The organism is Scytonema sp. HK-05 (genome assembly GCF_963872035.1).
Taxonomy (GTDB): domain Bacteria; phylum Cyanobacteriota; class Cyanobacteriia; order Cyanobacteriales; family Nostocaceae; genus Kalymmatonema.
Genome location: NZ_CAWMYC010000130.1, coordinates 1 through 57671, shown reverse-complemented (window position 1 = coordinate 57671; position 57671 = coordinate 1). Strand labels below are relative to the sequence as shown.

The 57671-nt window shown below is 43.9% G+C and carries 44 protein-coding genes and 1 tRNA gene (1 of these 45 running past the window's edge); 28 read left to right on the top strand and 17 right to left on the bottom strand.

The features are described 5' to 3' along the window. Positions 1 to 5415, top strand: partial view of a translocation/assembly module TamB domain-containing protein gene (locus tag AACT52_RS29035; protein ID WP_073634289.1) — the 3' portion only. 453 nt of this gene lie to the left of the window's left edge; the window shows 5415 of its 5868 coding nt (coding positions 454-5868); its start codon lies off the left edge, out of view; the stop codon is at positions 5413 to 5415. Positions 5416 to 5627: 212 nt separating this feature from the next. Here the strand turns inward: AACT52_RS29035 and AACT52_RS29030 are convergent, their stop codons facing one another. From AACT52_RS29030 to AACT52_RS29020, 3 genes are all read right to left on the bottom strand, one after another. Then, a complete protein-coding gene (locus tag AACT52_RS29030) occupies positions 5628 to 6386 on the bottom strand; it encodes an ABC transporter ATP-binding protein (RefSeq protein ID WP_445263932.1) in 759 nt (252 codons plus the stop codon). Between the two features lie 116 nt (positions 6387 to 6502). Beyond that, complete coding sequence (locus AACT52_RS29025) at positions 6503 to 7690, bottom strand: FtsX-like permease family protein (RefSeq protein ID WP_073634288.1); 1188 nt, start codon at positions 7688 to 7690, stop codon at positions 6503 to 6505. Positions 7691 to 7741: 51 nt separating this feature from the next. Beyond that, positions 7742 to 9031 carry a glycosyltransferase gene (locus AACT52_RS29020; protein ID WP_073634296.1) on the bottom strand — a complete coding sequence of 430 codons (1290 nt, stop codon included), beginning with the start codon at positions 9029 to 9031 and terminating at the stop codon, positions 7742 to 7744. 120 nt (positions 9032 to 9151) lie between these two features. Here AACT52_RS29020 and shc point away from each other — a divergent pair, with 120 nt between their 5' ends. Next, a complete protein-coding gene (gene shc / locus AACT52_RS29015) occupies positions 9152 to 11071 on the top strand; it encodes a squalene--hopene cyclase (protein ID WP_073634295.1) in 1920 nt (639 codons plus the stop codon). 139 nt (positions 11072 to 11210) lie between these two features. Further along, positions 11211 to 12029, top strand: a complete 819-nt coding sequence (locus AACT52_RS29010) for an alpha/beta hydrolase (RefSeq protein WP_073634287.1) — start codon at positions 11211 to 11213, stop codon at positions 12027 to 12029. A gap of 323 nt (positions 12030 to 12352) precedes the next feature. Here the strand turns inward: AACT52_RS29010 and AACT52_RS29000 are convergent, their stop codons facing one another. Beyond that, positions 12353 to 13933, bottom strand: a complete 1581-nt coding sequence (locus tag AACT52_RS29000; protein WP_073634286.1) for an FAD-dependent oxidoreductase — start codon at positions 13931 to 13933, stop codon at positions 12353 to 12355. Positions 13934 to 14418: 485 nt separating this feature from the next. On the opposite strand from AACT52_RS29000, the gene AACT52_RS28995 reads away from it, so the two are divergent. Then, on the top strand, positions 14419 to 14673 hold the full coding sequence (locus AACT52_RS28995) for a hypothetical protein (protein WP_073634285.1): 255 nt from the start codon (positions 14419 to 14421) through the stop codon (positions 14671 to 14673). Positions 14674 to 14778: 105 nt separating this feature from the next. Here AACT52_RS28995 and AACT52_RS28990 read toward each other — a convergent pair whose 3' ends face one another. Beyond that, on the bottom strand, positions 14779 to 15324 hold the full coding sequence (locus AACT52_RS28990) for a pentapeptide repeat-containing protein (RefSeq protein WP_073634284.1): 546 nt from the start codon (positions 15322 to 15324) through the stop codon (positions 14779 to 14781). A gap of 299 nt (positions 15325 to 15623) precedes the next feature. Then, positions 15624 to 17108: an RNA-guided endonuclease InsQ/TnpB family protein gene (locus AACT52_RS28985; RefSeq protein WP_198941010.1), complete on the bottom strand. Its 1485-nt coding sequence runs from the start codon at positions 17106 to 17108 to the stop codon at positions 15624 to 15626. A 67-nt stretch (positions 17109 to 17175) separates the two neighbouring features. Here AACT52_RS28985 and tnpA point away from each other — a divergent pair, with 67 nt between their 5' ends. Continuing rightward, positions 17176 to 17589 carry an IS200/IS605 family transposase gene (tnpA, locus tag AACT52_RS28980; protein WP_073634283.1) on the top strand — a complete coding sequence of 138 codons (414 nt, stop codon included), beginning with the start codon at positions 17176 to 17178 and terminating at the stop codon, positions 17587 to 17589. A gap of 358 nt (positions 17590 to 17947) precedes the next feature. On the opposite strand, the gene AACT52_RS28975 is transcribed toward tnpA, so the two are convergent. Continuing rightward, positions 17948 to 18703 (bottom strand): pentapeptide repeat-containing protein, encoded by a 756-nt coding sequence (locus AACT52_RS28975; protein ID WP_073634282.1) that lies wholly within the window; start codon positions 18701 to 18703, stop codon positions 17948 to 17950. Positions 18704 to 18835: 132 nt separating this feature from the next. Beyond that, a complete protein-coding gene (locus AACT52_RS28970) occupies positions 18836 to 19786 on the bottom strand; it encodes an SGNH/GDSL hydrolase family protein (protein WP_073634281.1) in 951 nt (316 codons plus the stop codon). 255 nt (positions 19787 to 20041) lie between these two features. Between AACT52_RS28970 and AACT52_RS28965 the strand changes: the two genes are divergently transcribed. The 6 genes from AACT52_RS28965 to AACT52_RS28940 all read left to right on the top strand — a co-directional run bounded on the left by AACT52_RS28965 (position 20042) and on the right by AACT52_RS28940 (position 26337). After that, complete coding sequence (locus tag AACT52_RS28965) at positions 20042 to 20182, top strand: hypothetical protein (protein WP_041039318.1); 141 nt, start codon at positions 20042 to 20044, stop codon at positions 20180 to 20182. Positions 20183 to 20487: 305 nt separating this feature from the next. Further along, complete coding sequence (locus tag AACT52_RS28960) at positions 20488 to 23382, top strand: glycerol-3-phosphate acyltransferase (RefSeq protein WP_073634280.1); 2895 nt, start codon at positions 20488 to 20490, stop codon at positions 23380 to 23382. Next, complete coding sequence (locus AACT52_RS28955; RefSeq protein ID WP_073634279.1) at positions 23379 to 23720, top strand: cupin domain-containing protein; 342 nt, start codon at positions 23379 to 23381, stop codon at positions 23718 to 23720. The genes AACT52_RS28960 and AACT52_RS28955 overlap by 4 nt, the downstream gene beginning before the upstream one ends. Positions 23721 to 23764: 44 nt before the next feature. Next, entirely contained in the window at positions 23765 to 24406 is a 642-nt protein-coding gene (locus AACT52_RS28950; protein ID WP_073634278.1) for a Type 1 glutamine amidotransferase-like domain-containing protein, read from the top strand. A 381-nt stretch (positions 24407 to 24787) separates the two neighbouring features. Next, the gene (locus tag AACT52_RS28945) at positions 24788 to 25666 is read left to right on the top strand and encodes a lipid kinase (RefSeq protein ID WP_073634277.1); all 879 of its coding nucleotides are present in this window, start codon (positions 24788 to 24790) and stop codon (positions 25664 to 25666) included. 65 nt (positions 25667 to 25731) lie between these two features. After that, positions 25732 to 26337 carry an exopolysaccharide biosynthesis protein gene (locus AACT52_RS28940; RefSeq protein ID WP_073634276.1) on the top strand — a complete coding sequence of 202 codons (606 nt, stop codon included), beginning with the start codon at positions 25732 to 25734 and terminating at the stop codon, positions 26335 to 26337. Between the two features lie 212 nt (positions 26338 to 26549). Here the strand turns inward: AACT52_RS28940 and AACT52_RS28935 are convergent, their stop codons facing one another. Next, the gene (locus AACT52_RS28935; RefSeq protein WP_073634275.1) at positions 26550 to 26744 is read right to left on the bottom strand and encodes a hypothetical protein; all 195 of its coding nucleotides are present in this window, start codon (positions 26742 to 26744) and stop codon (positions 26550 to 26552) included. A gap of 160 nt (positions 26745 to 26904) precedes the next feature. Here AACT52_RS28935 and AACT52_RS28930 point away from each other — a divergent pair, with 160 nt between their 5' ends. Next, positions 26905 to 30999: a HEAT repeat domain-containing protein gene (locus AACT52_RS28930; RefSeq protein ID WP_073634274.1), complete on the top strand. Its 4095-nt coding sequence runs from the start codon at positions 26905 to 26907 to the stop codon at positions 30997 to 30999. A 10-nt stretch (positions 31000 to 31009) separates the two neighbouring features. On the opposite strand, the gene AACT52_RS28925 is transcribed toward AACT52_RS28930, so the two are convergent. From AACT52_RS28925 to AACT52_RS28915, 3 genes are all read right to left on the bottom strand, one after another. After that, the gene (locus AACT52_RS28925) at positions 31010 to 31585 is read right to left on the bottom strand and encodes a Uma2 family endonuclease (protein WP_073634273.1); all 576 of its coding nucleotides are present in this window, start codon (positions 31583 to 31585) and stop codon (positions 31010 to 31012) included. 372 nt (positions 31586 to 31957) lie between these two features. Then, positions 31958 to 33052 (bottom strand): 3-dehydroquinate synthase, encoded by a 1095-nt coding sequence (gene aroB, locus AACT52_RS28920; protein ID WP_073634272.1) that lies wholly within the window; start codon positions 33050 to 33052, stop codon positions 31958 to 31960. 186 nt (positions 33053 to 33238) lie between these two features. Further along, a complete protein-coding gene (locus AACT52_RS28915) occupies positions 33239 to 33619 on the bottom strand; it encodes a hypothetical protein (RefSeq protein WP_073634271.1) in 381 nt (126 codons plus the stop codon). A 170-nt stretch (positions 33620 to 33789) separates the two neighbouring features. Here AACT52_RS28915 and petL point away from each other — a divergent pair, with 170 nt between their 5' ends. Continuing rightward, positions 33790 to 33885: a cytochrome b6-f complex subunit PetL gene (gene petL, locus AACT52_RS28910; protein WP_073634270.1), complete on the top strand. Its 96-nt coding sequence runs from the start codon at positions 33790 to 33792 to the stop codon at positions 33883 to 33885. Between the two features lie 78 nt (positions 33886 to 33963). Here the strand turns inward: petL and bioB are convergent, their stop codons facing one another. Next, entirely contained in the window at positions 33964 to 34974 is a 1011-nt protein-coding gene (gene bioB, locus AACT52_RS28905; protein ID WP_073634269.1) for a biotin synthase BioB, read from the bottom strand. Positions 34975 to 35114: 140 nt separating this feature from the next. On the opposite strand from bioB, the gene AACT52_RS28900 reads away from it, so the two are divergent. From AACT52_RS28900 to AACT52_RS28890, 3 genes are all read left to right on the top strand, one after another. Then, entirely contained in the window at positions 35115 to 35687 is a 573-nt protein-coding gene (locus tag AACT52_RS28900) for a GNAT family N-acetyltransferase (protein WP_073634268.1), read from the top strand. 81 nt (positions 35688 to 35768) lie between these two features. Continuing rightward, positions 35769 to 37226, top strand: coding sequence for a protein adenylyltransferase SelO (locus AACT52_RS28895; RefSeq protein WP_073634267.1), 1458 nt, complete (start codon positions 35769 to 35771; stop codon positions 37224 to 37226). A gap of 465 nt (positions 37227 to 37691) precedes the next feature. Beyond that, positions 37692 to 38336: a hypothetical protein gene (locus AACT52_RS28890; protein ID WP_073634266.1), complete on the top strand. Its 645-nt coding sequence runs from the start codon at positions 37692 to 37694 to the stop codon at positions 38334 to 38336. 318 nt (positions 38337 to 38654) lie between these two features. On the opposite strand, the gene AACT52_RS28885 is transcribed toward AACT52_RS28890, so the two are convergent. Beyond that, on the bottom strand, positions 38655 to 39473 hold the full coding sequence (locus tag AACT52_RS28885) for a glycerate kinase (RefSeq protein ID WP_233154100.1): 819 nt from the start codon (positions 39471 to 39473) through the stop codon (positions 38655 to 38657). 58 nt (positions 39474 to 39531) lie between these two features. Further along, positions 39532 to 39864 carry a DUF565 domain-containing protein gene (locus AACT52_RS28880; RefSeq protein WP_073634265.1) on the bottom strand — a complete coding sequence of 111 codons (333 nt, stop codon included), beginning with the start codon at positions 39862 to 39864 and terminating at the stop codon, positions 39532 to 39534. Between the two features lie 392 nt (positions 39865 to 40256). Here AACT52_RS28880 and AACT52_RS28875 point away from each other — a divergent pair, with 392 nt between their 5' ends. Then, on the top strand, positions 40257 to 40865 hold the full coding sequence (locus AACT52_RS28875; protein ID WP_073634264.1) for a hypothetical protein: 609 nt from the start codon (positions 40257 to 40259) through the stop codon (positions 40863 to 40865). 481 nt (positions 40866 to 41346) lie between these two features. Then, a complete protein-coding gene (locus tag AACT52_RS28870) occupies positions 41347 to 43173 on the top strand; it encodes an ArnT family glycosyltransferase (protein WP_073634263.1) in 1827 nt (608 codons plus the stop codon). 135 nt (positions 43174 to 43308) lie between these two features. Here the strand turns inward: AACT52_RS28870 and AACT52_RS28865 are convergent, their stop codons facing one another. Further along, positions 43309 to 46773, bottom strand: a complete 3465-nt coding sequence (locus tag AACT52_RS28865) for an ATP-binding response regulator (RefSeq protein ID WP_073634262.1) — start codon at positions 46771 to 46773, stop codon at positions 43309 to 43311. 1059 nt (positions 46774 to 47832) lie between these two features. On the opposite strand from AACT52_RS28865, the gene AACT52_RS28860 reads away from it, so the two are divergent. From AACT52_RS28860 to AACT52_RS28830, 7 genes are all read left to right on the top strand, one after another. Next, on the top strand, positions 47833 to 48258 hold the full coding sequence (locus AACT52_RS28860; protein WP_442994238.1) for a phosphatase RsbU N-terminal domain-containing protein: 426 nt from the start codon (positions 47833 to 47835) through the stop codon (positions 48256 to 48258). 110 nt (positions 48259 to 48368) lie between these two features. Then, positions 48369 to 48692 carry a circadian clock protein KaiB gene (kaiB, locus tag AACT52_RS28855; protein WP_073634259.1) on the top strand — a complete coding sequence of 108 codons (324 nt, stop codon included), beginning with the start codon at positions 48369 to 48371 and terminating at the stop codon, positions 48690 to 48692. An 88-nt stretch (positions 48693 to 48780) separates the two neighbouring features. Continuing rightward, positions 48781 to 50343: a circadian clock protein KaiC gene (gene kaiC, locus AACT52_RS28850; protein ID WP_073634258.1), complete on the top strand. Its 1563-nt coding sequence runs from the start codon at positions 48781 to 48783 to the stop codon at positions 50341 to 50343. 71 nt (positions 50344 to 50414) lie between these two features. Beyond that, positions 50415 to 52565: a TolC family protein gene (locus AACT52_RS28845; RefSeq protein WP_073634257.1), complete on the top strand. Its 2151-nt coding sequence runs from the start codon at positions 50415 to 50417 to the stop codon at positions 52563 to 52565. Between the two features lie 424 nt (positions 52566 to 52989). After that, positions 52990 to 53367 carry a hypothetical protein gene (locus AACT52_RS28840; protein WP_073634256.1) on the top strand — a complete coding sequence of 126 codons (378 nt, stop codon included), beginning with the start codon at positions 52990 to 52992 and terminating at the stop codon, positions 53365 to 53367. 240 nt (positions 53368 to 53607) lie between these two features. After that, entirely contained in the window at positions 53608 to 54114 is a 507-nt protein-coding gene (locus AACT52_RS28835) for a hypothetical protein (RefSeq protein ID WP_073634255.1), read from the top strand. Positions 54115 to 54206: 92 nt separating this feature from the next. Beyond that, positions 54207 to 54986, top strand: a complete 780-nt coding sequence (locus AACT52_RS28830) for a photosystem II S4 domain protein (RefSeq protein ID WP_073634254.1) — start codon at positions 54207 to 54209, stop codon at positions 54984 to 54986. Positions 54987 to 55078: 92 nt separating this feature from the next. Here AACT52_RS28830 and AACT52_RS28825 read toward each other — a convergent pair whose 3' ends face one another. Then, positions 55079 to 55864: an SDR family NAD(P)-dependent oxidoreductase gene (locus tag AACT52_RS28825; RefSeq protein WP_073634253.1), complete on the bottom strand. Its 786-nt coding sequence runs from the start codon at positions 55862 to 55864 to the stop codon at positions 55079 to 55081. Positions 55865 to 56217: 353 nt separating this feature from the next. Between AACT52_RS28825 and AACT52_RS28820 the strand changes: the two genes are divergently transcribed. The 3 genes from AACT52_RS28820 to AACT52_RS28810 all read left to right on the top strand — a co-directional run bounded on the left by AACT52_RS28820 (position 56218) and on the right by AACT52_RS28810 (position 57636). Continuing rightward, positions 56218 to 56291: transfer RNA gene (locus tag AACT52_RS28820), tRNA-Val, on the top strand. A gap of 410 nt (positions 56292 to 56701) precedes the next feature. Further along, entirely contained in the window at positions 56702 to 57076 is a 375-nt protein-coding gene (locus AACT52_RS28815; RefSeq protein ID WP_073634252.1) for a hypothetical protein, read from the top strand. A 107-nt stretch (positions 57077 to 57183) separates the two neighbouring features. Beyond that, a complete protein-coding gene (locus tag AACT52_RS28810) occupies positions 57184 to 57636 on the top strand; it encodes a hypothetical protein (protein WP_073634251.1) in 453 nt (150 codons plus the stop codon). Positions 57637 to 57671 lie beyond the last annotated feature (35 nt).

Sequence of the window (57671 nt, the reverse complement as noted above, 5' to 3'; positions counted from 1 at the left end):
GGTCGAAAAGGACCAATTAAAACTGATTTGGACAAACTGCGGTTTCGCAATGCCAACTTAGTGCTAGTTCCCCAGCCAAATCAGGTAGGGGAAGAAATCAATTCAAAATTCAAAATTCAAAATTCAAAATTAGGAGTTTCTCCCTCACTCCCTCACTCCCTCACTCCCTCATCCCCCTCATCCCCCTCATCTCCCTCATCCCCCTCATCCCCCTCATCTTCCTCATCTTCCTCATCTTCCTCATCTCCCTCATCCCCCTCATCCCCCTCATCTTCCTCATCCCCCTCATCCCCCGTAGCATTTTCACAAATCAACGGAACTGCCCAACTATTAGAAAACTACAAACTTATTAAATTTAATTTGGATGGGCAACCAGATCATGGTGGTAACGTTTCCATACAGGGAGATTTTCGTCCCAAGACTCAAGAAGTCAATTTACAGTTGCTACGGGTGCAAAACTTCCTTGCTGCTGATGTTTCTCGCATCGTTAAGTTACCCGTGGAATTACAAGCAGGTCGAGTTCAGGGTGAGTTGAAAATTCAAAACATTCAACTGAAACAAAAACAGCAAAACCTGCTCGTTTTTGGTACTGCTAGTGGGCAAGGAGTTCAACTTCAAGTTCCGCGAATGCCACTACCATTTATCAATTCTCAAGGTAAGGTGCGCTTTCAAGGAACTCAGCTTAAGCTGGAAAATGTCACCACTGGTTATGGCAAAATCCCCTTAATAGCAAACGGCACCATTGACTCTAAAGCCGGCTACAAGTTAGCAGCGCGTGTAAATTCGGTAAATGTGGCAAGTGTCCGGGAAACTCTCAACGTCAAATTACCTGTACCGACAATTGGGGAAGGTAAGGCAGACTTACAGGTTGTTGGATCAATCACTAACCCAATTCTGTTTGGTACAGTTGCCACTATAAAAGAAGCAAAAATTGACAAAGTCGATTTTAAGAGTGCCAGCGCACAGTTTGAGTTTTCTCCTGTCGCATCTATTATTACTTTTAAAAATATTCAAGGCAAAGCCACTGTAGGCGGTGAAGTTACAGGCGCTGGGACGATTCAATTTGTTAACAAAATTCCCAAGCTAAATTTTAATGTCACGGCAAAGAACGTTCCAGGGGATGCCATTGCCTCTGTTTACGACACAAAACCTGCATTCCAAATTGGTACTGTCTCAGGTACAGCACAACTGACTGGCAGTGGTGAGAACGTTCAGACAACGGTACAATGGCAAGCGCCCCAAGCAACCTACCCCGGAAGCGGAGAAACAATTGTCGCCCCAGACAAAAGTGTTTCTTTCCGTAATGTTGCTCTGAGCGTTGCTGGTGGTACAGTACAAATTGCTGGCAGTTGGGCGAATCAGCGTTGGCAAGCGATCGCTGATGCTTCCAAAGTACAAGTGGAACGTTTTGTCAACTCCAGTCAACTGCAAAATGTCTCTCTCGATGACGCACGCTTCAACGGTCGTCTCGTCCTCTCAGGAACCTCAGCCCCATTTAAAATTGCCACAATTCGTCCAGATAACGCAAAAGTTCAAGTTGCGGATGGCACAGTTGCAATTTCTAAGATCCAATTTGGCGAGCAAAGCTTTTCTGCCGAATTGGTTGCTGACAGTGTGCGGTTGGGGCGTTTACTAAAACAAGCGCCCCAAAGTTTAGATGGACCATTAGCAGGTAAGTTCCAAGTTTCTGGAAATACAGACGCTTTTAACCTCAAAACCTTACGTGCTACTGGTGAAGGACGCTTATTAGTTGGCGGTGGCGCAATTACAGCTTCTCATATCCAACTTGCTGAAGGCTTGTATAAAGCACAACTACAGGCAAATAATGTAGATGTGCAACAATTAGCACAATTACCTAAACAATCTCAAGGAAGGTTAAGCGGTCAATTCAACGTTGCTGGTTCAGTTGAATCGTTTAAACCGCAAACTGTTGTAGCCACAGGACAAGCACGCGTCAATTTTGGCAGTGGTAGTGTGACTGCTTCTAATATCCAATTGGAAGCCGGTCGGTATCAGGCGCAACTCCAAGCAAGTAATGTGCCATTGCAAAAATTATCACAAGTACCACCGCAGTTTAACGGCACTTTGACAGGTCAGTTTAACGTTGCTGGTTTAGCTGATTCCTTCAAACCACAAGCTATTCAAGCTACTGGTCAGGCACGAGTGAATGTCGCAGGTGGCACAGTCACCGCTTCTAAGATCCAACTTGCTGATGGTCGTTACCAGGCTGTGGTTGATGCTTCTGGTGTGGAATTAAAACGGTTGTCGCAGCAGTTGCGGGGTCAATTTGGCGGTAAACTGCAACTGGCAGGCACTGTGGGAACTTTCAACATATCCAACGTGCGTGCCTCTGGTCAGGTGCAGCTTTCCCAAGGCATTGCTGGTATTGAGCAACCGCTGACAGCAGTTGTTGGCTGGGATGGACAAAAGCTGCTCGTCGAGCGAGCCACTGCTCCAGGTTTAAGTGCTAATGGTTATATTTTAGCCAAATCTGGTGGGACAGGCATACCGGAAATTACAGAATTAAATCTCAACGTTCAAGCACAGAATTATAATCTGCAAAAGTTGCCAATGCAGCTTCCTAGCGCTGTGGCTTTAGCAGGAAAAGCCGATTTTGGGGGAAGAATCAGCGGTACGCTACCTGTGCCAAATATACAAGGGCAAGTTAGGTTACGAGACTTGGTGGTGAATCGACTGGCTTTTGAGTCGGTGTTAACTGGAAACATCCAATTGGCGCAGGGACAGGGTTTAAATTTAGATGTTGCAGGCACACGCGATCGCATTACTCTCAACGCAGACGCAAAAAATCGCCCCAATTCTTTCTTAGTGCGGTGGCAAAATGCATTGGCAAGCGGTCAATCTCAAGGGGACAATTTGGCAATGAAAGTGGAAAACTTCCCCTTGGCGATATTGAATCTTACCCCGCCTGCGAATACTCATCTTGGTACGGGTGCGATCGCTGGATTTTTGACTGGGGATTTTCAGGTTAATCAAAAGACATTTGCCACACAAGGGGATATTGCAATTGCCCAGCCGCAATTAGGACGCATTAAAGGCGATCGCCTGATGGCACAATTCCATTACGGCGATGGTCAAACAACGATTACAGATAGCGAATTTGTCAAAGGTGTGAGTCGTTACGCCCTTGCCGGAACTTTAAGCCAAACTCCCAAAGGTCCGCAAATCAAAGGTAAACTGAACGTTACTCAAGGTGAAGTTCAAGATGTCCTGACTGCACTACAGTTATATGAATTACAAGATGTTCAACGCGGTTTGGCACAGCCAAACTACGGTACAGCAGCAGATTTGAATGCCACTGAGTCAGTAGGATTTTCAGATCAGCCTTTGTCTGCCCAACTTCAGCGCTTTGGCGAATTTGAAAATCGGCTAGCACAACAAAAACAACAGCGTCGCGATACTTCTCCTATACCGGAATTGGCAGATTTAAAGGGAACTTTCAATGGTGAAGTTTCTATAGATACTGCAACAGCGAACGGGCTGGATGTAAGCTTTAATTTAAACGGTCAAAACTTTGTTTGGGGTAGGGCAGATGAACCGGATCGTTTGTATAAAGCAGACCAAGTGATTGCTCAAGGTAGATTTGAAAATGGTGTTCTCAGATTGCTACCTTTGCGACTGGAGTCTCAGAACAACTTGATCGCTTTGACAGGTAATATTGGTGGGAATGAACAATCTGGTCAGTTGCAGGTTGTCAATTTCCCCGTGCAAGTGCTAAATAATTTTGTCAAACTGCCTGTTGGTTTTACAGGTAATCTCAACGGCACAGCAGCTTTAGCAGGGAGTATTGACAATCCACAGGCAAAGGGAGAATTGCAAATCACTCAGGGGACTCTCAATCAAAAAGGCGTAGAGTCAGCGACTGCGAGTTTCAATTATACCAATGGTCGCTTGAACTTTGGCAGCCACGTTACGGTTTCTGGTTCGGAGCCAGTTAAAATTGCTGGTAGTATACCTTATCAGTTGCCTTTTGCTTCTGTAAAGCCAGATAACGATCAAATTAATCTGGATGTGAAAGTTCAAAATGAAGGGCTGGCAGTCTTAAACCTGTTAACTAACCAAGTCGCCTTTGAAAAAGGTGAGGGACAAATAGACTTGATGGTGCGGGGGACAACACAACAGCCGATATTAGATGGAATTGCCACTGTAAAGGATGCCACCTTTTCATCTCAAGCTTTACCAGGAAAGCTGACAGATATTACAGGAACAGTGCAGTTTGGTTTAGACCGGATTGTCGTGCAAAATCTTCAAGGTAAGTATAATAACAAGGGTAAAGTCGAGGCACAAGGTGAGATTCCTGTCTCGAGTCAAGAAACAAAAATAGATCAACCCCTCACCGTTAGCCTTGACCAATTGGCTTTGAATCTTAAGGAACTTTACCAAGGAGGCGTCACGGGTAACTTGGTGGTGACTGGTTCCGCCCTGAAACCAATGATTGGTGGTAAATTGCAGTTAGCTGATGGTCAAGTTTTACTAGCAGAATCTACAAAAACGACCGATGGAAATAGCAAAATAGATGTTTCAGGTGTGAAACAGGTCAAGCAAGAGACCCCGAAAGCTGACTATACAGCGGCTCAGTTCAAAGACCTACAGTTACAGCTAGGCAAAAACGTACAAATTACCCGTCCACTGATTCTCAGTTTCCGGGCTACTGGAACCCTTAACGTCAACGGTTCGTTTAAAGAACCAATACCAGAAGGAACGATCCGCCTGAAGGAAGGAAGCGTAAATTTATTTACGACTCGATTTAACCTTGCGCGTGGCTATAAACATAAAGCTATTTTTAGAGCAAATCAACCCCGCGATCCCGAGTTAGACATCCAGCTGTTTGCGAAAGTACTCGACGTTATTCAAAATAGTGACCTCAATAAACCAAATATCACAGGGTTAGCGGCTTTAGAAACTATTCGTGTTGATGCCAGGGTGCAAGGTCTGGCAAGTAAACTGGATGAAACTCTGGAACTGACTTCGAGCCCCGCACGCAGCGAAACAGAAATTGTTGCCCTGCTTGGGGGTGGATTGGTAGATACCGAAGGACGCGGTAATGATACTACCTTAGGACTGATTAATATAGCAGGTTCGGCTGTGCTGAACAATCTTCAGGAACCCCTAAACCAGATTGCAACAGCATTGGGTTTAAGCGAACTGCGTCTATTCCCAACCATTCTCTCCGACACTCTCGAAGCAGGTAGGAGTAGTTCAACTTTGGAGTTGGCAGCGGAAGCTGGAGTGGATATCACTCGCAGGTTTTCTGTCTCCACCCTGAAGATTTTGACAACTAATGACCCCTTCCAATGGGGTATTAACTATCGGCTCAACAATTCCATTCGTCTGCGTGCAACCACTAATTTAAATGATGACAATCGCGCAGTTATTGAGTATCAAAAGAGGTTTTAATGTCAGACAGCAAGCGTTGTCCTTGCAATCGTCAACAGCCGTACTTCACTAAAACTCTTGCACTCATTCAATGTTTTTGAAATTAAACCACAGATGGACACAGATGGACACAGATAAATATCGGTGTACCCTGCCTTAAGCCGCCCTCCAGGCGTCTACATCGGTGTTTATCTGTGGTTCCTTTTGGGCTTATTCATATTTTTGCAAGAAGTCTACTGCTTAAGTACCCCATCTTCCATATAAACAACTCGGTCAGCCAAATCTAAAATCCGGGGATCATGCGTGACAATCAACACTGTACAACCTTGTTCTTTTGCCAGTTGGCGCAGTAACTCCATAACCAAATGTCCGCTGTGAGAGTCTAAAGCAGCAGTTGGCTCATCTGCCATAATCACCTGTGGATGACCAGTTAAAGCACGGGCGATCGCCACTCTTTGTTTTTGTCCCCCCGACAAATCACGGGGAAGTTGCTTTACCTTATCCCCCAGTCCAACTTGTTCCAACAAAGCTTGTGCTTCTTTGCGTGCTGGCTTTCCCCGAATGCCTTTGACATTCAAGGCTGCTTCTACATTCTCAATAGCCGTTAGTGCGGGAAACAAGTTAAAATCTTGAAAAATAAAGCCAATGTTCTGCCTTCGGAACCGAGCTAGTTGAGTTCGAGACATTCTGGTAATATCTTGCCCAAGCAAATACACGCTGCCCGCCGTTGGAGTCAATAGTCCCGCTAAAATTGACAGCAAGGTCGTTTTCCCCGATCCAGAAGGTCCCATTAAAATTTCTATATGACCCTTTTGGATATCCCAGTAAACTTCTTTGAGGATTTGAAGCCGCTGCTGCTTAGAATTAATCACCATTTCCACCCCTTGGGCAACAATTGCGCCTGTTGCGGTGGAACTCATTTGATATTTGCTCTGGGCAAATTTATTAGATTGAATTTTAGAATCAGTCATTTGCTCAAATTCTTTGGGCATATACAATTTTTAATTGTCAGTTGAGATTTGTTGTGTGCTTTCGACTGCTGAAGAACCACAAACTTAATTATGTAGTGATTAGCACTATATAAAAAGTAAAATTACTGCTAAGAAAACTATCCTTTAAAGACAATCGCTGGATCAACGCGAGTGACTTTCTGAATCGCAAAAACAGCAGAACTAACGCACATCAACACCGTAATTCCAAAAACAGTAGCTGCCGATATAGGTGTAATTAAAATGACAATCCCCTGTGCTGTTGATGTCCAAGCTGCCACTCCTAGACAAAGAGCGATCCCTGGTAGATAGCCTAAAATTGCCATCCATAGTGCTTGCTCAATAATTACATTGTAAATAAACCAATCAGATGCCCCCATTGCTTTGAGGGTGCCAAACTCTTTGATATGATCTGTGACAGAAGCGTAGAGAATTTGACTAACGACCACTGCCCCAACAACGACGCCAACCACCGCACCAAGACCGAGAATAAATCCAATTCCAGAGCGTTCCTGCCAGTAGACTTGTGTTATTTTAGACATTTCTTGCCGAGTGTAAGCGCGGGTGTCTGGCAAAGCTTGTTCTAAATCTCGCTTTAATTTGGCTATGTTTTGACCGGGTTTTGCCCGAATCAAAACGAAGTTAATCTGGTCGGTTGATGTTGGTTTTTTAGCAGAGGTACCTACGTTAGTTGGAGAAGCGGTTGTTTGAGTACCGTAATTTCTATAAGTGTTGGCAGTCTCTAAAGAGGTGAACATCAAGGTACCGAAGATAATTGACTGAGTTCCTTGAGTAAAACCCACCAACTTTGCTGGAATGTTGTTAATTTCTCCAACCTCACCCAACCTTTTGAGATGAATAGAATCCAAGCCAGTTTTGTCAATAATGAAAGTGAAGGATTGCTTCAAGTCATTAAAACTGCCTGCGACAATGGTTGATCGGTCAAATAACATTCCTTGTGGATCTGCGCCAACCAGCGTAACCGAGGTAATTTCGTCTGTTTGTAGTTCATGCCACAAGGCACCATCAATAATGACACCTTCAGCTTTGGCGACACCTGCGACTTTGCGCGCCTTGGTAACCTGTTCGTAGGGAATTGGTATAGTTAGCCCCAAATGCTGCATATTTTTTGAAGACACCCAAATGTCAGCACGGGATTGATCGATTAATTGCGAAGAGGAGCGAGCAAACCCATATTGAAGACCTGTTTGAATGGTGACTAAGCTAACGGCAAATAAAATTCCTGCTTGCGCCACCAAAAAGCGAGGAATGTCTTCTAGTAAATTCTTACGAGCAATTGAAGCCATAAAATTTAATAGGGAATAGGGATTTGTGGTAAAACTACTAACAATGAGCGATTAACCAGCCTTTATCGTTTTAGAATAGACTCTTCCTTTCCAAGTTCCTCCTCGCTTTTGCCAGTGACGCACAGCCGAGTCTACAGTCATCAGCGTATAAAGGAGAGCAATTCCAGGAAGACACAGCGCCAAAGCGGGAGAACATCCATAAAATCGGATCGTGGGTAAGTAGGCATAAGCCATAACTAGCCAGGTTGATAAACCGGCGATCGCCACAAGCGAATTTCCTGTGAGCAAACCGAATATTGCACATACAGGTGGAACAATGTAAACAACTATCATCCCCATGACTGTTACGATTAACAACCCCAAGGAATAATTTAACTGTGTGAACGCAGTGCGGGCTATCATGTCCCAAATGGTTGACAGCGATGGATAAGGTCGTAAACTCTGGGTTGAGTTGGTTAGTCCCAGCCAAATTTTGTGAAATGAGGGGGATGAGGGGGATGAGGGGGATGAGGAGGTATTTTCTCCCTTGTCTTCCCTGTCTTCCCTGTCTCCCTTGTCTTCCCTATGGGGAAATTGGGTAAAACGCCTAGATTTTACGGCTTGCGCTAGGGCGCAATCATCAATTAAGGCATCGCGGACGACCTCAATACCACCAATGCGGGTTAAAGCTTCACGGGTAATTAAAATACACCCACCCGCAGCGGCGGCTGTTGATTTGGTGGGATCGTTCACCCAAGGGAAGGGGTTGAGTTTTTGAAAGAAAAATACAAATGCTGGAATAAGCAATTTTTCCCAAAAACTTTCACACCGAAGCCGCACCATTAAAGAAACGAGATCCAAATCTTCTTGTTGCGCTTTTGCTACCAAACAGCGAAGATTCAAAGCATCATGTTCAATATCAGCATCCGTCAGCAGAAAATAGTCTGGTGGCGATGTCAGGGTTTGTGCATATTGAATACCTTGGTGTAATGCCCATAACTTGCCTGTCCAACCAGGAGCCAAAGCTTGTCCAGAAAGGACGTGTAATTGCTGAGTTTTGTTTAATTCCTGGGCAACATCACGGGCAACATTTGCTGTTCCATCCGTACTGCTATCGTCTACCAAGATGACGGTGAGATGACCAGGATAGTCTTGGTTGAGAAGCGATCGCAAAGTGACAGGAAGCAAATCAGCTTCGTTTCTTGCGGGGATGACAGCACAAATAGTAGGGAACATTGATAAATCTGTTTCCTGTCTTGTTAATCGTTGGTCCGAGCGCCAAAACTGACCCCAAAACCCTAGTAATATCACCCAAATTGTCAAGGATAGAACAGAAAGCCATAGTCCAATTTCACCGTTCATCGTGTTTTCTTTTTTCCACTTAGAAAACACATTACAATGTCACCTTATGACAGGGAAAGAATTTTCCTGTACATAACCAAAAAGAAGCAGACATATGTGGTTGAGGAGCAACGGAAAACAATGCAAATTCAAGACAAAGTGGCAGTTTCCCGTGTAAAAGACGCGATCGCCGCCAGTCAAAACTATCTTCTTTCTATTCAATATCCTGATGGATACTGGTGGGCGGAGTTAGAATCCAATGTCACCATCACTGCGGAGGTTGTCCTCCTCCATAAAATTTGGGGCACAGACCGAGAAAGACCGTTGCATAAAGTTGAAGCATATCTGCGTTCTCAACAACGGGATCACGGAGGTTGGGAACTTTTCTACGGGGATGGAGGAGAGCTAAGTACCTCGGTGGAAGCATACATGGCGCTGAAGCTGCTTGGTGTCTCACAAACAGACCCGGCAATGGTCAAGGCGCGGAAGTTCATCCTAGAACGCGGTGGTATCAGTAAAACTCGCATTTTTACCAAGTTACACCTAGCTCTCATTGGATGTTACAACTGGCGCGGCATTCCTTCTCTACCACCTTGGGTGATGTTGTTGCCCTCAAATTTTTTGTTTAACATCTATGAAATGTCTAGCTGGGCAAGGTCAAGCACTGTTCCGCTGCTGATTGTCATTGACCGCAAACCTGTTTTTCTGACTGATCCAGCCATCAACTTGGACGAACTGTATGCTGAAGGTGTTGAGCATGTTCGCTATGAGTTGCCTCGCAAAGGCGATTGGACAGATTTATTTATTACCCTAGACGAAACCTTTAAGTTAGCAGAAACCCTGAATCTTGTTCCTTTCCGTGAAGAAGGTATTCAAGCTGCAGAACGCTGGATTTTAGAACGGCAAGAAGCAACGGGCGATTGGGGCGGAATTATTCCCGCTATGTTAAATTCGCTACTAGCTTTGCGAGCTTTGGATTATGACGCAGCCGACCCGATTGTAGAACGAGGACTACGGGCAGTTGACAATTTTGCGATTGAAACTGCCGATACCTATAGAATACAGCCTTGTATTTCCCCTGTATGGGATACTGCTTGGGCAATGCGAGCTTTAGTAGATTCTGGCTTGGCTCCTGATCATCCTGCTGTGGTTAAAGCTGGAGAATGGTTGTTGAGTAAGCAGATTCTGGATTACGGTGATTGGGCTGTTAAAAATCGACAAGGAAAACCAGGAGCTTGGGCGTTTGAGTTTGACAACCGCTTTTATCCAGATGTAGACGACACAGCTGTCGTCGTGATGGCTCTTAATGGAGTGAAATTGCCCAACGAAAAATTGAAGCAAGCGGCGATCGCTCGTGCTGTGAACTGGATTGCTTCGATGCAGTGTCAGCCTGGTGGTTGGGCAGCATTTGATATGGACAATGATCAGGATTGGATCAACCAAATACCTTATGGTGACCTCAAAGCCATGATTGATCCGAACACAGCTGATGTCACCGCTCGGGTGTTAGAAATGCTGGGTGAGTGCAATCTCTTCATTGATACAGGCAACCTGGAGCGGGCAATGAGCTATCTCAAAGCCGAGCAAGAAACTGAGGGTTGCTGGTTTGGTCGTTGGGGAGTGAATTACATTTATGGCACAAGTGAAGTTCTTTGCGCCCTGTCTTTAATTGCTCCAGAAAAGACACGACTGAGTATAGAACGAGGTGCTGCTTGGTTAGTCGGATGTCAAAACTCAGATGGTGGCTGGGGCGAGACTTGTCGCAGCTACGATGACCCAACTCTCAAAGGACAAGGACCCAGTACTGCCTCTCAAACGGCTTGGGCAATACTAGGTTTAATAGCAGCAGGTCAAGCAACTGGCAAGTTTGCGAAAGTTGCCCTTGAGCGGGGAATTGGCTACCTTTTGGAAACTCAGCGTTCAGATGGCACTTGGGACGAGTCAGAATTTACAGGGACTGGCTTTCCTAGTCATTTTTATCTCAAATATCACCTCTATCAACAGTATTTTCCGCTATTAGCTTTGGGTAGGTATCAAGCGATATCAAACTTTTTGCGATAACTAAAAGTAGCCTACCTCAAAACCCTCCCCACAAATGGGGAGGGGTTATGAAGGTTCACATTTTCTCAACTTCTGAGTAATATCAAGTTTTTTTAATTACTTATACAGGAGTTACGTAACTGTCACATTGGGGGTATGTATGGATAAGCTAACTGGAAAATCAAAACTTGCCTTCGACGACATAGGAACAGGCGAACCAGCCTTACTCTTGTTTCCAGGATGGTGTGCTGATCGGGGTATTCTAGCAGCACTTGCGGAAGTTGAAAGCAAAAAACGAAGAGTTATCAATGTCGATTTACTGGGACATAACGAATCACAGCGTCCAGAGGGAGACTTTGGCACTGAAGATATGATCCGTGAAACTATTAAGCTTGTAGATTCACTTGGCATAAATGAATTCGTTACAGTCTCGGTAGCACACGCTGGATGGATAGCGATTGAACTAAGGCGTAAATTAGTTCATCGGGTTCCAAAGATGGTCTTTCTCGAGTGGATCATTATTGAACCGCCTCAGCTGTTCTTTGAGACCTTGGATAAGATGCAAAAGCCTGATCAATGGCAAAGTGCGCGTGACGCACTATTCATCGGTTGGTCGTTAGGTGATCCTAACCTCGCCAAACCCTTCCATGAGTTTATGACGAATTACGACTTCGACATGTGGTCGCGCGCAGGTCGAGAAATAGCCAGGTCATACAGAGAATTTGGCAGTCCTTTGCGCCTTCTTGAGACGCTTGCTCCAGCTCCAACAGTGCTCAATATTTACTCGCCAACGCAAATGAAGAACCTTTATTCCCAACCGGATGACACCAAGTATCTTGAAGCACAACAAGTTTTTGCAAACAAACATCACTGGTACCACATTTATAGATCGAGATCGAAGAGCCATCTGCCTTCCATCGAAGTCACGCAGGAAGTCGCAGACGCAATTGAAAGCTTCCTTTCCGGTTCTGCATCATAATTTTCGCCCGCCAATAGCAAGGAACCCGAAACCTACGTGTAGCAAGCTGTAATAAAGGCGTTTAAGCTAGTTGCAATTCATCGTGGTCGAAGCGAATGATTGCAGGCTGGTTGCAATTAATTCTGGGTCTTCCGCAATTTTGGTGATGATTGAGAGGAATGGAACGAAAGAGCGATTGCACTCGTAGCGCACTGCCTTTTGGGCAATCGCACATTTTCTGGGGAGGACACAATCACCATTGGTTGAACTGAAAACAACAGAATACACGGTATTGACCAATACTCCGTTTGTTGAGGTAGAGTACAGCGTATTTTAGGGCGAGTTTAAGCAATCATCTGATTCTCAAAATCCCCTAGCTGACTCGCTAGTAATACATTGCTCGTACCATAGATTTGAGGTAGCCGTCCTGTTTGTGCCAAGATGGTTCGCACCTGTGTGTTGGAAGTATCGGCAAGGTTACGCTGTTGAGCGATCGCCATTCCCGCTGCAATTCCTACTCCCTGCCCAACACCACAATTGAATTCCACAATTCTCCCAGCAGAAGAAGCATAGCCAACAAATCCAGAAGCTGGACTGATAACTGCCAAGTTGGGTACACTTTTCACCAGGGCGTGCTGAAAGCCGATGTTGAACAGGGGCGGGTTAAATGCCAGATTGTTAAAACCTTTCGTAGCAGCTCTTGTATCTAGACCTTTGATTCCACCACGGATATCAAAATGGTAACCAAAGGTTCCTAAAGCTTGAGAGTCTGGCACGCCGCCCGATAGCATTTCAGAGCCACTAAGGGGGTCAACAGCTCCCACAATATTGCCTGCATGGCGAATATACAGTTCTTCTGCGGGCTTCACCTGACTAGCGCCAATGCTTTCAAACCACTTTTTCACAAACAGCATTTCCTTGAGCATTTCTGGTGTCGGCTTGGCTTTCGCGCGTGCTAACGCTTCCGCTTGATCAGCATTGACTCCAAACAATAATGCATTCCAAGACAACCGCCCCCCAGACAAAATTGCTACGTTACCGTTGTCAAGGATGGCACTACTAGACTCAAACGACAGAGGAGTACCCCGAAAAGCGTGGTAAGCGATAGAAAGGGCTTTGCTGCGAACGTCGATGTAGTCTTGCCCTACGTACATCGTTTTCAAATTGCCTTGAGAATCAACGAGGTCTTTCCTGAGTTCATCTGCTCTTGCTCGATCTTCACCTGCGGCACTATTTAACCATTTCTGAGCTTCAGTATCTGCTACTTTGGTGAAGCGTTTAAGATATTGATACTCCACATTTTTGAGTTTATCAATACTTAGCCCTTGAGTTTCAAATACCAGGGTCACTGCCAGTTCCGAGTTAGGTAAGCCAAAAGTCTCAAACCCCTTAAGTTTTTTTACTCCAGCCGCTTGCGCCAATTCAGCGTTTACAGTGGAGTCAATAAACTGTTTGCCTAAATAAGTTTCATCGTTAGTCAGTTTAATACCAGCAATTTTCTGCCCTTCTTTGATAACGGACTTAATTTCAATATCACCAATAATATCTGCACCCACCTCACTCAACATCTGTCGTAAAGCAGCATCAGCCTTAGCTGGATCGAGAGCAATGAGCGCTACTCCTGATTTTTGCAAAAATTCCTTGTAGATGGCGGGTGGATCACCAAAAGTGTCCAAACGACGAGATTGGCGAATGGCAGAGGGAACCGCAGAACGGTCAAGATAAGACAACCCACCGCGCACCAAATGACCGCCGATGCCTGATTTAGAATTTCCCTTAAACAGTAGCAAAGTCCGTGGGTACTGCTTCGTCTGGCGGTAGTATTCCCTTGCTCCACAAACTAGGGCGAGAACACCAGGAACTTCGTCCCCGAAGCAAATAATGTCGTACGTGTGAACTGTCGAATCAACCCTGACTGGAGACATAGTGTTTTGTGCTTGACTCTTAATTTTCTTAATAAAATCAACAATCTAAGTGTTTGTTATTCCAGAAATGAAGCAGTACTGTTGATTAACCCTTACGGGTACTGTTTAAATCACTGAAACGCCAGCACTACTGTATCACTTGTGTACTGTCCCCAAATTGTAAGCGATTCAAATTCACAATTGGGAAAGCCTATTCCCGGAATTATCCTGCCAGCAAGCTTTCTGCCAGTTAAATATGATATGCGTCAGCTGATTTTTTAAATGATAACTATTATCATTAAAGACCGTATAGTTGGTTACAGGGATGAAAGCAGAAAGCCCACTCCAGGCGCGGGGTGGGACTGATTCAGAAGCGATCGCCAAGGACTCAAAGAGCAACGCCACAAGTGTGACATAGCAAAATCCTGTTTGGCTATACCACACAAAGGAGAAGAAGCTGCATTCACCAGATGTAACTTAAAAAAGCAACTCTAAAAACTAAAAAGATGAATTTTTCATTTGGCAGACAAACACAAAAGGCAAATACAGAACAAATTAGGCAAGTCAAGGAGTGGATTTATCAAGCTTTAAAACTTGATAAGGAAATTCCTATTTCTCTAAGTCAATTACAGTGTACTGAGTCAGGTTGTCCACCTCTTGAAACAGTAATCGCCGTGATGAAAAACCCAGTTGAACAGTACAAAATTCATAAACCAATAGCTCAAATAGAGTTTATAGATATTGCTGAACTCATGAAATAAACTCATTAATCTATTTGTGGGTTTTCAACTTTTCACTTGTTCCATTTAGCATGTGTTTTGCACAGACAAAAAGGACTTGTCTGTGCATTCTTAATCTCACACTCTTTAGCAACCACCAGCCCAAGTTACCCATCTGTGGGATATGGTTGTATGTATCGCTTCACTTATTTCGTATTCGGTTATGGTTGCTCCTGTGAAATCAGCGCCACTGAGCTCTGCTTCATTCAAGTTGCTACCAATCAAATTTGCCTGACGAAGTTTGGCTCCACTTAAATCAGTACCACAGAGTTCTGCTTCACTGAGGTTTGCCCCAACTAGATTTGCCCGAACTAAATTTGCAGTCCGCAAATCTGCGCGACTGAGGTTTGTTCTCTCTAGGTTGACATTCATCAGATCTGCGCCAATCAAGTTGACCTCACTCAAGTTAGCATCTGTGAGGTTTGCGCCACTTAAATCTGCATCTGTAAGGTTGGCGCGACTTAAATCACATCCACTCAAATTTGCTTGACTGAGATTAGCTCCACTTAAATCTGCTCCACCAAAATTTGCGCCACTTAAGTCAGTATCACTAAGGTTAGCTTGATGCAAATTTGCTCCATTAAAATCCCGTTCTCCTGCTGCATATCGACTCAGGAGCTGATTAATGTCCATATTATCCGCCTCGCAATGTGTTGACAGGTCAAAAAGTCTATTTATAAGTTGCGTTCTACCCAAACCACACCGAAGACTATCTTTTAGTTGCTAGCAACTAGATTTTTAACTATTGCTTGGAATATTATTTTCATTTTGCAAGAGCTTCTATTTTTTTGAGCATTTCCTTAACGGAAATATATATATTAATTCATGAAGAAATGATTATTTACACTTAGCTTACGACTAGCACCATACATCATGAACTGAGGATTGACATCTCCCCTCGCTAGAAGCAAGGGGATTCTTAGACGTTGCTGCTACGCGGTCTGAAGACACGCTACGCAGCGTCTACGATATGATTTATTTAATCGTGTAAACAAATCAAACCGTTGTGGGAGTGTCAAAGCTCCCCTAACCACCTCGACTAGATTTAAACCTAGCTGTGCGGCTACTTTTCTCATGATGTTTGCACTACCATTACAATCTGCATTTATGAAGTGACCATCACGACTTTTATACAATCCACGTTTCACTCTATCGCCCGATGCTTTCCACCCCACGGGTTTTTCACCATGCTTAGGCAAAGAATCACCGTCAAGAAATGACGCTTTGGATGTGTACGCCTCTTCAGTAATTGTTAAAATAATTCCGTATTCTAAGCAAAGTTGCTTAAGTCGTTCAATTAATCGTCCTGTGGGAATCACCACAAAGTTTTGATTATTGCGTTTACCCATATTGGAACCGTTTTTTTGTCCCTCGTTCCAACCTATAACTAGATTACCTATTCGGTCGTTAAGGCACTGATTAACGATGAATCGTGCTGCTTTGTTAATTGCATCACGCATTTGGTTGTTTCGCTTGCGCTGGACTCGGTCTAGGTTAGAATCCGACGCATTGTCCCCTAGAAAATGAACCAGCCTTTGTTTTGTTGATCTGTCTTCGTAGTCGGGTACGCGTTCTAGTAAGGCTGGTTCATTTTCTTCGTGTAAGACCCCCGCCCAGTAGAAATCCGATTTCCCTTGCTTGTACTTTGCTACAAGACGACAATAGCCTTGGTTCATTGCCTTTAACTTGCGACCGTCAATGATAAGGCTTCTGCCACGTGTTGAAACACCTGTTAGCCAATTAGTTCCACCGTGATCAAATGACCAAGCCTGAGTGTAATCAAGGCTAGGATGATTGCTAATTGGTTCCTTGCCATCATCAATCACCCAATCAATCCACAACTCACCAAGATAAGGACGCACTGTCACCTCTTTTACCCAGTCTGAATCAATAAATTCAGGCAACTGCAATGCAATATTTGTAAGCAAGTGTGGTTTTGTCTCACGACTGATTGACGGGTGAAAACAACCATCTTTGTAATTGAGCGCTTGACGTGGAAACGTTACCGAAGCAAGACCACCACGTTTTCTGTATTTTGGTAGTGACGGTCTATCGACTTCACCTTTGTAGTAGGCGTTAACCAACCCGTTGTAACTGATTATGGATTCGCCTACTGTCTTAAGTGTTTGCTGTGCTGACTGTGCAGCCATTGCTTTGTAGTGTGGATTGTCCTTAAGAACTTTATCTAGTTCTGGGTAGGTCGTACCGCATTTATAGGTTTTCCAATTCCTTAGTAATTCGTCACCACGCCAATAAGTTGTGAACGCATCTTGTTGTTGTTCTAGCTTGTTGTAATGGGTTTGTCGAGTGTGGTAAATCGCTGAATTAATAAGACTATTAGCGTGTTCACACTGGTTAACCCAAAATGCTTTCTCTTCATCAATAAATTTTGCTTTGACTGGTATTGTTCTGTACATTTTGTCATCACCTTCTGTTGTTGATTATCATTGCTACTACAATTAACGTCAACAGACATTCGGGAAGATGGCAAAACTATCTAAAGAAGACCATGAGTACAGGAGAACCGAGAATTCTGTGTCTTCAATTAACTATCATTTTGTATTTGTACCAAAACGCCGAAGACCAGTACTAGTTAGTGATGTGGCAAGAAGGCTACAGGAAATCATATTTGAATTGGTACAAGAACATAACTGGCGGTTAATTGCTCTGGAGATTCAACCAGACCATGTACATATGTTCATCAACGCTCCAACAGATGAAGCTCCATCCAAAATTGCCATGTGGGTTAAAGGAAGAGCTTCTCACCACCTGAGAAAAGAATTTCCCGAATTAAAAAAACTACCTGCTTTGTGGACTCCGACTTATTTTGTCGCGTCAACAGGTCAGGTCAGCACTGAGGTAGTTAAAAAGTACATTGAAAATCAACGAGGGAAATAGAGAAACACAGGGCTAAAGCCCTTTGGGTCGCGCATCCCGTCCCTCTCTGAAGAGTAGGGGTTCTCGCGCTCCCACTATGCTTTGATAGAAACAACCATTAGATGGTCAGGAGTTGATGATCCCAGTTCATGCGGGAGAAAGAATTCCTGAAGTTTTACTGGGTTTGCAGTGATTGGAAACTCGGCGACTAAGTAGGTGGGCATGAAAAAATATAAGATAAACCTAAGCCCCCAGCCCCCAACCCTTGTAAGCGTTGGGGGAGTTACAGCCTCTCCTCTCGCTGCTGTAGAGGAATGGAAGCGAGATTTTAAATTTAATTGTGCCTACCTACTTATTCGTAAATAGACCTTAAGAAGTTTTAACCTAGATTCTTGTGATCAAGTTTTGTTGAATCGTTAATTTTGGCACCGTAAAGGTTAGCAAGATTCAGATAAGCATCGCTGAGGTTGGCGCTGCGGAGGTCAGTATTACTGAGGTTAGCACCGTTAAGGTTAGAAAGTTTGAGGTTGGCATCGCTGAGGTTAGCACCGCTGAGGTTAGCCCCAGTGAGCTTAATACCGCTAAGATTTGCACCATTGAGATTAGCTCCGCTGAGGTTGGTACCGTCAAGATTGGCAAGGCTGAGGTTAGCACTTCTGAGGTCGGCACCTTTAAGGTCAGTTCTAGCAAGGTTTGCCCCACTCAGATCAGCACTATTAAGGTCGGCTTTGCTGAGGTTGGCAAGGCTGAGATATGCCCCGGTGAGGTTTGCCCCACTCAGGTTAGCACCACTGAGGTTTGCCCCACTCAGGTTGGCAAGGCTGAGGTTAGCACCACTGAGGTTTGCCCCGATTAGGTTAGCACCACTCAGATTTGCGCCGCCGAAATTGGTACCGCTGAGGTTTGCGCCGCCCAGATCTGCACCACCAAGCTTGGCATTGCTGAGATTGGTTCCGTCAAGGTTGGCATCGTTGAGATTAGCACCACTCAAGTTGGCATTGAATAGGTTAATACCGCTGAGGTTTGCGCCGCCCAAATCTGCTCCTGCAAAGTCTTCAGCAGACAAGTTCTCAGTTTTTGCTTTGTCAACGCGCACCTTCAAATTTTGAAGTTCTGGGAAAGATTCTTCAGCCATAGCGCAACTTTGACCAACTTAAGATATATTCCTCTATGACTCTACGAGATATTTAGCTTGCGCCATATCTATCATTCGTTATTATTTTGTTTTAGAAAAAAATTACTAGTAGAGGATGAACCCCCCAATTGGTTATTTTTGCCCTAGTACAAGGAGCGATCGCTCGATCACCTGACTCACCAACTCATTCCCCTGCAAGTTAAGGTGGATGTGGTCGTGATACAAGGCTTTAGGGTCTTGGTTTGAGTTAAATATTGGCAAAAAATCTACATAAGTTATTTGCTGCGCTTGAGAAAATTTACTCAACCGCTCACGTGCTTTGATTTCGTAATCGCGGGGTCCTCTTTGACCAATTTCTCGTAGTAAGGGAGTCATGACGAGAAGGAATTGGCTGTTGGCTTGACGCGTCAGCGCTTGGATTTTGCCAATTGCTTCTAGATTCAAACCAACTCTATCGCCGCCTTCATTTTGCACTGCTTCTAGTTCTGGTATCGGCGTTTGCTTTAACACATAACGTTGGAGAACTTCCACCAATGCTAAAGGCGGTTTCTTGTCTGGATAGTTGCGATCGCGTCCTACGGGTAAAGCGGTGGGAGCCGTAGCAAATAAATCATCGGTATTAATCAGTAGCACGACTGCTTGAGCGTTGAAACTGCCAAACTTCTGTAAGTAGGCTAATTCATTTCTTGGTCCCCAAGAGTTGGCTGAAGCATTCAGCACTTCTACTTGTTGAAAGTTATTAGCAACAGAGTCGCTTAAGGAGCTACTCAGCAAGCTAGAAATCGTATCATCCTGGTCTGTCCACCAGCCACCATTAACAATAGAATCTCCCAAAAGTAGTACTCGTAAGGTAGAAGGCGAAGGTGTCTTTTGTATCGGCTCACTTCGCATCGAATATTCATTAATCTCAATGCGATGACCAAAGCGACGGGTACGTTGGTTAGGGGCTAACAAATAACCAATCTGCTCATCCCGAATGTATGTTAGGGGATTGCCAAACCCAAAGAGCGATCGCAATCCCACCTCTATCACCACAAACAATCCCATAACGACCACCAAACTGATCACCAGTACCACTTTCACCGTCAAAAACCTCTCGTAAATTTTTGTAAATAAATATTACAATTTTACCTGTTTAACTTATACCGTTTTGTACAGGAAATTTCGGATATTTAATTGTATTAAAGCCAATGTATCTCTTGGTATAAGTACTTAGAGCGATGCAAATGTTGCAAAGCTTAAACAAAATGTTATTAATAAGTTTGTGTTGAATGCGAACGAAAAGACTAAAATCAAGACGGGCTGACTAGCACTCTAACAAAGGAGGATGACAAAGCTATGTCCGACTTAAACCGTGGCATCATGAAATTTGAAGGCGCTGATTCCCCCAAAGTAGTCACCATCTCCTCTGTGCTGCTTTTAGGGTCAATTCTTGCACTGATCATTTGGGCGCTGCAAGCAGCCTATGCAGTTCACTAATTGGATTATGGACATCCGGAATTCCGGGAACTAGATAAGATCAAAAAATGTCATTCTAAGTAAAACCTTAAGCTTTTTCATGAGCTTTGAGTGTTCGCCTGGGATATGACACAGACCATAAGTTTTATTTAGTACCCAAAAGCTCAGAAAGCATAATAGAGCAAGTAGGGTAGGACACTGGCTAGGACGGTCTCCGTCACAGCCAGGTGTCTCTGATGATACTAGAATTACGATTAAAAAGAATTTTTAGATTTATAAGATTTGAGATTTTAGATTCAAAATAAATCTAAAATCCAAAAGCAAAAATGCTTGAACTCTGGGGTATTGTAATTGTTTTTATTGTCTGCCCTCTCTTGGGTGCCATACCACTAATTGCTTGGATCACTCAAGCCATGACAGGGCGGCAGCTAGCACAAATTGGTACAGGCAACATCAGTGTTTCATCTGCTTTTTACCACGGCGGGACGTTAGTTGGAATTCTGGCAGTTTGCTCTGAAGCGATTAAGGGCATTGCCGCAGTCTTACTCACCCGTGCTTTTTTTGGACACGAATCTGCTTGGGAACTGGTTGCTCTGATTGGTTTAGTCGTAGGTCGATACTCAGCAGGTCGAGGAGCCGGCACGACTAACGTAGTCTGGGGATTTACCGTACACGATCCACTCGCGGCAGTGTTTGTATTGTTGATGGCAAGCGCTAGTTTCACGATTTTGCGTTCTAGGCAACTCGCAAAATTTGGAGTTTTAGTTTTATTCCCACTGATTGTAGCGCTCCTGCATAATGAAGATCCAGCCAGAATCATAGCTGCTGTTGCGCTTGCTGTGTTACTTGGCTGGATTTACAAACAAATTCCTGATGACCTGAATCTTTCTGTTGAAGAAGCACAACCAGAGTCACAAGCAGCGTTTAAATTTTTTCGCGGCGCTCAAGACATTCTGACTCTAGATGACGAGTTGGATGCGGCTTTTGTGGGACAAAAGGCAGCGAGATTAGCCGAAATTAAGCGATGGGGTTATTCCGTGCCAAAGGGGTGGATCATTGGTTTGTACGATGACCCTGAACCATTGATAGAAATGCTTCAGCCTTCAGAGTTATTGCCGCTTGTGGTGCGTTCCTCCGCAATTGGAGAAGACACGGAACAAGCTTCCGCAGCGGGGCAGTATGAAACGGTTTTAAATGTGACCAGTAAACAGAAGTTACGAGAAGCGATCGCCCGCTGTCGAGCTTCCTACGATAGTCAAAGAGCAGTACAGTACCGAAGCGATCGCGGGTTATTCGATGCAGCAATGGCGGTCCTGATTCAACAACAAGTCCAAGGAGTTTATTCTGGCGTTGCTTTTACTCGCGATCCCATTACCAAGCAAGGTGATGCCGTAGTTATAGAAGCTTTGCCAGGAAACGCGACTGCTGTTGTTTCCGGACGAGTCACGCCCGAACAATATCGCGCCTATGTCGTCGAGACAGATAATTTCACTTCCATACAATTAGAGGGACAGGGGAACATACCCGCAACATTAATCAAGCAAGTGGCGTACATATCTCGCCATTTGGAAGAACGTTACCACGGTATTCCTCAAGATATCGAGTGGACATACGACGGTCAAACGCTTTGGGTATTGCAAACTCGACCCGTAACCACCCTACTGCCCATTTGGACCCGCAAAATTGCCGCAGAGGTAATCCCCGGAATCATTCGCCCGTTAACTTGGTCGATTAATCGTCCCTTAACTTGTGGGGTTTGGGGAGGAATTTTTGCTTTGGTGCTGGGTGAACGCGCCGTTGGTTTGGACTTTAATCAAACGGCCACACTGCACTATTCTAGAGCCTACTTTAATGCATCCCTCTTAGGAGAGATTTTCCGCCGCATGGGTTTACCACCTGAAAGTTTGGAGTTTTTAACTAGGGGAGCAAAAATGAGTAAGCCTCCCTTGGATACTACGTTGCGGAATTTCCCTGGACTGCTGCGTTTGCTTGTGCGTGAGTTTTGTTTAACAATGGATTTTCAGTGGGATAATCGCAGGCGGTTTGTTCCGGCTTTATCTCACTTGAGTCAGGAATTGGTAGAAGACCTTGATCCAGCAAGGCTGTTGACAAGAGTTGACTACATTCTGGAGTTACTTCGGCGTGCAACGTACTACAGTATATTAGCTCCGTTGAGCGCGGCGTTGCGGCAAGCAATTTTTCGGCTAAAAGATGGGGAGATTGATAACAGTCGGACCCCAGAGGTAGCGGCGTTGCGAGAGATTCAAGATTTAGCCGCTTCTTCAAGGCAAGTTTTACCTGAGTTTGACCCAGAGAAAGAAGTGTTTGAGCAGTTGGCGCAAACTCCCGAAGGGCAAGAAATTCTGGAAAAGTTTGGCAAGTTGCTTCAGCGTTACGGTTATTTGAGTGAAGTAGGAACTGATATTGCTGTTTCCACCTGGAAAGAAGAACCACAAGCGGTTAAGCAGTTGTTTGTGCAGTTTATGCAGACAAACGAACCGCCAAAGCGCCAAGAACGCCAAGGTAAGAGGAAGAGAGGGTTTGTCCAAAGGCGTGTGAATCTTAAGGGACAAGTGACTGAAGTTTATTCGCGACTCTTAGCTGAGTTGCGCTGGTGTTTTGTGGCGTTGGAGGGGATTTGGTTAAAGTCGGGCTTACTTGAGCAGCCAGGAGATATATTTTTCTTGGAGCTTGAGGAAGTGCGGCGTCTTGTTGAAAGTTTTGAGCCAGATTTTGTCGAACAGTTGCAGGATTTGGTGGAATTGAGGCGCACACAACTTGCACAAGATAGTCAGCTTAACCCTGTACCCCTTTTAGTCTACGGCAACAATCCTCCCGCATTGCCTTTCCGAACTGAAATCCCCTCACCTGATCAGGTATTACAAGGCATTCCCGCCAGTCCTGGACAAGCGGAAGGACGGGTCAAAGTGTTGCGAAATTTACAGTCAGTACCAGATATTGACCGAGACACCATTCTGGTCGTACCTTACACAGATTCTGGTTGGGCACCTATACTTGTCAGGGCTGGAGGACTCATTGCTGAGGCTGGTGGACGGCTTTCTCACGGAGCAATCATAGCTCGCGAGTATGGGATTCCCGCTATTATGGATGTTAAAAGTGCTACATGGATATTGCAGGATGGTCAGAGAGTGCGAATTGATGGGTATAGGGGTATTGTGGAAATATCTAACGACTTAAGACCCGATTTACGACCAGAATGAAACTCACTTCCCTAAATGACTTGGCTGAAGAGCCAGTTTCTCATAATCCTGAAATTAAAAAAAAGGTGATGCTGCGTTTTGGCGATTTGCCTCACCTGACTAACTTTTCTCAGTCACGTTTTGCCCCTGGACACACAGCACCAGCCCACGCCCATCAAGATATGTGCGAGGTTTTTTTTGTTGAGTCTGGTTCTGGTGTGATTCACATTGATGGTAAAGAATACCCCTTGATACCAGGGAGTTGTGTGGCGGTTGAACCAGGAGAAGTTCATGAAGTTGTTAATAATGGTGCAACTGAGTTGGTTCTCACTTATTTTGGATTACGAGTTGAAAAATAAGCATAGTTATCCCACAGTTCATCAATCGTTTCAGCCATTGCCTTATGCGAAAATTGGTGCTGTACAGCGATCAAGTTATCGCAGCAAATCAGCAGGTGGATTCGTACCTGCTGAAACTATTAGGCACTAACGCCGCACGTATTGGCTATATTTCGTCGTCAAGCGATCCAAAACGTCAGTACTTTAGGGCAAAACAACAGTACTATCAGCAGTATGGTCTCGAAGCGCTCTACGTTGAACTCGATGTGGAATACAAAACAGACCTTCTCGATCCGTTGTTTGCCTGTGATGCGATTCATTTATCTGGCGGTAATACGTATTACTTCTTGTACTGGCTGCAGCAACGCGGTTTGATGCAGCGGCTGCAGCACTATGCTCTCCATCAAGGCGTGTTAATTGGCATTTCGGCTGGGGCAATTATAATGACACCGGAGATAGCCTCGGCGCGGCTGTGTGGTGATACGCCGTATCCACCCCTTACCACCTATCAGGGATTAGGTTTAGTGGACTTTGCGTTTGTGCCGCATATACAGGATACACCAGAGGAGTATGCCCGTATGCAGGCATATGCCAACCACCAGCAACGAGTGCTATACGGCTGTCATGATGGGGATGGGATTGTAGTCGTTGGTGAAACGGTTACGTTGGTTGGCAATGTTGTAACTGTGACACCGACAAGCGCATGAGTTATGCTCTACGGCTGTACCCCTTATTAAGAAGCGCTGGAAAGAGATGGAACTGAGTCGCGATCGCCCAACAATTTACTCAAATGACTGGAGGCTTCCAACACCCACCTGCTTATTAAGAGCAATCTTAACCATAGCAGCAATCATCCTGGAGTTTAAAACTTTTTAGGATATCCAAGAAGCCAGAAATCTATTTGCAAATCTATAAAAATTTAGTGAATTAGTAGAAATTTATATCTAGAGTCAGAACACAATTAGCGTGAAAATATTTTAAGATTAAGAGTTTACATTACAGAAACAGAATAATTATAGAGGAAATTCCCAGCAGGGTGTATACCAGAAATAGATAATTCGAGGTATGTACTACCAACAATACAGCCAATGAAACACCGCGCACTGCTGTTAGTCAATCATCATGCCCGCCAAGCACAAAAGCGCTTACCTGAGGTAAAACGCTTGCTTGAGGAACTGGGCTTGAATTTGATTGAGGAGTCCACTGAACAACCACAGCACCTTTATGAAGTCATCAAACGTCACCAGCACGAAGTTGACTTAGTGATCGTTGGTGGTGGCGATGGCACTCTCAATGCTGCTGTAGATGCTTTGGTAGAAACGCAGTTAACACTAGGTATTCTACCTTTAGGAACCGCCAATGACTTAGCTAGGACTCTGGGAATTCCTAACTCTCTCCCCGACGCCTGTAAAATTATTGCCAACGGTGAGGTACGACGCATTGATTTGGGGTTAGTGAATGGTAAACACTTTTTCAACGTAGCAAGCTGTGGGCTAAGTGTGAAAATTACCCAGCGACTGACTAAAAAAGCCAAGCGTCGTTGGGGAATATTGGCTTACCTGATCACAGCATTGCAAGTCATTTGGGAATCTCGACCTTTTAGCGCAGAAATTCGTACGAATAACCAATCAATAAGAGTGAAAACGGTACAAATTGCCGTAGGTAATGGTCGATATTACGGCGGTGGGATGGCAGTGGTTCCTGATGCCACCATTGATGATCAAAGGTTGGATCTGTACAGTTTGGAAATTGAACGCTGGTGGCAAATTATTCCCTTATTACCTGCCATGCGACAAGGACGACACATTCATTCGCAGAGTGTTCGCGCCTTTAGTGGTCAAGAAATTGAAGTTTATACACGCAAACCGCGCCCTATCAATACAGATGGTGAAATTACAACCTACACTCCTGCTCACTTCCGCGTGATCCCCAATGCTTTAAGCGTGTTAGTACCATCAAATGAATAATGAATGATGAATAAGTAAGTAAGTTAAAAAAGAAGAGAATTCATAATTCATAATTCATAATTACAATGCATCTAAAATTTTCCCAAGATATTAAGTTCCTGCTGCAAAGGTTAGGTCAACAGCCACTAAGTCTTGGCGATGTTCTAGCAGAAACCTCAGAACGTGGTTTTAGCTTGGTAATAGTATTATTGGTTTTGCCATTTTTGTTTCCTGTCCCACCTGGGTTAACTGGACCATTTGGTGGTGCTTGTTTGATATTGTCAATACAGATGGCTTTGGGGAGGCGATCGCCTTGGCTTCCTAAAAAAATTGCTACATATAAATTTCCCCGTGGGTTTACCCAGATAATTTTAAGTCACCTACAAAAAGTAACCAAAATATTAGAAAAAATTACCCGTCCCCGATTGGCAAAAATAGCAGAGAATCCTTTTACTTGGCGATTAAACGGTCTTTGTATTTCTTGGTTAGCAATCTTGCTAATTTTACCAATTCCTCTTACCAATCCTATCCCTCCAGTGGGAATATTACTCTTGGCAGTAGCCACTATAGAATCTGATGGTTTATTGATGTGCGTTGGCTACGTTTTCACCGTTTTGACGAGTTTCCTATTTGGATTCATCATTTATGCTTTGTGGATGGCTCCCAGTTTATTGCCACAAGTTTTCCAATAATTTGTTGAGATTAGGTGTAAATTGTCATATGGAAAAGGTGAAAGTAAATTTTAATTTTTCATTTGAATTGTTTTGCATACCTACATTATTTATAAAAAAAACCCTCAGCCACAGACTGAGGGCGGCAATTAGGGTGCATCTACCATCTCTTTATCCGCGATGAATATCTCTGATTCCGGAAAAATTCAAAAAAGCAGGGGGAAAGGAGGAGACTATTTTTGCTTATCCTCCAGACCGCGCACTCGTTTAAGTACTGGAATATACTGGTTAATCATCCAGATAAGAACCTCTATTGTGGAGTCTCCTTGCTGAATGTGGTTTTTGCTTTGTATGCCAATAAGTATTGTTTGGATAATTAACAACACAGTGATGATTTTCCCAACAAAGTTTTGACGCTTCACTTTCATTTCGTACTACCTGAATCAGTTGCTGGATACAGCCTCTCTTTGGGGTGGCATACGCAATCAAGGCTAGGAAAATCTGGCTACAATCGGGATTAAATGAGTTTGGGGTGGTATACCAAATTTGGGGTAGCCCCAAACTTTTTGGTAAACTTTTTACACTGCCATGCCGCGAACTACTAAAGGTCCTCAGGTGAAAACGCGGGTGAAGCGCCTGTTGGAGGCTTTGCTTGATTTCGTCAATGGGGAATTTGATGACAGCTTTGACATTGAGTGCAAGTGGAAAGCGGAAGACAGCGCCAACCCCAAGCTGATTGTCCAGACAACTCTGGTAGTTTTAGAGTGGCTGACAGCGAAAGATAAATATGATGGCAAGTTAACCAAACCGCAAATTCGAGAAGCGCTGAATCTGCTGAAAGACTTCTTGAAGATTCTGGAGGACAACCGCACGAAAACTCAGGGTGTTGATACGTGGCACTTCACGCTGACGCTGTGGTCAAAAGACAAGGAAAAGAACCTGAAACAGTTTGAGCAGGCGTGGGAAAGCAGTAGACCAGAGAAATCTAAAGCATTAAAGGCGAATTTCAACAAATCTGATAAATTTGACTGGCGAGATGTTTGCCGCACTATGTTGGAAAAGCACAAGCGCCTCACCACAAATGAGCTGCTATTTGCTGATGAGGACATGAAGTTTGAGCTAGACGACATTCATGTTCCCCTAGCACTGATGCAGCGTACCAAACCCGACAGGCGCAGTGGGGATGTTTCACCAGAACAAGGCTCCCAACTCTTACAACCAAGTGGGTACGAGGAAAAGCAGCGGTTTAAGCACGAGGATTTTTTGGCGCAAGTTCTGGAAAAAGGCGTTGGCAAAACCAAAGGCAAACGCATCGCCTTGATTGGAGAACCGGGTGCGGGAAAAACTACCCTACTGCAAGCTATAGCGTTTTGGATATTAGACAAAAATCTCGGTTTGCCAATTTGGATTTCTTTGGCAGACTTGCAGCACCAAGATGGAAATTTGGAAGATTTTAAGAAGTATCTTTTGCAAAAATGGCTGGAAACTGCGATTCCTGAGACACGTTTGACACAAGGCATTAAAACTGACTTTACCAATCAATATGAATCTGGGTGCGTGTGGCTGTTGCTGGATGGGGTGGATGAGATAGCAACGGGACATATCGCGCCTTTACAGGCTATAGCATCTCAGTTACAAGGTTGGGTGGCTAAAGCGCGGGTAGTGCTGACTTGTCGGTTGAATGTTTGGGAAGCGAATCTCAACGCTTTGGAAAACTTCGAGACGTATCGGCTGCTGGACTTTGACTATCCACAACAGGTGAAAGAGTTTATCGAAAAGTGGTTTCAGCCTCGGAACCTCACCCCCCTAGAGAGTCTCCGCAATGCAGAGAGGCGGAGTCAGAAGGGAGAAAGGTTATGGGTTGAGTTAGATCAGCCTGAACGTCAGCGTATACAAGATTTAGTTAAAAATCCCCTGCGGTTAGCGCTGTTGTGTAGTACTTACGATCCCCCCTTGCCCGCTGAAGATCGGGGGGTTTCAGAAAGTCCCCCCCCTTTTCAAGGGGGGGTTAGGGGGGGATCTTCCGGATTGCCAGATACCAAGGCAGGACTCTACCAGCAGTTTGTTGAAACATTCTACATCTGGAAAGAAAACCGCTTCCCCACGACACAACAGCAGCAGGAGGAATTAAACGCGGCGCTGGGACGCTTGGCAAAGCGGGCAATTGACTCTGAAGCGTTCCGGTTTCGGCTACGGCATAAGTTTGTACGTGAAGAACTGGGCGATCCAAAACAGCGGGGTTCCTTATTTTGGTGGGCGCTACAGTTGGGATGGCTGAATGAGATTGGACTTGCTGCGGAATCAGTAACTAAAGAGAAAGTTTACGCTTTCTACCATCCCACATTTCAGGAATATTTCGCGGCGCTGGCGGTTGATGATTGGGATTTTTTCTTACCCCGTGAACACAAAGATAGACCTGTTGAAGATAAAGATCATCCAGGGAAATATAAGGCATACCGCATTTTTGAGACGCAGTGGAAAGAGGTGATTTTGCTGTGGTTGGGGCGTGATAAAGATGAAGTGCCAGATAAACACAAGGAAGAGTTTATCAAGGCGTTGGTGGAATTCGATGATGGGTGTGGGAAGTTTTATTGGTATCGAACCTATTTCCTTGTGGGGGCTGGGATAGCAGAGTATAAGAATTATCCCAAAGCCGATGAAATAGTGGCGCAAATTGTTAAGTGGGGCTTTGGTTATTTCGATAGTGAAAAACAGCAGTGGCTATCTTGCTTCAAAGAAATTGCAGATACAGCTAAGATAGCCCTGAAACAAACAGATATTCAAAGGAAAACTGCTGCTCTGGTGCAACTAATTCAGCAGTCAGAGAGGGAATATCTCTGCTGGGAAGTTGCTAATCACTTGGCTCAAAATGGTGCAAACTACCCGGAAGTTCTTTCTGCTTTATTGGATTCAATCAGAGAATATCCAAATGAATTTAGTGTTGCAAAAGAAAAAATATTAAGAAAAATTTACTTTCGCAACCAAGAAGCTATTGCAGCTCTAGTAGAGTTAATGAACAACTCTCAAGATGAATATACTCGCATTATATCAGCATTATGTATAGGAACAATCGACCCTGGCAACCCGCAAGCCGTTGGTGTCCTAGTAGACTTAATTAACGACTATAAAGATAAAGAAATTTGTAAAATGGCGATCTCCTTTTTAGGAGAAATTGGCAATACGAATCAAAGAGCATTTAATACTCTATTTGATTTAAGTAAGTCTTCTCAAGATAAAGAAATTCGTGAAACAGCACTGTTTAGTTTAGGAGAGATTGGCACTATAAATCCAAAAGCTGTAGCTGCATTAGTAGATTTATCCAATCACTCTCCTGATAAAGAAATTCGTGAAACAGCACTATTTACTTTAGGAGAGATTGGCACTATAAATCCAAAAGCTGTAGCTGCATTAGTAGATTTATCCAATCACTCTCCTGATGAGGATATCCGTAGTTTAGTTCAAGTTATTTTATCACAAAATAACAGTGAGCAAAAATTTTCAGCACCAATAATTTACGATATTACAAGAATAAGTGATTATCTAATTAAGTTAAAAAGGAAATCTCAGGATGAAGAAGAATACAAATTTGCAAAAAGCATTTTAAGAAAAATTAACTCTGATAACCAAATAGAAGCTGTTGATGCGCTGGTGGAATTAATCAACAACTGTCAGGATATAAATATTCAATGGTCAGCAATAACAATTTTAGGTGAAATAGGCTCAGGTAATCAAAAAGCTATTGATGCGCTAGTTGAGTTAATCAACAATTCTCAGGATGAAAATCTCCGTCGCTCAGCAGTAGAAAGTTTAGGAAAAATTGACTCAGGTAATCCAATAGTCATTGATACCCTAGTTGAGTTAATCAATAACCGTCAGAAGATTTTTTTATTTAGTTCAGTACTAAGAAATGTAGGAAAATTTGGCTCAGGCAACCTAAAAGCTGTTGATGCCCTAGTTAAGTTAATCAGAAACTCCAAGAATGAATCTACTTATAGCGAAGCAACAAAGAGCTTACAGAAGATTTTGACAGAGGATCAGATGCCAACAGTTGTCATCGCTTTAAAAGATACTTTATCAGAAGAGACTTACGAAAACGACTTTGAGCGCTACAAGCATTGCGTTGAAGTCCTCTGGCACTGCGCCCAAAATATGCCCTACCCAGAATTCTACCAAGCTTGGCATCAGCAAGAAGGAGTAGGAAATACAAATACTCCCTCAAGTCAAACCCTCAGCCAAGCTAACTTACCCCAAAGCCTTCAAAGTGCGATAGCGAAGCGCTGCTGCTTTCAGCAGATCGCCAACAACCCCCAACTCAACCAAACCATCCACCTAATCTGCATCGACACCAGCAAATTCATCAATCCGCATAACCCCGCCGCTAAAATTTACACTGAAATGGTCAAAGGTGGCTGTCCCAAGTGCGAAGATGGCACGCCGAAGACAATGGCGGAACTGCAAACCTATTGGGACTTACTAGAAAGCAACAAGCGGGTGGTTTTGGTATTTTACGAAGGCAAGGGGTCAACATCGCAAGGTTTGAGCCAAGCATTCCTCAACGATATCAGTAAATTTGATGGGGCAATTTCTGTCATCAACCACGAAACCAAAGACGACATTCCCGTAAAATTCTTCACACCCAGCCAAACAATTGAAGATTTGGTACAGTGGCTACGAGATATTTAATATTTAATTCCTAAGCATCTAATGGTATTTTGGCCTTTTGAAACACCTGTTCAGCAGTAAATTCCAGTCCCTCAAACAGGGAATCTGTGAGTAATTCCTCTCCTATATAAGTCTGGGGTGCTGCATCTGGGTAAAAAACGGTAATGCTTCTAGCTTTACTATCTACTACCCAAACCCGCTGCACCTTAGCGTCTAAATAATCTTTTGCTTTAGCAGCCATTTGTCCAAACGTTTGTCCTGGCGAAATTATCTCAATTACCAAATCGGGGGGAACAGGGCAAGCTTCGTCTTCATCCCAGTTGGCGGGTAAACGTTCATAAGAAATGTACAATACGTCGGGTGTCGGCACCCAATCTCGCCCCCGACGAGTTAGCGTAATTGCCCACTCTGGGTAGACTTCTCCCCGTCCCTCACACCATTGCTCAATTAGATAGAGAAGAACGCGGGTAAGCTTGGAGTGAAAAAACTTGGGTGACATCTTTGGAATTGCCTGACCATCAACCAGTTCGTAAGTGATATCTCCCTCGCCTGGGGGAAGATTCAAGAACTGTTGCAAGGTCAGTTGATTGTTTGCCTGAAGTATCATGGCGCAGATTAGCTGGGGGCTAATTTAATTGTAATTGGGTAGTATATAGCACTTCTCGTTTGGATCAAGTAATTATTTATCTGTGTCCATCTGTGTCCATCTGTGGTTCTTATTTCTTGATGTATTGCACTCAACTGATAACCGCTATATTGCACCGATGCCAACCACCGCCAGAGGTTCCCGCAGCAAGTAGCGAAAGTCCTCTACCCTTCGGGAACGCTGCGCGTACAGAGGACTAAACCTGTTTCAAACCCTATTGACGATATCGATTTCAGTCCACTTGAGTGGACTTAAGCTATAAGCCTGAGATTGAAATCTCAGGCGGGCGTAAGCGTTGCGCTGCTTGCTTGAGAATCATTCAGTCCGGTGAGGTCATTGTATCCCCCGCAACACCTGTCGAATGGTATCCGATGGTACTTCGTCAGTAATCGTCACCACACCAATTTGCGTTGGCAGAATAAACCTTACTTTACCGGCTTTGACTTTCTTATCGAGTTGCAAAGACTCAATAATTGCTTCAATATCTACCCCATCTGGTAACTTCGTCGGTAAACCCGCTTTTTGAATCAGGGCGTCTTGACGTTCTGTCTCTTCCTTTTGCCACATTCCCAGTTCCACAGCAATCTGCCCTGCTGCTACCATACCAATGGCGACTGCTTCACCATGATTGACGACTTTATAACCCGTCAAGCTTTCCACTGCATGCCCAATGGTATGACCGTAGTTGAGAATTGCCCGCAGCCCAGCTTCTTTCTCATCTTTGCCCACGACATCAGCTTTCGCTTGACAAGAGCGCCTTAATATGCTTTCTATCAATTCTGGCTTGACGTAACGGAGTTGATCCAAGCGTTTGCTGGCTTCCATCTCGGCAAACAATTCGGCATCCCAAATCACGCCGTACTTAATCACTTCTGCCATTCCAGCACGAAACTCGCGCATAGGTAGAGTTTTCAGCACTTCTGGGTCAATTAAAACCAAGCGCGGCTGGTGGAATGCGCCAATCAAGTTTTTGCCTTGAGGATGATTGACGCCAGTTTTGCCACCAATTGCCGAATCCACCATCGCTAAAAGTGAGGTTGGCACTTGTACCACGTTAATGCCTCGCAACCAAGTCGCAGCGGCAAAGCCAGTCATATCCCCAATGACTCCTCCCCCTAAAGCTACCATAGTTGAGGAACGTTCTATGCGGTTTAAGAGCGCAGTATCGTAGATTTTCTGCACAGAACTCAGGGTTTTGTAGCGTTCACCCGGTGGGAGAGTGCAACTTGCAACTTCAAAGCCAGCCGCTTCCAAAGATGCAACTGCCCTTTCGCCATAATGCTTAAAAATTGTCGGGTTAGAAACCAGCAGGACTTTTTTGCCCAGCTTCAGATTGCTCATCATCTCGCCCAGTTGATCTATGCCCCCTGGCGCGATCGCAATCTCATAAGACTGTTGTGGTAAATTTACGTTAATAGAAGCCATCACCAAATCCCTTTGCAAGCGCCCGACGGCTGTATTCTACAGCATTAGCACTGCCTATTCCCGCATACAAGACGCTTTTTGGTTGAACTTTTCAAGGCTGGGTTCACGGGGTAGGAGCGTGGCGACCTTGCACCCGTAGGGTGTTAGCGATAAGATTTATCTTTCTTTCCACTTACACCCTCACCCAAATTAATTCGTAGTCTCCTGAATCACCTCACCAGGACCGTTAATCTCAACTGATCTGTTACCAGCTTGGTCAACAGAGATGCGGAATTGCCGTTCACCCTGAGATGAGGTATAACTTGTCTGTTGATCTGAATTTTGAACTTGAACAGGGGCAGCGTTCAACTGCAGCTTGTTTGTTTTCTTATCAAAGACATTCATCCGTGTTTGGGTTCCTTGGCGAAAAACCCTCACACTGTAGTTTGGTGTTTGGAAAGTAGCGACCGTCGTTTGTGGTGTCATGGATTTGGTGGACGGTTTCTTGACTGTTTGGGCGGCAACAATCCCTGTTTCAAACCCTAACCCACCAAGAACTAGCAAAGCGCTAGCAATAAAAGCGTATTTCATAGTCTTAAGGAGCTATTCTATTGTTATAATCACAAGAAATATTGATTATTCTAACTATAAGTCTCACCTTCTTAGAGGGGAACTCAAGAAAGCTTCAAGAAATATTTTTATTGAGCGTATCTTCTGTAAATGATTCAATAATATTTATAAACGATTATGGAGAAACTTCAATGTTTGGTGTCATAGCTTACATAGCCTTCTTGGCTCTATTCTTCGGTATTGCTGTTGGGTTGCTTTTCGGTTTGCGTGCTGCTAAAATCATCTAACTGATTTTTTGGAGTCTCGCGCAAAGGCGCAGAGGCGCAAAGTTTTCTTGAGCGTCTGGGCGGCTTTGCGCAAAGTTATCATCCAACCACGACTTCTCTAGAGGCTTTGTGTTGATTTACGAAAGGAGAACGCACCTCTAGACCAAGCAAATTCAGCATTTCCTGGTCAGTATTGTATCCTGGGCAGGGAGTGGTAACGGTTAACATATGCCCATTGTCACTGGAGAAGATGGAATTTGCTCCCGCCAAGAAGCATAAAGTCTGTTCTACCTGTGAAAGTCTAGCTCTACCTGCGCTAAGACGAACATCAGATGCAGGCATTAAAATACGCGCTGTGGCAATCATTCGCACCACATCCCAAATGGGGACATCAGGCTGATTTTCTAGGGGTGTGCCTTCAACTTGTGAGAGAATATTGATAGGCACCGACTCTGGATGTGGATGCAGGCTTGCTAGAGTGTGCAACATAGACACGCGGTCATCCACAGTTTCGCCTAAGCCGAGTATACCACCGGAACATACAGTCACATTTGTTTGCCGGACATTGTTAATGGTGTTGAGGCGATCGCCGTAAGTCCTGGTTGTAATGATAGTGCTGTAGTAGTCCTGGGAGGTATCTAAATTATGATTGTAGGCGTAAAGCCCTGCTTCTTCCAAACGCTGCGCCTGTGTTTGAGTCAGCATACCCAAGGTGCAGCAAACCTCTAATCCCAATGCTGTCACCTCTTTAACCATTTCCAACACTTGCTCAAATTGGGAGTTATCGCGCACCTCTCGCCAAGCAGCGCCCATGCATACACGACTCACACCACTTTCTTTGGCTTGTTGGGCAATACTCACGACTGTTTCTTTTTCTAGGAGGGCTTGTGCCTTCACCTCTGTTTTGTAGCGGGAGGACTGGGCACAGTAGCTACAATCCTCTGGACAACCCCCTGTTTTGATAGATATCAGCTTACAGACCTGTATTTTTCTTGAGTCATGGAATTGGCGATGCACGCTAGCAGCTTGATAAACAAGGTCTAGGAATGGTGTATCATGTATCTCGCGTATTTCTGATTCTTGCCAATTGTACCGTATTACTACTGACATCTCTATCCTTTGTAAGGTTTTTGCATAATTTTAGCTCTTCCTGAAGTGTTAACTAACCGATGTTGGTAATACAGTAAGCCTCACTGCTGCTAAATTATGAAGGGTGGCTAATAGCCTTTGGAACAAATATTCAATGATCTATGGAATTGCAACTGCCCAATATTACAACAAAACGGTTGTTATTAAGACTAGCAACTCAGGAGGATATCCCGGCAATCCTGAAATTTTATACGGAAAACAAAACATATCTTACTCCATTCTCTCCTCCTTGGTCTGATAACTTTTTCACTCGAGAGTATTGGCAAAATCAGTTAGAAAATAACTATTTAGAATTTATTAACGATATATCATTAAGATTATTTATTTTTCCTAAAAATAAACAAGAAATAATTATTGGACTTATCAACTTTACTAATTTTGTCAGAAGAGCCGCACAGTACTGTAATGTAGGATACGGTCTTGCAGAAGCTGAACAAGGAAAAGGTTATATGACAGAAGCACTGCAAGCAGGTGTTCACTATGTATTTCAAGAATTAAACATGCACCGAATCATGGCAAATTATATGCCTCACAACCAGCGCAGCGGCAATGTACTGAAAAGGTTAGGATTTGTCGTAGAAGGGTATGCCAGGGACTATCTATTCATTAATGGGAAATGGCAAGACCACATCCTTACAAGTATCACGAATCCTAACTGGCAGACAAACCCGTAAGCTTTTACACATCGAATTCAAGGATTGAAATCGCAACAGGACTAAACTCTACAACAATTTTGGATAACTCGGAAAAAAGTAATGACTTTGGCTGAAACTGTAAACAACACGAATTCTACCAATCCTTTTCTCAATCTCAACTACGAAAGAGCTATTGAATCTCTAGGTGACGAGTACTATGATGAAGTTGCCGCAGCAGAATTTTCCCAACATATCCTACGCTGGCGCAACGATGCAATCCTGCCCCGGCTAGGACTCGATCCGCAATTAGTAAAAGACGAAGACTTTATCTGTGCCTTTGGCAAATTTGAGGGACGAAAACCGCTTTTGGCGCTGCGTTACCACGGTTATCAATTTGGTGAATATAACCCTTTTTTAGGTGATGGTAGGGGCTTTCTCTACGGACAAGTACGCGGTACTGATGGCGAACTGTATGACTTGGGCACTAAAGGTTCCGGTAAAACTCCTTACTCGCGTGGTGGCGATGGTATGCTGACACTCAAGGGCGGAGTACGGGAAGTTATTGCTGCGGAAATGTTACACCACTTGGGTGTACGTACTTCACGCTGTTTGACCATGATTGAAACAGGCTTATCCCTTTGGCGGGGTGATGAACCTTCTCCCACCCGTTCCTCAGTCATTGTCAGGATGAACCGATCGCACATTCGATTTGGCACTTTTGAACGACTGCACTATTTACGACGTCCGGATTTGACCCAAAAGCTATTAGACCATGTCATTGAGCAGTATTATCGACATCTCATCGGCGAAAAAGATAAGTACGCTCTATTTTACGCAGATTTAGTCAAACGGACAGCAGAACTGGTAGCGCAATGGATGGCAGCTGGTTTCTGTCACGCAGTGCTAAACACAGACAATATGTCAATTACAGGGGAGAGTTTTGACTACGGTCCTTATGCGTTCATTCCCAGTTACGACCCCTACTTTACCGCTGCGTATTTCGATTATTATGGGCGCTATTCTTATACTCATCAACCTAGTATTTGTAAGTGGAACTTAGAAATACTCCAGGAGGCACTCAAAGCTGTTATTGAGCAAGCAGATATGCAGCCTGGATTAGCGAGATTTGATGAGCATTATCAGAACGAATACCGTTCTATGATGTTGAAGAAGTTGGGTTTTGAGCAGTTGTCACATCCAGAAGCCGATGAACTGTTAAACCTAACGATTCAATTTTTGCTAAATAGCAAAGTTGGTTATCACGAGTTCTTTTACGAGATGGCTCGCACCTTTTCATTGAAATGGCGAGATGAACCAGGCTTGATTATGGCAGATTCAGATATTCTACCAGCATCAGGGGCATCAGAAATTTTTGATAATTGGTGTATATTATACCATAAGATGTTAAATAATTTTGACCCTGAGCAAACAAACATCATTGCCCAAACTCTAGCTCGTTACAATCCCAAAACTGTGATACTCAGACCAGTGATTGAATCAATTTGGGAACCGATTGCTCAAGAAGATAATTGGCAACCTTTTTATGAGTTAATTAAGCGCATTCAGTCTGGAAGTTAGCGAGATGAACTGTTTGCACAATTGGTGCTTATCAAATAAGTAGGGTGCGTTAACGTAGTGGAACGCACCCTACTTATTTAAGACGTTACAGTGCCCAACACTTTTGTATAAGGCATAGATTTGGTGCTTTCCAATCAGTGGCGGGTCTAAATCCCCCACTGATATCGTGTCCGGTTAAAGACTTCTCATTAAGACTGCACTCGGTGCAGGGGAGAGGATTTTCACTCTTTTTGCAAAGATGCACCGAATAATAACTAATTAACCGGGCTTGATATGATTCATTCTGAATTCTGAATTCTTATTCAACGTTGTATTTATATTTCATTGTTAAATCGCTATTAAACGATTCTTAAAGAAACAAAAATATCATCTTAAAGAAACAAAAATATCAGAACTTTACAATCTCAGTTGCTGAGATAATTTTTCTCCTGCACTACCTTAACACCCTAGAAAATTTGGAAGATAATGGCACAAACAAAGGCGATTTGGAACCCGTCTGTGTTGGCTCATAAGCTTGTCGGTAGAATTAACTATTTTTTCTATCAACTTTCAGTAGGTCGGTTTCGCGGATTTGATTTGTATCTTAATTCTCCTGATCGCCTGGTATTAGAAGATGTGATTATTCCTTACTTTATTTCTCGTTCTGAATATCACAAAATACTTTTTGTTGGGTGCGATTGGTACACCAAACCCTACAGAAAATTATTCCGAAACAAGGAATACTGGACAATAGAAATTGAGGAATGGAGAAAGAAGTATGCTGGTGAAAGACATATCGTAGATGCTCTTCAGAACTTAAGCCTTCACATCGAAAGTGGTTATTTTGATGTGATTATTTACAATGGGGTATTTGGGCACGGAATCAACACCAAGGGGGATACTGAAGAGTCATTTAACCAATGCTTTAATGCTCTCCGTGAAGGAGGTATTTTAGTCTTTGGTTGGAATAATGTTCCTCAGTACACACCTTTTCCTGTGACTACCGAGTGTGAAAATTTGCAAAAATTTAAACCCTATGTCTTTGAGCCTTTTCCCACTTGCGAATATTTAGTACCAAATACTGAATACAAGCACACATTTGCTTTCTATAAAAAGCCAGTGGCAAGTTGAAATAAATGACTTGCTATAGCAATCCTATTTGATTTGTGAAAATCCATTGGCTCAGATTCCCGACAACTTTGGCGAAGTCGGGAATCTTGTTGTTCACGTTCGCGAGTGCCTGCCGTAGGCATACGCGAGTGCGTGCCCGTAGGGCTTATGATTTAGGATTGCTATATCTCCTGTAATGTCAACTTCGCCTAAGTCCCGTTAGTTGCCTCTGAACCCCACCCCGCCTTTGACTTACGTCAAAGTCTCCCCTCCGGTGCTTGCGGGGAGGGGTTGGGGGTGGGGTCCTTTTTATGGTCAATTAAACAGACGGGATGCAATCTAAATATCTTTTGGTCGATAGACTGCACCAAACGAGTGGTCAGAATTAACCTCAATCACTAAATCAACAAACGTAGGAGATTTGACCAACGGACTGATGAACAATTCTGGGTGCAGAGAACCCCAAAAATAATTGACAAATTGCTCCACCTCTTTTTCGCTCATTCCTGATTTGCCAGCAGCAATCATTTGCCGTTCCGCTTGTTTGCGCCATTCTAAGGAAAGGCGGTAATCTTTGGGATACAGCAAAATTAAGCTATCCAACTGCTCCCACAGTGGTAGATAGTCGCTGAGTTTGCTATTCATCTCACGGGCAAACGCCTTATCCTCATCTGTGAGAATTGGCGGCGGTGGGGTGTCAAATGCAGCAGGCTCAATTGGTCGCACACCCACAAACCAACCTTCAAACAAGACAATATCCACATTCTCTACAATTTCCGGAGTCGTTCTATCACCAGCACCCCCGTGGAGAGATTTATCAAAGCGGGGAACTGCTACTGGATTTTTGCACTCGCGAATTTGGTTAAGTACAGTTAAACCCAGTTCTACATCGTGTGTTCCTGGGGGACCACGCCAAATGAAGCGCGGGTCTTTTTGTTTTAATGCCAAGCGCTCATTATAGGTTTTATACAAGTCATCCAAAGATACACTGAGGGTGTGGTATCCCAACTGCTTGAGAATGAAGCAGAGATTGCCGCACAGTGTCGTTTTGCCGGTGCCTTGTCCTCCTAAAATACCTTGTATGAAGGGACGCCCCAACTGTTGGCGATAAGATGCAAGTTGTCTTGCCAAAGATAGCCACAAATCATTATTAGTCATTAGTCATTGGTCATTAGTCATTAGTTATTCTCTTTGTTTTGCGTCCCCTCATCTCTGTTCAAGAACCCAGCTTGAACGCTTCCAAAAACAAGCTGTAAGTCAGACCAACTTTGAGGATATTGAGACATTCTACCCAAAGCGCTTGTCGCTCTCGTATGCTACGACCATAAAATATTCTGCTGCCGAATTCTGTCAACGCCACTAACGTCGCAGCGACAAAAATGTCCCATTCAGCAGTTTGTCCCGCCGTAGTCGCAACTGCGCTTCCCAGAAAAAAACCGAACAAAAAACTAATTATTAGAACCGAAAACCGCCGCCAAGGATTAAAAAACCATAGCCTTAAGCGCAATGCAATGGCATTGAATAGGTTGTTTAGACGTGTGTTTTGCATGAATGGGACTTCCGAAATGATTAGGGGTGCGTGGAAGTTGAGGCGCAGCGCCCTGCGCTTGTACGTTGGAGGAACTCCCCTACCCGATTTGAAAGCAAAGTCAAGGAATCATGATATATTCCTACATAGAGGATATCTGGTCTAGCGTAAGCTTGCTTAAATAGTATTGTGGGTATCTTTCGGATTTTCAGCAACAATACAAAATATATACTTTTCTTCATTAAGAGCAGCAGCATTGCTGTTTTGCTCAAAGAGCTATACATGATATATTTCACGCACTAGCTCCCAAAGAGCCTTTGGTGGACAACTTTCTTCCTTGTTGCTCTTACCACAACAAAGCTGCGACTTGGTCTAGCCCAAACAATAAATTCTTATAAGTAATATATATTACCATGAAGCCGTCAGTGTATGAACACACTGTTCTGGTAGCTTATTCATTGGGACTGCTTTTTCTACCAATGGGATGCCGTCAGACGAGTGTATCCTTTGAGTCAACAGAACTAGAAACATCTTCTCTACCGCCTGCTCAGACACATCAGGAACAGAGTACGGCGTCATCTGTCTCCACTGTCTCCAATTCAATGCCCACACCAAAAAGTCAACGAGTAGAAAGCAGCAGTGGGGACAACAATAGCGTTATCACATATCGTCAGGGCTCAGGTGGGAAAGCAGTGAATCAAGGAACTTTACGGATGAGCAACCAAACCAATCAACCCGTGCGCCTTGCCTTACTGTCACGGCGCTCTTTAGGCAAAGGTTCCTCTGGACAAATTAAAGATGCCGTCCCAGCACATTGGGATTTTGCTCCTAAAGAAGGTCATGACAAGGGGCTGATTCTAGCTTTGCCTAATGGTAAGTTAGAACTGGAGAAGGGAGATATTTTAGTTGCCTTTGCACAAGATGGTTCCCGCCGCTACTGGGGTCCATATGTTGTTGGGGAAACTTCCTCTCCAAGTTGGAATTCCCAAAAGAAAGAATGGCAACTCATCCTTATTCCTTAGTTCTTAGTCATGAGTCATCGTTCTTTGCGCGAGATACGGCACATAGGCGCGTTCAAAGCAGCGTCACGAAGTGAAGCAAGGTGGGGAGGGATAGTTGCTTTAGCAGGAAAGAACTCAGAACACAGTTGTCAGAACTTAGAATAAAAAACTCTCAGGGGTTGGTCGGTATAAGTTCCTACTGTGCAGGGAGAGTATTGGTATAAGGCCCTCCGCAACTTCGGTGGAGACCAAGAAAGCTTTGCGTAATTAAATCCCCCGGATTCCATCCGTGGGGATATTCTGACTACTGCGTTCTGCGTTCTGCGTTCTTCTTAAAGTCTTTAGTGCCTGATTTGGAACAGCAGGAACCAAGAAGCTGAGCTAAAGTCATCTTGATTAATTTAGTATTGAGACTATTGACTTTTGTAGTCTTGAATAATAAATCATAACTAGTACAGACGCGCCATGGCGCGTCTCTACAATGACTGATGACTAATGACTAATGGCTAATCGCGCTTTTGACGGATGGTTTAACAATATAAGCAAGCGTCCAGCCCTCGCTGTGGCTCTGTCGATTTTATGGTTAGTTTTGATCAGTGGGGTTGCCTTCTTTTGGCATTTGGGCAGTCTCGGCTTAATTGATGAGACAGAGCCACTGTTTGCCGAAGCCTCGCGCCAAATGTTAGTTACAGGTGATTGGATCACTCCGTTCTTCAATGGCGAAACTCGTTTCGATAAACCTGCCTTAATTTACTGGTGTCAGGCGATCGCCTACTCAATTTTTGGAGTCAACGAATGGGCAGTACGTTTGCCTTCGGCGCTTGCTGCCCTCGGATTGATAAGTTTGGCATTATACACTATACAGTGGTATTTGGCAAAAGAAGACTACCTTGAGCAAAAAGTTCGCCCGACTCGACGCTGGTTAACCGCTGCTTTGGGAGCAGCTATCATGGCACTCAATCCAGAAATGATTGTCTGGGGGAGAGCGGGTGTTTCGGATATGCTGCTGGTTGGGTGCATGGACTCAGCGTTGTTGTGCTTTTTTCTCGGGTATGCCCAACCCTCACAATCGCAAGTGAAAGCACGGTGGTATTTAGCTTTTTATATCCTCATTGCTGGTGCGATTTTAACCAAAGGACCAGTGGGAATTGTCTTACCTGCGCTGATTATCGCTATATTTTTGCTTTATGTGGGAAAAGCAAAAGAAGTTTTGCGGGAAATGCGTCCCGTTACAGGTTTGCTTATTACCCTATGCTTATCATTACCTTGGTATGTGCTGGTTATTTGGCGCAATGGCGAAAATTATATTAACTCGTTTTTTGGATATCACAATGTTGAACGATTTACAAGCGTAGTCAATAGCCACTCAGCCCCTTGGTATTTTTACTTTATTATAGTGTTGCTGGGCTTTGCACCATATTCGGTATATTTGCCTTTGGCAATGGCAAGGCTGAAGTTTTGGCAGCGAAACTACTGGCGATCGCAAGAACGCTCTAGCCAACTTGGTTTATTTGCCTTTTTCTGGTTTATTACTATCTTTGGCTTTTTCACCATTGCTGTAACCAAACTCCCAAGCTACGTATTGCCCCTAATGCCAGCAGCAGCTATTTTGGTAGCACTGCTGTGGAGCGACATCATTAAAGACAAGCGAAACTTCTCGTTTGGAGACGCTAGCGCGAACGCTGACATGGGGGCATTTCCTGTCTCCACGTCTTCCCGAACTCCCCTCCTCTTTACAGGCTGGGTGAATGTAGCGTTGTTATCAGCACTGGCGGTGGCAATGTTTTACGTTCCTCAGTTAATAAAAGATCCGGCTGCACCCAACTTTCACCAATTGATTGAACAGTCAGGTTTAACTGTATTGGGAGGTGTGATTTGGCTGCTTTGTGCTGTGGTGCTGGCGGCTTTACTTGTGCGTCGTCGTTACCAGCCTGTGTTAATGGTGAATGTGTTGGGGTTTGCGGCGTTTATGGTTTTTGTCCTCACACCTTGTTTGTTTTTGATCGATCAGGAACGCCAGCTACCTTTACGGGAATTATCTGCGATCGCAGTGCAAGCACAAAAACCTAGTGAAGAACTGGTTATGGTGGGCTTCAAAAAGCCTACAGTAGTTTTTTATACTCGTCGTCCGGTCACTTATGTGAAAGTTTCTTCGGTTGCTGGAAAATATATTCAAGACAAAGCGGCAAAGAAAGCGCAACCTGCCTCAGTGCTAGTTCTTGCCCAGCCGAAAAAGTTTCCTGAAATGGGCTTAAAGCGTAGCGATTATGAAAATTTAGGCACCAGTGGTGCTTATGAACTGATTCGAGTTCCTTTTAAAAATGGGTAGTGGGTCGTGGAATTTGGGTAGTAGGTAGTGGATAGTGGAATTTGGATAGTGGGTAGTATTTTTTTACAACTAACAACCAACAACCAACAAATGTAGAGACGCTTCAAACAGCGCGTCTCTACAACTAACAATTCACTAATCACCCTTTAAAGCTTTATTAACCTCATTTAGCAAGTCCTCCATTGATATAGAGCGGGGTAAAATTTGCGAGGCAATAGTACTCACCACAGCTTCTATCGACTCCAATTTTTCATCTGTGCCCTTTGGGGAAATGTCAGGTTGCTCATCTTCAACCTCATAAGGATTTAATCGTTGGTCGAGGAGCAAAACTGGTGGTAAGTTGAAAGGCAGCTGTCCTAACGTTTTCAGGGCTGAGTAAACTTCTTTTTGGATGGGATCTCCTAAGCAAATCAGCAGTAAGTCAACACTTTGGTGACGAATTTGCTGTAGCAGTTCTGCCCAAGACCGACTCATAGATGCTTTCAAGCCTGCTGTTTGCAGGTACTGAATCAAAGCTTGGAACCATTCAGAACCACGAGAAATCGTCAAGGGACACAAAGCATTCTCACCAGCAATGTGGCTACTCAATGAGGAGTTTTTTTCTGTCCGATAACTCCTCACGTGCTTGTGTCTTGCCTCTGGTAAATCCGGCAGGATCGCTAAATCCACCACTAAGATGCTGGGTGGGCAGCATGCACCAGATGCAATTTGCAAAACTGACAATAAAGCTTCTGTTTTCTCAGCATTATGAAACTTATCTGCGCCCAATGGCGTTAAGCAAGGGAACACAGAGAGCTTTGGTATCCGAGAAGCAGTCTGTGTAGTTGAGACATTACAGGTGACAAGCGGCAGATCTGCCAAACGGGGGTGTTGACTGAGTTGTTTTAGTAAAGCTTCGGCTGCTGGCATTTCTGTATCCAGCAAAACGACATCAAACTGCCAAACGCGAGCCAGCAGTTCTGCCTGATCCAGGTCATCCACTTCTATGACTCGGTGCTGTTGAAGTAACGGTTGCGATGTCAGAGATTCACACCCAGCATTGACCAACCTCAAAATTTTCAGTGGTGTGTTATTGCGGTGAATTTCTCCATCATCTGATTTTTGCTGCTTTGCTTCTGGTGGAGCACACAGACTTTCTACCAGCGGTGTTAAGACTTGATGCTGCACTGGTAAGCTCAAGAAACCATCTGCTCGGTTGGCAAATGCTTGCTCTTTTTCAGCTCCTGTTGCTGTCACAATCACGGGTATGTGACGAGTTGCGCCATCGGATTTAAGTAAGGTTAGGACATCCCAACCCGACAGCAAAGGAAGCAAGGGATTGAGGAAAATAGCTTTAGGTTGCAAGCGCCGAGCTTTTTCTACTGCTTCACATCCTGAGCGAGCAATCACGACCCGATAACCTAAACCTGTCAATTGTTCGGTCAAATCTTCAATATACCGAGCAACTGCCTCCACAACCAGCACTAACGATTTAGAAGATGTCGGGTGATGGGGTGATGACGGGGCGTAGACGACGGGAGGGCGATCGCTTCCCCTAGATCTAGAACGAGTTTCCCGTACAGCCTCCGGGGACTTGCCTAAGGGTAGGGTAGGGTTGGAGTGAGGGGGCGAAAAAGAATTTCTTTCTATCTCCTCATCTCCCAATCGCCCCACTTCTTTAGGAGGACTGGGAGGTAGGAGTAGTGTAAACTGGCTACCCTTACCTTCACGCGACAAGAAGCTGACATCGCCACCGTGGAGACGAGCCAAAGCTCTAGTTAATACAAGCCCCAAACCTGTTCCTTCATGCTGGCGGGTGAGGGGATTTTCCAGTTGTTGGAATTTCTGAAAGATTAAATGCTGCTGGTGTTCGGCAATACCAATGCCTGTATCCCAAACTGTAAACGCAATCCAACCTTCCCAACGACTGACGCGCAGCCCGATTTCACCACCTGTTTCAGTAAATTTGAAGGCATTAGAAAGCAGGTGTACCAGCATCTGGCGCATCCGCAAGTCATCCGCCATAATCTGGTCTAAGCCAGGTTCAATTGAGAGGCTAAATTGGTGTTCTTGTGCAGGCGTACTTTCAGCTTGGGATTTTAATGAAGCTCTGCTACTTTGGGTATGAATCGCCTTTGCCTCAGAGACAGCGCGATCGCACACAGCTTGAATGTTGACGTTGGTGAGCGTCAACTCCATTTGTCCCGTTTCCATACGGGTCAAATCCAAAATATCATTGACCACGCTCATTAGGTGGCGTCCACTTTGATGAATCAGTCCTGCATAACGGGCTTGACGCTCGTTTAATTCTCCCAATTGCTGATCCACCAGTAACCGTGATAATCCCAAAACGGCAGTTAGAGGAGTTTTGAGTTCATGACTGATACAAGCTAAAAACTCATCCTTTAACCGATTGAGTTGAATTAAATCGGCATTTTTCGCGGCTAGTTCTTTACAAAGCTGCTGCTGTTCGGTGACATCCGTCGCTAGCATCAGCCACAAATCACTACTGAGTGCTGAATTTTGAGTGGACAGTGTTTTAAAATCAGTACTCAGGGCTTTTAAATCAGGGCTGTCTAAGGGAATTTTGGCAAACTGCCAAACTCGCTCCTGACCATTTTGCACTTCTACTATACAAGTACAAGTCCCTAACTGGCTATCCAAAAAGCAGCGATTTAATCCAGGTTCCTCTAAAGATTGTTCTTGCACTTGAAGAGTGCGAGGAGTCCCCAATGTTGACCGAGGTGACACACCTTTTTGAGGCATCACTTCGTTCATAGCTGACAAAGAATTTTCTTCACCAAAATGCTCATTGCTGCCAAAGGAATAAACTTTGGTTGGCGTTTGAGTGGCATATTCTAATTTCTTGGGTGGAGCATTTGCCAAAATCGCTTCTACCTGTCGCTTAATTCCTTCTGGATCTTTCAATGCTCCCAATTGCTGCCACCAAGCCGGATTTTGCGTTACCACTTCGCCATTGCCTGTTTGTAACATCAATGGCCAAGGTAGCCGTTCTAATAACTCCACCAGTGGCTTACATTCTCGTCTTTGCTCAGGTGCGTAACTTTTATTTATAGTATTTTTTTCTTTCTCTGCTTCAGTGATATTACTTAAAAATTTTGCAGAAGACTTGTGAAGCGTTTTCCTTGAATTTGTGCGCCTAGTCCGCTTAGAAGTCTCAGTTTCCAATTTTTGCTCTCTCAAAAACCCCAACAGACGCGGGCTATCCACAAGCCCCAAAAATTTGCCATCCAAGTCAATCAATGCCCAATCTAAATTCGTGTTTGCCTGGGTCTTTTGAAAACGCAAAAACGAACTAAATTGCTCCACATTGAAAGAAGCTGGTATTGTCTGTATAGGTTCAATTAAGCTTTGATCCAGTGTCGAGAGTCTTTGCTGTAAGTCTAAAAACTTAGAAGGATCTTCGCCTTCCACTGCTGTAAGTAATTGTGGTAATAAACGGGCAGAGTAAATTAATCCTAACAGGCATTTTTGCTTATCCAAGACTGCTAGGCGATCGCACTGCTGTTGTTGAAAAATCTCCAGCACAACTGCCACAGTAGTCGTTTCTACGCAGTTGGGTACGGTTGCTATAAATTCATATAACGGGTACTTTAGCATTGACATATGGCGATGAGGTCGTCCTTCTTACGCGGTTTACTTCCGGCACCACCAGCTAACTGCCTATTAAGCTTTCGGTGTTTGGGTATGAAGCTATATCCTCTAAGAAGACTGAGTCTAACATTTTTGTCATAAATTGAACGCCTTAGAGACAAAGAGCTTCTTTGTTCCTGACAAATTCTTTGTCAGCAAGAGTGGTTAAAGTAGGGCATTTCCCTTTGCCGCCTAGCAGTTTGGAGGAATCTCCAAACTTCTCAAAGGCCACCAATCTTTGAAGAAGCTCTTCTAAGAAAGCGGGAAAGCCGCCCTTCGCATATTACGGGCGTCAACACCAGTGTTAACAAGAGTGTTGAAACTTATAATCGATAGCGACAGCTACAACAATTATGGCTCCAAAGATTCGCTCTAGAACCTTTAGGAATTATAATGATTTATAATGCGACAATCATTTATCTTCGTTTAAGTATCTTATTGAGGAGCAAAGTAAGGAAATCTGTATTTAGATAGATATGAAGCAAGCAAATTACGAACTAACTACTACAGCACTTCACTGTGAGTTAGGGTGGCAAATGTCCACTTGTATCTCAGCTACACCACTAACTCCAATGAGTTAGTCCTTTTCTGGGCTTTACTTGGAAGGCAGCGAAAGTGGAGTTCACGACTAAGTCATCCTCATTTCCGTTTCTGAACGTGAACGCTTCCTCTACCACCCAATAAGTTTTACAACTCCGTGGCAACAGGTTGTTAATTATTTAGCACTATTTGTTGACATAGAGCAAGTCCTTTGGGTAAAGAGCGCGAAGAATGCTCCGCACTTATTATCTACTATGGAAATGTTTGCTCTTGTCATAACCTTTGAAAACTTTTGGTAGGGTGAGCAACTAGATGTATCAAAACAAATGTTATTACCCATAGACATTCCCCAGCAATATTGTAGACCATTTTGGGCTACTCAATTGGCTTTAACTATTGAACAAAGGTTACTCGGGTGGATGTGCGCCGTGACTGATGTCACTCTTGCCCGGTGCCTGCTTTGGCAGGTAGCCACCACAAGTACCAATTTTTCAGTATTTACTCAATTGGCTGCAAAAAAATCTAAATAAAGTATTAAGCTTTAATTGTTCTTATGCTGTTAAATGGCACAAGCTAGAATCCCACCAGTTTTTTCAACAAATGACGACGAGAGCCGAACAACAGGCATTGTTGCAACAACTCAAATCAGACTACCGTCAAATTCTCATAAATTACTTTATCACCACAGACAAAACACTGAAAGAGAAAATTGATAAATTTATCCATGCAGTATTTTATGGTAATATTCCTGTGCCCCAAATCATCGAAATTCACATGGAACTTATTGACGAGTTTTCCCAGCAGCTAAAATTGGAAGGACGGAGCGATGAAGCCTTACTTGATTACCGTCTGACATTGATTGATATACTAGCTCACTTATGTGAACTTTATCGTTGTTCGATTCCTAAATAGAATCACGTAAATCAAAGTTCGGTTGGCTTTGTTGGTGGAAGTCGCCCTTTGAATTCACCAAGAAGATAGCATATAGCTCGTTCTGTCTTTACTTATAGCCTGTACCTTTTATGAATCAACCAAGAAAGACCTATGTTCTCAAGCTTTATGTAGCAGGCAACACTGCAAACTCAGTACGGGCATTAAAAATACTCAAAAATATTCTAGAACAAGAGTTTCAAGGCGTTTATGCTTTGAAAGTTATTGATGTACTGAAAAGCCCACAGCTGGCAGAAGAAGATAAGATATTAGCAACACCGACATTATCTAAAATTTTGCCTCCACCCGTTCGGAAAATTATTGGAGACCTTTCAGATAGAGAAAGAGTGTTAATTGGATTGGATTTGCTTTATGAAGAACTCAGTGAAGATGAGCAAGAACAATTTGAAGAGTAGACTATATAACCAAACAATACAGACCACAGAGATAATATACTTTATTAATAAAATAACTGGGTTTCATCCCGATTTGTAAGCGTTAGCAATGAATGATAAAGAAAATTTAGAACAAAATCAAACACCGACATATACAGGTGTAGAAAAAATTCGGACAATGATAGAGGGGTTTGACGATATTAGTCATGGAGGGTTACCTGTAGGAAGAACGACTTTATTCAGCGGTACATCTGGAACTGGCAAAACTTTATTTTCTCTGCAATTTCTTTACAACGGTATTACCTACTTTGATGAGCCAGGAGTCTTTGTTACATTTGAAGAATCTCCCAGTGATATTATTAAAAATGCTGGTATTTTTGGTTGGGATTTACCGCGCCTGATTAGTGAAGGAAAATTATTTATACTCGATGCTTCTCCCGACCCAGAGGGGCAAGATGTTGTGGGCAACTTTGACCTTTCTGCCCTGATTGAGCGCCTGCAATATGCTATTCGTAAGTATAAAGCAAAACGTGTTTCTATTGACTCAGTCACAGCAGTCTTTCAACAGTATGAAGCTGGAGGAGTCGTGCGGCGAGAAATATTTCGTCTGGTAGCGCGTCTCAAACAACTAAGTGTCACGACTATTATAACCACAGAGCGCACGGAAGAATACGGACCTGTTGCCTGTTATGGGGTAGAAGAATTTGTTTCCGATAATGTGGCGATCGTCCGTAATGTTTTAGAAGGAGAACGTCGCCGTCGCACAATTGAAATACTCAAACTGCGCGGTACAACACATATGAAAGGTGAATATCCTTTTACAATTACCAATCAAGGGATTAACATTTTTCCATTGGGAGCAATGCGCTTAACTCAACGGTCTTCAAATGTCAGGGTCTCTTCTGGCGTGAAAACCTTAGATCAAATGTGCGGCGGTGGTTTCTTCAAAGATTCGATTATTTTAGCAACAGGAGCAACTGGTACTGGGAAAACTCTGTTGGTGAGCAAGTTTCTGCAAACTGGTTGTTTCCACGGGGAACGGTCGATATTATTTGCCTATGAGGAATCACGCGCTCAACTATCTCGCAACGCTTCCTCATGGGGAATTGATTTTGAGGATTTAGAACGTCAAGGTTTGCTAAAAATAATTTGTACATATCCTGAATCAACTGGTTTAGAAGACCACCTACAAATTATTAAGTCAGAAATAGCTGAATTTAAACCATCTCGTATTGCTATTGACTCTCTTTCAGCACTAGCAAGAGGTGTAAGCAACAATGCATTCCGGCAATTTGTCATTGGTGTTACGGGTTACGCTAAGCAAGAAGAAATTACAGGCTTTTTTACCAATACAACAGACCAATTTATGGGGTCGCATTCGATTACAGACTCCCATATTTCTACGATTACTGACACAATTTTGATGTTACAGTATGTAGAAATTCGTGGAGAAATGTCGCGGGCAATCAACGTATTTAAAATGCGCGGTTCATGGCATGACAAGGGTATCCGCGAGTATAATATTACGGCTGATGGTCCCGAAATTAAAGATTCTTTCCGCAACTATGAACGGATTGTCAGTGGTGCTCCTACGCGCGTTACTATCGATGAGAAGGCGGAACTGTCTCGCATTGTCAGAGGATTTCAAGACAAACAGAGTTCCGATTCCTAAACTTGGCATCGTGATATATTCTCTGGTGAGAAAACGGTTTCTGCCGCTTTATTTTCGTGTGAGGGGATGCGGTGAAAGGACAGCTAATATTCAGTAGCTTGTTACCTGGTGTAACAGCAGCAGTGTTAACAACTCAGCCTGCTTGGGCTGAGACTGTCAAAGTAACTGGAGTCAGGCTTGCTGCCTCACCCAGTGCCTTGACTTCTACCTACGAGGAAACCTCGGCAGCACTCAACATCAACACACATTCTCTGGCTCCTACTGTTGACAACAGTTTTCCAGCGCCAGCCCTATCTACTGTTGGTGTTATGGCAGCTCGTCTAAATTCTGTAGGTAGTAGCAGTGTCGGGGTCGTACTGACTGGAAAAACTGGTGTGCCGATAAAAAAAGTGGCGGGTAAGGTTCAAGGTGTGCTTTTAAGCTTGAAGCCTAACTCAAAGCAAAGCCAGTTGATAAATAAGATTCGTTCTGCTACTAGCACGCAAAAAGAGAATCAGCCAACAATTGCTGCTCAGGAATCAGAAAATACAATTGTTTCTAATTATACTATCTCAAGCGCCGCTTCCTCTGTCCAACAAAATACGCCTGCTTCTTCTGAGCAGCCTGCTACACAAAACAAAAACCCTGATTCTGGGTTACCAAAAGTGTCAGCAACTTCAACACGCAGCACAGTAGAAGTAGCCAAGCTATTGGAACAGGTGGAGTTGTGCCCGCAACTACAGGGGAAAGGTAAAGGTAAGGTTGGTCGTTCTGCTTCTGTGCTCCTTAGGTCGTCCACCTGTGGGCAACAAAATGCCACGAGAAATCAGGTAGCTCAAGCAGGTTCCTCCACTCCTGCACCAACGACTCCTGCGCCAACGACTCCTGCACCAACAACTCCTGCACCAGCAGGTTCCGTGCCAACTCCTGATTACCTCAGAGCCAACCCAAATTCCTTACAGTTTCCTACCAAACCAGAAGAAGTGAGGATTCAGGGAACTCAGCCGATTACTTTGGCACAGGCTCTAGAGCTAGCACGGCAAAACAATCGAGATTTACAGGTAGCGTTACTGACTGTAGAACGCAATCGATCTGCCGTACGGCAGCAGCAAGCTGCTTTGTTACCTAATGCCAGTCTTAGTACTAGCCTAACTCGTAGTGGACCAGCTTTCTCAAATCAACAAACACAGAATTTCCTAGGCCAAACTCAAGATGTATCCTCTACGACAAATTTCTCTGGTACCGCGCAACTGAATTATGATCTCTACACCTCTGGACAAAGGACAGCCAGTATCCGACAAGCTGAGGAACAGCTGCGTTCGGCTGAGTTGGATGTTGAACGTCAATCTGAGGAGATCCGCCTAAATGTCACCAGTCAATACTACGACCTGCAACAAGCAGATGAACAAGTACGTATTGCCCAGTCTGCTGTGACAAATGCTCAGGCGAGTTTGCGAGATGCACAAGCTTTAGAAAGAGCTGGTGTGAGTACTCGGTTCAATGTTCTACAGGCTCAGGTTCAATTAGCAAATTTCCAACAACAGCTGGTAAATGCAATCTCACAGCAGCGAATTAACCGTCGTCGATTAGCGCAAACGTTGAGTTTGCCGCAGTCGATTGATGTAACTACGGCAGACCCAGTGAGATTAGCAGGTCTATGGAATATTCCGCTGGAACAAACTATTGTGTTAGCTTTTCAAAACCGTCCGGAACTGCAACAGAATTTGGTGCAACGCAACATTTTTGAGCAACAGCGACGGCAGGCGCTTGGGCAGCTCGGTCCTCAAGTGAGATTGGTTGGCAACTACCAGGTGCAGGATCAGTTTGACGATAGTAGAAGCACTACTGATAACTATTCGTTGGGAGTTCAAGCCAACCTGCTTTTGTTCGATGGAGGAGCAGCAAGAGCTGCAGCAGATCAAGCCAGAACTAATATTCGGATTGCTGAAAATCAATTTGGCAACCAGCGCAACCAAATCCGCTTTGACGTAGAACAAGCCTATTCTCAATTGCAATCCAATTTGGAGAACGTTCAAACTGCAAATGCTGCTGTTGAACAGTCTAGAGAGGCTTTGCGTTTGGCGCGGTTGCGATTCCAAGCAGGCGTAGGCACTCAAACTGAAGTCATTGACGCGGAAAATGCCTTGACAAATTCTGAGGGTCAACGAGTCCAGGCAATCTTAAATTACAACCGCGCTCTGGCTACTTTACAACGAAATGTCACCTCAAGGGGATTACCCTAAATTAGTCATTAATCATTACTCATTCACAGCGGATGATGAACCATAGACTGTAGACTTTCATCTTATTTTGGAAAGTACTCTGCTCCTGATCCATATCATCGCAGAGTACTAACCCAAGTTGCTAGTTATCCATGTCATGAGGGGGATTAAAATCCTACTCTACCCTACTCTCCCTTGTACACGCCCTCTGGGCGTGTACGGGAAGCCCAAGGGGCTTTACGGGAAGCCGAACGCGCAAAGTCTCGCGTGAGCGATATGTGTCTAGATGGAGCGACCCGTTCGGAGGCTAAAGCCATCTGGCTCTCACGCTCCCGTACTTTTCTTGTAGTTTCTACACCTATCAGCAAATTGTTGATTCTATCAATCAAAATTGGAATATCCTAGCATAGAGATATACTTCAAGGGCTAAATAGAACACAAACTGATGACAGAAGTTACGGCAAAAGAAATTGCAAAGTTTCGCTCTCAAGTCGCAGATGACTTCACAGCTATGGAAGCACTCGACATCATTGAGGAATGTGAGGGGGATTTAGAAGATGCAGCAATGACTTTAGCGATTCGGGCAGGACAAGAACCAGAAATAGCGAATTCAGAGTGGTTGGATGCTTTAGCTCGAAAATGGCGTGCCGTCATTTGTCAACAAGATTTTCGGGATGATTTACTTAACGGTTCAGTTAAGGGGATGATGGAACACCTCAAGACAATGCCGACGTTTCCTAATATGTTAGCAACGCCAGTTTTAATATATGTTTTAAAAAAAGGTGTGAATAATTTTTGCGAACCTCTTGACTTAGTACAATAATGTACTTGCACACCAACCTCACAAGGCAGATACTGCTCACGCAAACCCTTACATTTAGCTAAAAAAGTCAGCAGCAATCCTTTGTATTAATAAAGAATAAACCAAAAAATAAAGATGTAAAGGAAAATTAACACTATGGGCTTTTTGCTGATAATCTGGATTTGATGAGCGCAGTTTGATTTGACATTTATTTGACATTTATAAGATCCTAACCCTTATCAGAACTCAGTTTTAACATCAATGAATTACCTTGTTGCCGTTTTACCAGACCGCATCCAAGCAGAAGCTGTTTACGTAGCCTTAGAGAAAGAAGGCATAGAAGCTACAATATTAGGTAGAGGTTATAAAAGTGCTGATGAGTTTGGCTTGATTGACCCTAACGAGCAAGCAAAGAAGCAAGTGCAGCTTATGGCTTTTTGGTTGGTGCCGTTTGGATTTTTCGGTGGAGTGACTTTTAACCTGCTGACTGGTTTGGAGACTTTTCCTTGGGCAGGTCAAGTTGGCAATGCCATTATTGGCGGACTGTTGGGCGCTGGTGCTGGCGCTATGGGTAGTGTATTTGCTGGTGGTGGAGTCGGTTTAGTGCTTGGGAGTGGTGACGCTTTACCTTACCGCAACCGCTTAAATGCTGGTAAATACTTGGTTGTCGTTCAAGGTTCTGAAAGTCTTACGCGTCAAGCAACCAGCCTGTTGCGTCAATTTAAGCCAGAAAATCTTCAAGGTTACGCTGATACAACTATTGGTTAGTCATTAGTCATTAGTCATTAGTCATTAGTTACAAAGGACTAAGGACTAATGACTAATGACTTTTAATTCATAACTCATAACTACTACATAGAATGCTGCCACGGGAAGAACTTTTAAAAGGTGTTGAAAATCGAGATAGTATAGCTCATGTGATTGACCAGGCTGAACAAGCCATCAAAACTTGGGAAGTTGTTTTGACTGATTTTCTGTCTCCTCCAGAGTTGCTGGAAATTCAGCAGGTGTTCAGCCGTCTGACTGAGGTGGAATTTGTGGTGTGGGGTGGCTATCCCCAGGCTGAACGCAGAAGAATAGCGATCGCCCGTTCCGAAATGCCTCTGGATCAATCTCAAGTCGCCGTTACCGCCTTAGATATAGCCGGAAATTTTCTGTTTGATACCGCCACTCACCGCGACTTTTTGGGCGCAATGTTGGGAACTGGTATTGTCCGCGAAAAGACGGGGGATATTATTGTACTGGGTGAACGAGGGGCGCAGGTAATTGTCGTGCCGGAGTTGGCGGACTTTTTAGAGATGAATCTCAAGCAGGTGCGATCGGTTCCCGTGAAAACCCAGCGCATTGATTTAAGCGAGTTGAAGGTGCGCGAACCCAAGAAAAAAGAATTAACCACAGTGGAAGCTTCTTTACGGTTGGATGCGATCGCCTCTGCTGGTTTTGGGATGTCTCGCAGCAAAATGGTTGAGTTAATTGATGGTGGTGATGTTCGCGTCAACTGGAAGGAAATTACTCAAGCAAGTTCTCAAGTCAAAACAGGCGACTTAATCGCTATTCGTGGTAAAGGACGTTTAGAAGTTGGGGAAATCGCCGTTACTAAAAAAGACCGCTACCGCGTGCAGTTAACCAGGTATGTGTAAAAAGTAAAAAGATAAATTCAATCTTTTGGCTTTTTACTGTTTTCCTTTCACGACTTCCTAACAGAAATTCAAAATTAATAGGGCGCTATATCTTAAATTGTTTTTGCCTTAAATTGCTTTTCCAAAATACTAAGTAGAGTTTTGCGGGGTACAAACGGGGATAACTTGGTGATGAGGTGAGTACTTAAGCCACCAATAACAACAATAGAATCTCCCCTTTCCAAAGCTTTTAAGGATTCGCGTACCACATCTTTTGAAGTCGATATCTTATTTGTTCTAGCTGCAAGGGCTGGCGGGAAATTAGCTTCTGTAAAGAAGTTTGTCTCAACTGGTCCTGGGCAAGTCACTAGAACGCGTACGCCATATTGACGATTTTCTGCCCACAATGCCTGACTAAAACTGACAATAAACGCTTTACTGGCAGCATAAACAGAAATGTAAGGCATTGGTTGAAATGCGGTCAGGGAGGAGACATTAATTATGCTTCCAGAACGACGTTGCCGCATTTCTTGCAAAAATTTATGAGTTAAATCTACTAAGGCAAGAATGTTTAATTGCACTATCTTGGTTTGCCGTTCTCCATCGCTTTCGGCAAAATCGCCATAGCAGGCAAAACCAGCATTGTTAATTAACAAATCAATTGTTAATCCCTTTGATTTGACAGCATCAAATACAGCATGACTAGCGCCAATTTCTGTGAGGTCTTTAACAACTGTATCTACTTGAATTTTATATTTTTCTTGCAAATGTTTTGCTAGCTCGTTCAATTTTTCTCCTGAACGAGCAACTAAAACAAGATTTGTATTGCGTGCGGCTAGTTCCTCTGCAAAGGCTTTACCTATACCACTAGAGGCACCAGTAATTAAAGCAGTCGCCATTCTACCTATTAGGATAATTTTTCAGAGCTTGCACAGATTGTATCAATCCTTTTAAGGACTTTCCCCTATTTAAAGGAATATATCAAACTATTTCCTTGCATCTGTATTTAGACATATTAAATTTCATTGAAAGATTTTACTATGTTGTGATATTTATTTCAAAATTTGCTCTTTAATGTTCTGCTAGGAAAAGCCAAAATAATTCTGGAATTAAGCCGTTGCTAAAAAGTCAACAACTTGTCGCGCCAAACCCTTCAGCACCTGTGCCATCTCGACCTAAAACCCCTTTCAGGCAACTTCAGTAACTTAGTGTTGGCAATTGAGCTAAACTTATGTTATGGTAGTGAAGTTGCGGACGTATAGCTCAGTTGGTTAGAGCGCTACGTTGACATCGTAGAGGTCACTGGTTCGAATCCAGTTACGTCCATTGGGTCTGTAGAGTCACACATTGATTATTATCTCAAAAAGCCGATTCAAGCAATCATCGGAGAGTAGCCAGAAGGTCATGGAAGTTGCAGGATGTCAAAGACGTGATTGTCTGATGGGATGGGTGAGACGACCGTCCTAGACTATCGGTGAAGATGTCCGTCCTACAACAACCGCTATCTTGCTTTGCGTTTGAACACGCTACTTTTGTGATTTGAATCACAGAATAAGTTTTTTGTCAATCTATAATTCCTAGTAGTAACCACAACGGTACTTAATCGCGGATGATGAAATTTTTAAGTTCGATTCCGGAATGACCGCAACTGACCGTGTAGTTACCTAGCGATTGGTTTTAATGGAACACAAGACTTCAGCTAATTTCTATCTTTAATAAGATTTACAAAGACTACTATGAACAAGTGTGTACCCCTTCAAGTTAAATTCAACGCTCTTAGCTTTGTAAAATTTAGTTTGGTTTCACTAGCGCTATCGCTTTCGTTTGGAGCCTACACTCAGGCAAATGCTCAATCGGTTCCAAAGGGAGAAGTTGAAGTTATATCGGTTCCACCACAAGAAGCATACTTTATAGAGAAGCCACAAGAAACTTCTCCTGTCAATAACTCTGATTCACACAATGGAAAGACTTTCGGTGATACCACGACCTTAGCACGTGTTTCTAACAGTACGCAAAAGATACAGGGTCTTGGGAATATTGTAAATTCTGTACCGAGTAGTCGTAACTCCTCAAGTCATAGCAAGTCATATACGAATGTTTCAAAACCCTAAGCTATCTGGGGCTTATTCCCTCTGCTGAATAGAGGATTACTATAATACTTAAATTATTAAATTTTTAGCTAAGAACTGATTTTATTGGTGAATTTGAGGTCTTAGGCATGGTCGTCGCTCAAGTCCAGTCTGGAGTCCCCAATTTGATTTATCAGGTAAGTTGGGAGAAACTCCCAGAGGATTATCCTTTATCAGAGGAACCTGTGGAGAATACCAGTCAGCCCCTCTTAGCTGCAGCCCTACGCGAGAGCTTGGAGTTCATCGGATTTTTCACTCCGGAACGACTGATTGCCTCCAATCTAGGCATATGTGTTACGGTCATCTTTGAACCAGAGGGAGGTACGGTGGAGGTGCGACAACTGGTGGAAGGTCTGTATCAAGTGCAACCGGATGAAGATGGGCGCTACTGGATTGCTTCAATGAATCTGTATCTTGGGATATGGTACGGCACTAAGGCAGAACGGACAGGCTACTGGTTGCGCTGGTGGGATGAAAATGGGAACCTACTGTTGTGGGGAACAGAGCGGTTAGAACAGGAACTTGATACTCCCCACGGCTAAAAGCCGGGGGATTCTTGAAGAGTCCACAAACGAAC

What these genes read in the sequence shown, in the direction of transcription:
- AACT52_RS28885 (WP_233154100.1), bottom strand. Translation starts at nt 39,473, where the DNA reads ATGACTAATAATGATTTGTGGCTATCTTTGGCAAGACAACTTGCATCT.
- AACT52_RS28880 (WP_073634265.1), bottom strand. Translation starts at nt 39,864, where the DNA reads ATGCAAAACACACGTCTAAACAACCTATTCAATGCCATTGCATTGCGC.
- AACT52_RS28990 (WP_073634284.1), bottom strand. Translation starts at nt 15,324, where the DNA reads ATGGACATTAATCAGCTCCTGAGTCGATATGCAGCAGGAGAACGGGAT.
- AACT52_RS29020 (WP_073634296.1), bottom strand. Translation starts at nt 9,031, where the DNA reads ATGAACGGTGAAATTGGACTATGGCTTTCTGTTCTATCCTTGACAATT.
- AACT52_RS28900 (WP_073634268.1), top strand. Translation starts at nt 35,115, where the DNA reads ATGGAATTGCAACTGCCCAATATTACAACAAAACGGTTGTTATTAAGA.
- AACT52_RS28930 (WP_073634274.1), top strand. Translation starts at nt 26,905, where the DNA reads ATGCCGCGAACTACTAAAGGTCCTCAGGTGAAAACGCGGGTGAAGCGC.
- AACT52_RS28830 (WP_073634254.1), top strand. Translation starts at nt 54,207, where the DNA reads ATGCTGCCACGGGAAGAACTTTTAAAAGGTGTTGAAAATCGAGATAGT.
- AACT52_RS28975 (WP_073634282.1), bottom strand. Translation starts at nt 18,703, where the DNA reads ATGGCTGAAGAATCTTTCCCAGAACTTCAAAATTTGAAGGTGCGCGTT.
- AACT52_RS28890 (WP_073634266.1), top strand. Translation starts at nt 37,692, where the DNA reads ATGGCACAAACAAAGGCGATTTGGAACCCGTCTGTGTTGGCTCATAAG.
- petL (WP_073634270.1), top strand. Translation starts at nt 33,790, where the DNA reads ATGTTTGGTGTCATAGCTTACATAGCCTTCTTGGCTCTATTCTTCGGT.
- AACT52_RS28865 (WP_073634262.1), bottom strand. Translation starts at nt 46,773, where the DNA reads ATGCTAAAGTACCCGTTATATGAATTTATAGCAACCGTACCCAACTGC.
- tnpA (WP_073634283.1), top strand. Translation starts at nt 17,176, where the DNA reads ATGGCAAAACTATCTAAAGAAGACCATGAGTACAGGAGAACCGAGAAT.
- AACT52_RS29025 (WP_073634288.1), bottom strand. Translation starts at nt 7,690, where the DNA reads ATGGCTTCAATTGCTCGTAAGAATTTACTAGAAGACATTCCTCGCTTT.
- AACT52_RS28840 (WP_073634256.1), top strand. Translation starts at nt 52,990, where the DNA reads ATGACAGAAGTTACGGCAAAAGAAATTGCAAAGTTTCGCTCTCAAGTC.
- AACT52_RS28955 (WP_073634279.1), top strand. Translation starts at nt 23,379, where the DNA reads ATGAAACTCACTTCCCTAAATGACTTGGCTGAAGAGCCAGTTTCTCAT.
- AACT52_RS29000 (WP_073634286.1), bottom strand. Translation starts at nt 13,933, where the DNA reads ATGTCTCCAGTCAGGGTTGATTCGACAGTTCACACGTACGACATTATT.
- AACT52_RS28965 (WP_041039318.1), top strand. Translation starts at nt 20,042, where the DNA reads ATGTCCGACTTAAACCGTGGCATCATGAAATTTGAAGGCGCTGATTCC.
- bioB (WP_073634269.1), bottom strand. Translation starts at nt 34,974, where the DNA reads ATGTCAGTAGTAATACGGTACAATTGGCAAGAATCAGAAATACGCGAG.
- AACT52_RS28825 (WP_073634253.1), bottom strand. Translation starts at nt 55,864, where the DNA reads ATGGCGACTGCTTTAATTACTGGTGCCTCTAGTGGTATAGGTAAAGCC.
- AACT52_RS28945 (WP_073634277.1), top strand. Translation starts at nt 24,788, where the DNA reads ATGAAACACCGCGCACTGCTGTTAGTCAATCATCATGCCCGCCAAGCA.
- AACT52_RS29010 (WP_073634287.1), top strand. Translation starts at nt 11,211, where the DNA reads ATGGATAAGCTAACTGGAAAATCAAAACTTGCCTTCGACGACATAGGA.
- shc (WP_073634295.1), top strand. Translation starts at nt 9,152, where the DNA reads ATGCAAATTCAAGACAAAGTGGCAGTTTCCCGTGTAAAAGACGCGATC.
- AACT52_RS28960 (WP_073634280.1), top strand. Translation starts at nt 20,488, where the DNA reads ATGCTTGAACTCTGGGGTATTGTAATTGTTTTTATTGTCTGCCCTCTC.
- AACT52_RS28995 (WP_073634285.1), top strand. Translation starts at nt 14,419, where the DNA reads ATGAATTTTTCATTTGGCAGACAAACACAAAAGGCAAATACAGAACAA.
- AACT52_RS28985 (WP_198941010.1), bottom strand. Translation starts at nt 17,108, where the DNA reads ATGTACAGAACAATACCAGTCAAAGCAAAATTTATTGATGAAGAGAAA.
- AACT52_RS28810 (WP_073634251.1), top strand. Translation starts at nt 57,184, where the DNA reads ATGGTCGTCGCTCAAGTCCAGTCTGGAGTCCCCAATTTGATTTATCAG.
- AACT52_RS28950 (WP_073634278.1), top strand. Translation starts at nt 23,765, where the DNA reads ATGCGAAAATTGGTGCTGTACAGCGATCAAGTTATCGCAGCAAATCAG.
- kaiC (WP_073634258.1), top strand. Translation starts at nt 48,781, where the DNA reads ATGAATGATAAAGAAAATTTAGAACAAAATCAAACACCGACATATACA.
- AACT52_RS28870 (WP_073634263.1), top strand. Translation starts at nt 41,347, where the DNA reads ATGGCTAATCGCGCTTTTGACGGATGGTTTAACAATATAAGCAAGCGT.
- AACT52_RS28925 (WP_073634273.1), bottom strand. Translation starts at nt 31,585, where the DNA reads ATGATACTTCAGGCAAACAATCAACTGACCTTGCAACAGTTCTTGAAT.
- AACT52_RS29030 (WP_445263932.1), bottom strand. Translation starts at nt 6,386, where the DNA reads ATGCCCAAAGAATTTGAGCAAATGACTGATTCTAAAATTCAATCTAAT.
- AACT52_RS28940 (WP_073634276.1), top strand. Translation starts at nt 25,732, where the DNA reads ATGCATCTAAAATTTTCCCAAGATATTAAGTTCCTGCTGCAAAGGTTA.
- AACT52_RS28895 (WP_073634267.1), top strand. Translation starts at nt 35,769, where the DNA reads ATGACTTTGGCTGAAACTGTAAACAACACGAATTCTACCAATCCTTTT.
- AACT52_RS28835 (WP_073634255.1), top strand. Translation starts at nt 53,608, where the DNA reads ATGAATTACCTTGTTGCCGTTTTACCAGACCGCATCCAAGCAGAAGCT.
- AACT52_RS28815 (WP_073634252.1), top strand. Translation starts at nt 56,702, where the DNA reads ATGAACAAGTGTGTACCCCTTCAAGTTAAATTCAACGCTCTTAGCTTT.
- kaiB (WP_073634259.1), top strand. Translation starts at nt 48,369, where the DNA reads ATGAATCAACCAAGAAAGACCTATGTTCTCAAGCTTTATGTAGCAGGC.
- AACT52_RS28915 (WP_073634271.1), bottom strand. Translation starts at nt 33,619, where the DNA reads ATGAAATACGCTTTTATTGCTAGCGCTTTGCTAGTTCTTGGTGGGTTA.
- AACT52_RS28875 (WP_073634264.1), top strand. Translation starts at nt 40,257, where the DNA reads ATGAAGCCGTCAGTGTATGAACACACTGTTCTGGTAGCTTATTCATTG.
- AACT52_RS28935 (WP_073634275.1), bottom strand. Translation starts at nt 26,744, where the DNA reads ATGAAAGTGAAGCGTCAAAACTTTGTTGGGAAAATCATCACTGTGTTG.